The sequence below is a fragment of the Mesorhizobium sp. LMG 17147 genome (assembly GCF_024297145.1).
Taxonomy (GTDB): Bacteria; Pseudomonadota; Alphaproteobacteria; order Rhizobiales; family Rhizobiaceae; genus Mesorhizobium.
The window spans coordinates 165,166-220,411 of record NZ_JANCTC010000001.1 but is presented as its reverse complement, the minus strand read 5'-3'; the positions used below and the strand labels follow the sequence as shown (position 1 = coordinate 220,411).

56 protein-coding genes, 1 tRNA gene and 2 pseudogenes (2 of these 59 running past the window's edge) are annotated in these 55,246 nt (G+C 62.8%); 33 read left to right on the top strand and 26 right to left on the bottom strand.

Annotation, left to right across the window (positions count from 1 at the left end):
* From iolE to phnN, 6 genes and pseudogenes are all read left to right on the top strand, one after another.
* Positions 1-889, top strand: partial view of a myo-inosose-2 dehydratase gene (iolE, locus tag NMG46_RS01140; protein ID WP_254815906.1) — the 3' portion only. Its footprint begins 29 nt before the window's first position; only the last 889 of its 918 coding nucleotides appear in the window; the start codon falls outside the window, past its left edge; its stop codon occupies positions 887-889.
* Between the two features lie 41 nt (positions 890-930).
* A complete protein-coding gene (locus NMG46_RS01135; protein ID WP_254815905.1) occupies positions 931-1,149 on the top strand; it encodes a DUF3329 domain-containing protein in 219 nt (72 codons plus the stop codon).
* Positions 1,150-1,151: 2 nt separating this feature from the next.
* On the top strand, positions 1,152-1,964 hold the full coding sequence (gene iolB, locus NMG46_RS01130; protein ID WP_254815904.1) for a 5-deoxy-glucuronate isomerase: 813 nt from the start codon (positions 1,152-1,154) through the stop codon (positions 1,962-1,964).
* A gap of 150 nt (positions 1,965-2,114) precedes the next feature.
* Positions 2,115-2,822, top strand: a complete 708-nt coding sequence (locus NMG46_RS01125) for a DUF1045 domain-containing protein (RefSeq protein ID WP_254815903.1) — start codon at positions 2,115-2,117, stop codon at positions 2,820-2,822.
* 78 nt (positions 2,823-2,900) lie between these two features.
* Positions 2,901-4,040, top strand: coding sequence for an alpha-D-ribose 1-methylphosphonate 5-triphosphate diphosphatase (locus NMG46_RS01120; RefSeq protein WP_254815902.1), 1,140 nt, complete (start codon positions 2,901-2,903; stop codon positions 4,038-4,040).
* Positions 4,037-4,665, top strand: a pseudogene (gene phnN, locus NMG46_RS01115) (phosphonate metabolism protein/1,5-bisphosphokinase (PRPP-forming) PhnN). Before NMG46_RS01120 ends, phnN begins: the two are co-directional and overlap by 4 nt.
* An 88-nt stretch (positions 4,666-4,753) precedes the next feature.
* Here the strand turns inward: phnN and NMG46_RS01110 are convergent.
* From NMG46_RS01110 to NMG46_RS01095, 4 genes are all read right to left on the bottom strand, one after another.
* Positions 4,754-5,284 (bottom strand): DUF2231 domain-containing protein, encoded by a 531-nt coding sequence (locus tag NMG46_RS01110; protein ID WP_254816369.1) that lies wholly within the window; start codon positions 5,282-5,284, stop codon positions 4,754-4,756.
* Between the two features lie 151 nt (positions 5,285-5,435).
* The gene (locus NMG46_RS01105) at positions 5,436-6,431 is read right to left on the bottom strand and encodes an ABC transporter permease (RefSeq protein ID WP_254815901.1); all 996 of its coding nucleotides are present in this window, start codon (positions 6,429-6,431) and stop codon (positions 5,436-5,438) included.
* Between the two features lie 23 nt (positions 6,432-6,454).
* On the bottom strand, positions 6,455-7,999 hold the full coding sequence (locus NMG46_RS01100; RefSeq protein ID WP_254815900.1) for a sugar ABC transporter ATP-binding protein: 1,545 nt from the start codon (positions 7,997-7,999) through the stop codon (positions 6,455-6,457).
* A 112-nt stretch (positions 8,000-8,111) separates the two neighbouring features.
* A complete protein-coding gene (locus tag NMG46_RS01095) occupies positions 8,112-9,074 on the bottom strand; it encodes a sugar-binding protein (RefSeq protein WP_254815899.1) in 963 nt (320 codons plus the stop codon).
* Positions 9,075-9,605: 531 nt separating this feature from the next.
* On the opposite strand from NMG46_RS01095, the gene NMG46_RS01090 reads away from it, so the two are divergent.
* Positions 9,606-10,634 (top strand): LacI family DNA-binding transcriptional regulator, encoded by a 1,029-nt coding sequence (locus NMG46_RS01090; protein WP_254816368.1) that lies wholly within the window; start codon positions 9,606-9,608, stop codon positions 10,632-10,634.
* Positions 10,635-10,703: 69 nt separating this feature from the next.
* Positions 10,704-11,846 (top strand): alpha-hydroxy acid oxidase, encoded by a 1,143-nt coding sequence (locus NMG46_RS01085; RefSeq protein WP_254815898.1) that lies wholly within the window; start codon positions 10,704-10,706, stop codon positions 11,844-11,846.
* 589 nt (positions 11,847-12,435) lie between these two features.
* On the opposite strand, the gene NMG46_RS01080 is transcribed toward NMG46_RS01085, so the two are convergent.
* Positions 12,436-12,512: transfer RNA gene (locus NMG46_RS01080), tRNA-Arg, on the bottom strand.
* Positions 12,513-12,835: 323 nt separating this feature from the next.
* Entirely contained in the window at positions 12,836-14,323 is a 1,488-nt protein-coding gene (locus NMG46_RS01075) for an ATP-binding protein (protein WP_254815897.1), read from the bottom strand.
* Positions 14,324-14,657: 334 nt separating this feature from the next.
* Here NMG46_RS01075 and rpmH point away from each other — a divergent pair, with 334 nt between their 5' ends.
* The 5 genes from rpmH to yihA all read left to right on the top strand — a co-directional run bounded on the left by rpmH (position 14,658) and on the right by yihA (position 18,445).
* Positions 14,658-14,792, top strand: a complete 135-nt coding sequence (gene rpmH / locus NMG46_RS01070; RefSeq protein WP_008833937.1) for a 50S ribosomal protein L34 — start codon at positions 14,658-14,660, stop codon at positions 14,790-14,792.
* 23 nt (positions 14,793-14,815) lie between these two features.
* Positions 14,816-15,169: a ribonuclease P protein component gene (rnpA, locus tag NMG46_RS01065; RefSeq protein ID WP_254815896.1), complete on the top strand. Its 354-nt coding sequence runs from the start codon at positions 14,816-14,818 to the stop codon at positions 15,167-15,169.
* Between the two features lie 13 nt (positions 15,170-15,182).
* Positions 15,183-17,006 (top strand): membrane protein insertase YidC, encoded by a 1,824-nt coding sequence (gene yidC, locus NMG46_RS01060; protein ID WP_254815895.1) that lies wholly within the window; start codon positions 15,183-15,185, stop codon positions 17,004-17,006.
* Positions 17,007-17,150: 144 nt separating this feature from the next.
* Positions 17,151-17,789, top strand: coding sequence for a CatB-related O-acetyltransferase (locus tag NMG46_RS01055; protein ID WP_254815894.1), 639 nt, complete (start codon positions 17,151-17,153; stop codon positions 17,787-17,789).
* On the top strand, positions 17,786-18,445 hold the full coding sequence (gene yihA / locus NMG46_RS01050) for a ribosome biogenesis GTP-binding protein YihA/YsxC (protein WP_302893465.1): 660 nt from the start codon (positions 17,786-17,788) through the stop codon (positions 18,443-18,445). The genes NMG46_RS01055 and yihA overlap by 4 nt, the downstream gene beginning before the upstream one ends.
* A 21-nt stretch (positions 18,446-18,466) precedes the next feature.
* On the opposite strand, the gene NMG46_RS01045 is transcribed toward yihA, so the two are convergent.
* The gene (locus NMG46_RS01045; RefSeq protein WP_254815893.1) at positions 18,467-19,213 is read right to left on the bottom strand and encodes a TetR/AcrR family transcriptional regulator; all 747 of its coding nucleotides are present in this window, start codon (positions 19,211-19,213) and stop codon (positions 18,467-18,469) included.
* A gap of 143 nt (positions 19,214-19,356) precedes the next feature.
* Here NMG46_RS01045 and NMG46_RS01040 point away from each other — a divergent pair, with 143 nt between their 5' ends.
* Positions 19,357-20,535 carry an HlyD family secretion protein gene (locus NMG46_RS01040; RefSeq protein ID WP_254815892.1) on the top strand — a complete coding sequence of 393 codons (1,179 nt, stop codon included), beginning with the start codon at positions 19,357-19,359 and terminating at the stop codon, positions 20,533-20,535.
* Positions 20,536-20,617: 82 nt separating this feature from the next.
* Positions 20,618-22,150, top strand: coding sequence for a DHA2 family efflux MFS transporter permease subunit (locus tag NMG46_RS01035; RefSeq protein ID WP_254816366.1), 1,533 nt, complete (start codon positions 20,618-20,620; stop codon positions 22,148-22,150).
* Positions 22,151-22,364: 214 nt separating this feature from the next.
* Here NMG46_RS01035 and msrB read toward each other — a convergent pair whose 3' ends face one another.
* The 4 genes from msrB to NMG46_RS01015 all read right to left on the bottom strand — a co-directional run bounded on the left by msrB (position 22,365) and on the right by NMG46_RS01015 (position 25,040).
* On the bottom strand, positions 22,365-22,865 hold the full coding sequence (gene msrB, locus NMG46_RS01030; RefSeq protein WP_254815891.1) for a peptide-methionine (R)-S-oxide reductase MsrB: 501 nt from the start codon (positions 22,863-22,865) through the stop codon (positions 22,365-22,367).
* Positions 22,866-23,036: 171 nt separating this feature from the next.
* Positions 23,037-23,594, bottom strand: a complete 558-nt coding sequence (locus NMG46_RS01025) for a fasciclin domain-containing protein (RefSeq protein ID WP_254815890.1) — start codon at positions 23,592-23,594, stop codon at positions 23,037-23,039.
* 205 nt (positions 23,595-23,799) lie between these two features.
* The gene (locus tag NMG46_RS01020) at positions 23,800-24,504 is read right to left on the bottom strand and encodes an anti-sigma factor (protein ID WP_254816365.1); all 705 of its coding nucleotides are present in this window, start codon (positions 24,502-24,504) and stop codon (positions 23,800-23,802) included.
* Positions 24,501-25,040: a sigma-70 family RNA polymerase sigma factor gene (locus tag NMG46_RS01015; RefSeq protein ID WP_254815889.1), complete on the bottom strand. Its 540-nt coding sequence runs from the start codon at positions 25,038-25,040 to the stop codon at positions 24,501-24,503. The genes NMG46_RS01020 and NMG46_RS01015 overlap by 4 nt, the downstream gene beginning before the upstream one ends.
* Positions 25,041-25,166: 126 nt before the next feature.
* Between NMG46_RS01015 and NMG46_RS01010 the strand changes: the two genes are divergently transcribed.
* On the top strand, positions 25,167-26,663 hold the full coding sequence (locus tag NMG46_RS01010) for an amidase (RefSeq protein ID WP_254815888.1): 1,497 nt from the start codon (positions 25,167-25,169) through the stop codon (positions 26,661-26,663).
* Between the two features lie 156 nt (positions 26,664-26,819).
* Positions 26,820-27,713 (top strand): acetylglutamate kinase, encoded by an 894-nt coding sequence (gene argB / locus NMG46_RS01005; RefSeq protein ID WP_023677482.1) that lies wholly within the window; start codon positions 26,820-26,822, stop codon positions 27,711-27,713.
* A 19-nt stretch (positions 27,714-27,732) separates the two neighbouring features.
* Here argB and bchE read toward each other — a convergent pair.
* Together bchE and NMG46_RS00995 are read right to left on the bottom strand one after the other, a co-directional pair.
* Positions 27,733-29,270: pseudogene (gene bchE, locus NMG46_RS01000) on the bottom strand (magnesium-protoporphyrin IX monomethyl ester anaerobic oxidative cyclase).
* A gap of 102 nt (positions 29,271-29,372) precedes the next feature.
* The gene (locus tag NMG46_RS00995; protein ID WP_254815887.1) at positions 29,373-29,849 is read right to left on the bottom strand and encodes an Lrp/AsnC family transcriptional regulator; all 477 of its coding nucleotides are present in this window, start codon (positions 29,847-29,849) and stop codon (positions 29,373-29,375) included.
* Positions 29,850-29,990: 141 nt separating this feature from the next.
* Here NMG46_RS00995 and phhA point away from each other — a divergent pair, with 141 nt between their 5' ends.
* The gene (gene phhA / locus NMG46_RS00990) at positions 29,991-30,824 is read left to right on the top strand and encodes a phenylalanine 4-monooxygenase (RefSeq protein ID WP_254815886.1); all 834 of its coding nucleotides are present in this window, start codon (positions 29,991-29,993) and stop codon (positions 30,822-30,824) included.
* Here the strand turns inward: phhA and NMG46_RS00985 are convergent.
* On the bottom strand, positions 30,819-31,319 hold the full coding sequence (locus NMG46_RS00985; protein WP_254815885.1) for a MarR family winged helix-turn-helix transcriptional regulator: 501 nt from the start codon (positions 31,317-31,319) through the stop codon (positions 30,819-30,821). The two genes, phhA and NMG46_RS00985, sit on opposite strands and share 6 nt — an antisense overlap.
* Before the next feature lie 93 nt (positions 31,320-31,412).
* On the opposite strand from NMG46_RS00985, the gene NMG46_RS00980 reads away from it, so the two are divergent.
* Positions 31,413-31,580, top strand: a complete 168-nt coding sequence (locus NMG46_RS00980) for a hypothetical protein (protein ID WP_254815884.1) — start codon at positions 31,413-31,415, stop codon at positions 31,578-31,580.
* 69 nt (positions 31,581-31,649) lie between these two features.
* Here NMG46_RS00980 and NMG46_RS00975 read toward each other — a convergent pair whose 3' ends face one another.
* Positions 31,650-32,411, bottom strand: coding sequence for a GGDEF domain-containing protein (locus NMG46_RS00975; protein WP_254815883.1), 762 nt, complete (start codon positions 32,409-32,411; stop codon positions 31,650-31,652).
* Positions 32,412-32,572: 161 nt separating this feature from the next.
* Here NMG46_RS00975 and NMG46_RS00970 point away from each other — a divergent pair, with 161 nt between their 5' ends.
* A complete protein-coding gene (locus tag NMG46_RS00970; protein WP_254815882.1) occupies positions 32,573-33,280 on the top strand; it encodes a pyrimidine 5'-nucleotidase in 708 nt (235 codons plus the stop codon).
* Between the two features lie 33 nt (positions 33,281-33,313).
* Here the strand turns inward: NMG46_RS00970 and NMG46_RS00965 are convergent, their stop codons facing one another.
* On the bottom strand, positions 33,314-34,153 hold the full coding sequence (locus NMG46_RS00965) for an LOG family protein (protein WP_254815881.1): 840 nt from the start codon (positions 34,151-34,153) through the stop codon (positions 33,314-33,316).
* 145 nt (positions 34,154-34,298) lie between these two features.
* Here NMG46_RS00965 and dapD point away from each other — a divergent pair, with 145 nt between their 5' ends.
* From dapD to NMG46_RS00935, 6 genes are all read left to right on the top strand, one after another.
* Positions 34,299-35,153 carry a 2,3,4,5-tetrahydropyridine-2,6-dicarboxylate N-succinyltransferase gene (gene dapD / locus NMG46_RS00960; RefSeq protein ID WP_254815880.1) on the top strand — a complete coding sequence of 285 codons (855 nt, stop codon included), beginning with the start codon at positions 34,299-34,301 and terminating at the stop codon, positions 35,151-35,153.
* 30 nt (positions 35,154-35,183) lie between these two features.
* On the top strand, positions 35,184-35,561 hold the full coding sequence (locus tag NMG46_RS00955; protein WP_254815879.1) for a DUF805 domain-containing protein: 378 nt from the start codon (positions 35,184-35,186) through the stop codon (positions 35,559-35,561).
* A 21-nt stretch (positions 35,562-35,582) separates the two neighbouring features.
* Positions 35,583-36,371 (top strand): hypothetical protein, encoded by a 789-nt coding sequence (locus NMG46_RS00950; RefSeq protein ID WP_254815878.1) that lies wholly within the window; start codon positions 35,583-35,585, stop codon positions 36,369-36,371.
* Positions 36,372-36,605: 234 nt separating this feature from the next.
* Entirely contained in the window at positions 36,606-37,706 is a 1,101-nt protein-coding gene (locus NMG46_RS00945; RefSeq protein ID WP_254815877.1) for a GGDEF domain-containing protein, read from the top strand.
* A gap of 347 nt (positions 37,707-38,053) precedes the next feature.
* On the top strand, positions 38,054-39,253 hold the full coding sequence (gene dapE, locus NMG46_RS00940) for a succinyl-diaminopimelate desuccinylase (protein ID WP_254815876.1): 1,200 nt from the start codon (positions 38,054-38,056) through the stop codon (positions 39,251-39,253).
* Positions 39,254-39,255: 2 nt separating this feature from the next.
* The gene (locus NMG46_RS00935; RefSeq protein ID WP_254815875.1) at positions 39,256-39,864 is read left to right on the top strand and encodes a transporter; all 609 of its coding nucleotides are present in this window, start codon (positions 39,256-39,258) and stop codon (positions 39,862-39,864) included.
* On the opposite strand, the gene truA is transcribed toward NMG46_RS00935, so the two are convergent.
* The 4 genes from truA to def are packed head-to-tail and all read right to left on the bottom strand — an operon-like array spanning position 39,846 to position 42,626.
* On the bottom strand, positions 39,846-40,601 hold the full coding sequence (truA, locus tag NMG46_RS00930) for a tRNA pseudouridine(38-40) synthase TruA (protein ID WP_254815874.1): 756 nt from the start codon (positions 40,599-40,601) through the stop codon (positions 39,846-39,848). The two genes, NMG46_RS00935 and truA, sit on opposite strands and share 19 nt — an antisense overlap.
* A gap of 18 nt (positions 40,602-40,619) precedes the next feature.
* Positions 40,620-41,129 (bottom strand): GNAT family N-acetyltransferase, encoded by a 510-nt coding sequence (locus NMG46_RS00925; protein ID WP_254815873.1) that lies wholly within the window; start codon positions 41,127-41,129, stop codon positions 40,620-40,622.
* Positions 41,126-42,079: a methionyl-tRNA formyltransferase gene (gene fmt, locus NMG46_RS00920; RefSeq protein ID WP_254816364.1), complete on the bottom strand. Its 954-nt coding sequence runs from the start codon at positions 42,077-42,079 to the stop codon at positions 41,126-41,128. Before fmt ends, NMG46_RS00925 begins: the two co-directional genes overlap by 4 nt.
* A 16-nt stretch (positions 42,080-42,095) precedes the next feature.
* Complete coding sequence (gene def / locus NMG46_RS00915) at positions 42,096-42,626, bottom strand: peptide deformylase (RefSeq protein WP_254815872.1); 531 nt, start codon at positions 42,624-42,626, stop codon at positions 42,096-42,098.
* A 103-nt stretch (positions 42,627-42,729) separates the two neighbouring features.
* Between def and NMG46_RS00910 the strand changes: the two genes are divergently transcribed.
* The gene (locus tag NMG46_RS00910) at positions 42,730-43,992 is read left to right on the top strand and encodes a DNA recombination protein RmuC (protein ID WP_254816363.1); all 1,263 of its coding nucleotides are present in this window, start codon (positions 42,730-42,732) and stop codon (positions 43,990-43,992) included.
* Between the two features lie 39 nt (positions 43,993-44,031).
* Here NMG46_RS00910 and NMG46_RS00905 read toward each other — a convergent pair whose 3' ends face one another.
* The 3 genes from NMG46_RS00905 to NMG46_RS00895 all read right to left on the bottom strand — a co-directional run bounded on the left by NMG46_RS00905 (position 44,032) and on the right by NMG46_RS00895 (position 46,413).
* A complete protein-coding gene (locus NMG46_RS00905; protein WP_254815871.1) occupies positions 44,032-44,436 on the bottom strand; it encodes a GFA family protein in 405 nt (134 codons plus the stop codon).
* Positions 44,437-44,515: 79 nt separating this feature from the next.
* Positions 44,516-45,481 (bottom strand): cation diffusion facilitator family transporter, encoded by a 966-nt coding sequence (locus tag NMG46_RS00900; RefSeq protein WP_254815870.1) that lies wholly within the window; start codon positions 45,479-45,481, stop codon positions 44,516-44,518.
* Positions 45,482-45,603: 122 nt separating this feature from the next.
* Positions 45,604-46,413, bottom strand: a complete 810-nt coding sequence (locus tag NMG46_RS00895) for a transglutaminase family protein (protein WP_254815869.1) — start codon at positions 46,411-46,413, stop codon at positions 45,604-45,606.
* A gap of 215 nt (positions 46,414-46,628) precedes the next feature.
* On the opposite strand from NMG46_RS00895, the gene NMG46_RS29635 reads away from it, so the two are divergent.
* Positions 46,629-46,754 carry a hypothetical protein gene (locus tag NMG46_RS29635; RefSeq protein WP_013528464.1) on the top strand — a complete coding sequence of 42 codons (126 nt, stop codon included), beginning with the start codon at positions 46,629-46,631 and terminating at the stop codon, positions 46,752-46,754.
* 179 nt (positions 46,755-46,933) lie between these two features.
* On the opposite strand, the gene NMG46_RS00890 is transcribed toward NMG46_RS29635, so the two are convergent.
* Complete coding sequence (locus NMG46_RS00890) at positions 46,934-47,362, bottom strand: DUF6481 family protein (protein ID WP_023718183.1); 429 nt, start codon at positions 47,360-47,362, stop codon at positions 46,934-46,936.
* Positions 47,363-47,591: 229 nt separating this feature from the next.
* Between NMG46_RS00890 and NMG46_RS00885 the strand changes: the two genes are divergently transcribed.
* From NMG46_RS00885 to NMG46_RS00875, 3 genes are all read left to right on the top strand, one after another.
* On the top strand, positions 47,592-48,653 hold the full coding sequence (locus NMG46_RS00885) for an LLM class flavin-dependent oxidoreductase (protein ID WP_254815868.1): 1,062 nt from the start codon (positions 47,592-47,594) through the stop codon (positions 48,651-48,653).
* 133 nt (positions 48,654-48,786) lie between these two features.
* Positions 48,787-49,947 carry an AI-2E family transporter gene (locus NMG46_RS00880; RefSeq protein ID WP_254815867.1) on the top strand — a complete coding sequence of 387 codons (1,161 nt, stop codon included), beginning with the start codon at positions 48,787-48,789 and terminating at the stop codon, positions 49,945-49,947.
* 155 nt (positions 49,948-50,102) lie between these two features.
* Positions 50,103-51,104: an LLM class flavin-dependent oxidoreductase gene (locus tag NMG46_RS00875; RefSeq protein WP_254815866.1), complete on the top strand. Its 1,002-nt coding sequence runs from the start codon at positions 50,103-50,105 to the stop codon at positions 51,102-51,104.
* Positions 51,105-51,260: 156 nt separating this feature from the next.
* Here the strand turns inward: NMG46_RS00875 and NMG46_RS00870 are convergent, their stop codons facing one another.
* Positions 51,261-51,884, bottom strand: coding sequence for a L,D-transpeptidase (locus tag NMG46_RS00870; RefSeq protein ID WP_254815865.1), 624 nt, complete (start codon positions 51,882-51,884; stop codon positions 51,261-51,263).
* A gap of 254 nt (positions 51,885-52,138) precedes the next feature.
* Positions 52,139-53,158: a LacI family DNA-binding transcriptional regulator gene (locus NMG46_RS00865; RefSeq protein WP_254815864.1), complete on the bottom strand. Its 1,020-nt coding sequence runs from the start codon at positions 53,156-53,158 to the stop codon at positions 52,139-52,141.
* Positions 53,159-53,375: 217 nt separating this feature from the next.
* On the opposite strand from NMG46_RS00865, the gene NMG46_RS00860 reads away from it, so the two are divergent.
* On the top strand, positions 53,376-54,959 hold the full coding sequence (locus NMG46_RS00860) for a sugar ABC transporter ATP-binding protein (protein ID WP_254815863.1): 1,584 nt from the start codon (positions 53,376-53,378) through the stop codon (positions 54,957-54,959).
* Positions 54,956-55,246: the beginning of an ABC transporter permease gene (locus NMG46_RS00855; RefSeq protein WP_254815862.1), read on the top strand. It continues 1,023 nt past the right edge of the window; the window shows 291 of its 1,314 coding nt (coding positions 1-291); its start codon is at positions 54,956-54,958; its stop codon lies off the right edge, out of view. Before NMG46_RS00860 ends, NMG46_RS00855 begins: the two co-directional genes overlap by 4 nt.

Sequence of the window (55,246 nt, the reverse complement as noted above, 5' to 3'; positions counted from 1 at the left end):
TGCATGGTGGAACGACGATCTTGCCGAACTCAGCGATGATGTGTCGCTGGAGGAGTGCCTGCGCCAGTCGCGCTCGGCTGGCTTTACCGGCATGGAAATGGGCCGCCGCTTTCCCAACGATCCGCAAGTCATGCTGCCGATCCTGAAAGAGGCCGACGTGACGCTTTGCGGCGGCTGGTTCTCGGGGACGCTGGTCAATGAAGACATGGCGAAAAACAAGGATCGTATCCAGCCGATGATCGATCTGTTCAAGGCGGTGAATGCGCCCTGCATCGTCTATGGCGAAGTCGGCCGGTCCATCCAGGGCGACCGCTCGAAACCCCTCGCCAGCAAGCCCAGGCTTTCGGACGATGAGATGAAAGCCTACGCGAAGCAGCTCACGCAGTTCGGCGAATGGTGTGCCGAGCAAGGCATGCCGCTCTCCTATCACCATCACATGGCGGCGGTGGTCGAGACCGAGCCAGAACTCGACGCCTTCATACGCTATTCGGGAGAAGGCATTCCATTGCTGCTCGACGCGGGTCACCTGGCGTTTGCCGGGGGCGATGTGCTGCGCGCTATTGATAACCACCACCGGCGCATCAACCACGTGCATGTGAAAGACGTGCGCATGGAGGTGATCAACAAGCTGGATCGTAGCAGGCAATCCTTTCTCGATGCGGTGGCGCTTGGTGCCTTCACCGTGCCGGGAGATGGCTCGCTGGACTTTGGCGCCATCGTCCAGAGGCTCGCCGACCATGGCTATGAAGGCTGGTTCGTGGTCGAGGCCGAGCAGGATCCGAAGAAGAACCCGCCGCTCAAGATGGCGCAGGTCGGCTACAAGGAATTGATGCGGGTGATGACAGCGGCCGGCTATACGGTGGAGACACAAGGCTTTCCCAATGCTTGAGGCTCGCGAGGAAGGGCTGATCCGATGCCGGGGGTGATCCGATGAAAGACTCCGAGCACCCGTTTTTCCGGCCGCTGTGGCGGCGCGTTGCCGTTGTCGCGGTCTGCCTGGTCTGGTCGGTGATCGAATTCGCCACCGGCACGCCGTTCTGGGGCGTGATCGCGCTCGGCTTCGCCGGCTATGCTGTCTGGCAATTCTTCTATCTCTACAAGCCGGCTGACGAGGACAAGCCATCGGCGGACGCCAAACCGAAGGAATGACCATGCCTAAGCTGCTCATCAAAGCCAATAAGGGCCACGGCCGCGTCGCTCATGTGACGCCGCAAAACGCCGGCTGGACCTATGTCGGCTTCGATCTGCATCGGCTGAGGCCCGGCGAGAGCGCTTCCGGGCAAACCGCGGATCGTGAGGTCTGCCTGGTGTTCGTCACCGGCAAGGGCAAGGCCAAAGCCGGCGGCAAGGATCTCGGCCTGCTGGGCGAACGCATGTCGCCGTTCGAAGGCAAGCCTTGGTCGGTCTATGTGCCGCAGGGGTCGGAGTGGTCGGTGAGCGCCGATACCGATCTCGAACTTGCCGTCTGCTCGGCGCCAGGACTGGGCGGCGGTCTGCCGGTCCGTGTCATCGGGCCCGACGATCTCGGCCAGGAGGTTCGCGGCAAAGGCACCAACACGCGCTACGTCACCAACATCCTGCCGGAGGGCAAGCCGGCCGATTCCTTGCTGGTGGTCGAGGTGATCACACCCGGCGGTCACACATCGAGCTATCCGCCGCACAAGCACGACCAGGACAATCTGCCGGCTGAATCGTATCTGGAGGAGACCTATTACCACCGTCTCAACCCGCCACAGGGCTTTGCTTTCCAGCGCGTCTACACCGATGCCGACCAGAACGGTGCTCGTTCGCTCGACGAGGCGATGGCGATCGAGGACGGCGACGTCGTGCTGGTCCCCAAGGGTTATCACCCCTGCGCGGCCTGCCACGGCTATGATCTCTATTATCTCAACGTCATGGCCGGACCGAAGCGGACGTGGAAATTCCACAACGCGCCCGAGCACGAATGGCTGATGAAGGCCTAACCACTTCCCCTTCGCGCCCCAACCGCTGGTCCAAGCGAAAAATCGTCGGCTAACGACCCGGCTGTGTGGTTTTGTTACCGAAAACGCCGCAAAGCTTCGTCAATTCGTCATGGAAATCACCTATGGCAGCGGGGCTGACGAGGACTTTCGATGCGCTACGCGATCTATTTCACCCCCCGACAGGACGAACCGCTGGCACGGATCGCCGCCAACTGGCTCGGCCGCGACCCATTCGGTGCCGCCACAAAGCCGGTCGAGGCATTAGGCGAGTTGTCGGCGGCAGAAGTTGCCTTCCATACCGCTTCGGCGCGCCGCTATGGCTTTCATGCTACGCTGAAGGCGCCCTTTCGACTGGCCTCCAATGAGACGGAAACCTCGCTTCGCGCGGCACTCGACGATTTTGCCGAGGCAACGCCGGCGGTTACGATCCCGCGCCTCGTCGTCAGCCAGATCGACGGCTTCTTCGCGCTGGTGCCGGAAGCACCGCTGCCGTCGCTCAACCGCTTCGCCGATGATGTGGTGCGCGACTTCGACCGCTTTCGCGCGCCGTTGACGGAAGCCGAGATCGAACGGCGCAGCCCCGATTCGCTGAAGCCCGACGAGTTCCGCAATCTCTGCCAATGGGGTTATCCCTATGTGTTCGAGACGTTTCGCTTCCACATGACGCTGTCCGGCCGGGTCTCGTCACAGGAAAGCCCTCGTCTTCGCTTAGCAATCGACAGCCTGTTTGCGGGCGTGCTGCAAAGGCCGGTGCCGGTGGACGCGCTGACGCTGTTTGTGGAAACTGAACCTGGCGCGCCGTTCATGGTGCTGTCCCATCACGCGCTCAGGCGCCGCCCGGCCAGAAGAACTGCCTAATGACTATTTGCTCTAACCGCGTTTGTGCGACGCCAATTGGTTCCAGTTGGCTGCAAAATCCTGCAAGGACTGCTTGAAATGACCGCCGAGACTGTTCTTGACAACGCCCGCATCGTGCTCGCCGACCAGATCGTCCAAGGGTCGATCGTGCTGCGCGACGGCACGATCGCCGCCATCGATGCCGGACCCAGCTGCAGCGGCGAGGACATGGGCGGCGACTTCATCATCCCTGGCCTGGTCGAGCTCCACACCGATCATCTCGAAGGCCATTACGCGCCACGGCCGAAAGTGCGCTGGAACCCGATCGCCGCGGTGCTCGCCCATGACGCGCAGGTGGCGACCGCCGGCATCACCACCGTGCTCGACGCCTTGCGCGTCGGCATGGACGAGGATGCGGACCTGACGGCTGCCGACATACGCAAACTGGCCGACGCGATCGAGGACAGTGTCCAGCAGGACCGGCTCAGGGCCGACCATTTCATCCATCTGCGCTGCGAGGTTTCGGCGCCGGACTGCCTTCCAGCCTTCGCCAATTTCGACGGTGACGAGCGGGTCAGGCTGGCGTCGCTGATGGACCATGCGCCGGGACAGCGGCAATTCGTCGATCTCGAGACCTACGCCTACTACTATCAGCGCAAGCTGAAGCTTACGGATCGCGATTTCCAGAAATTCTGCGAAAAGCGGATGGCTGAATCGGCGAGGAACTCGAGCCCGAACCGCAGCTTCATCGCCGCGGCTTGTCATGAGCGCGGCATCGTGCTCGCCAGCCATGACGACGCGACCGTCGGCCATGTCGACGAAGCGATCGGGCAAGGTGTGCGCGTCGCCGAGTTCCCGACCACCGAGGAGGCAGCAAGGGCTTCGAAAAAGGCAGGGCTCGGCGTATTGATGGGCGCGCCGAACGTCATGCGCGGCGCTTCGCATTCGGGCAATGTCTCGGCCCGCACGCTGGCCGGCGACGGCCTGCTCGATATCCTGTCGTCGGACTACATTCCGTTCAGCCTGATCCAGTCGGCCTTCTTCCTCGGCGACGTGGTCGAAGGTATCTCGCTGCCGCAGGCTGTGGCCATGGTTTCGAAGAACCCGGCCGAGGCGGTCGGCCTCACCGATCGCGGTGTCATTGAGCCCGGCCGGCGCGCCGATCTGGTTCGCGTGCGCGTCGACGACCATGTCCCGGTCGTCCGCACGGTCTGGCGGCAGGGACGCCGGGTCGCCTGATGGTGTCGGCATCGGTCGAGCGTGAATTGTCCGCCGCGGGATTTCCGATCCGCGACGGTGTCTTCGTCGCCGTCGTTGGGCCGAGCGGTGCCGGCAAGGACACGGTGATCGGCTATGCGCGCGCGGTGTTTGCCGGCGAGAGCCGGCTGGAGTTCGTGCGCCGGGTGATCACCCGGCCGAGCGATGCGGCCACCGAGGATCACGATACGCTCGCCGATGCTGCCTTCGTCGAGGCCGAAGCGGATGGGGCCTTCGCCATTTCCTGGGAGGCGCATGGCCTGCGCTACGGCATCCCGGCCGAAGTCGACTGGTCGGTCTCCAACGGCCGTGTCGCGATCGCCAACGTCTCGCGCGCGATCATCCCGGCGCTGCGGGAGCGTTACGCCAATCTGGCTGTCGTCGAGATCACGGCTACACCGGAGATCCTGGCCGAGCGGCTGGCATTGCGCGGTCGCGAGTCGCGCGGCGAAGTGCTGGCACGGCTGGCGCGCAGTGCCAATGTGGCGCTGTCCGGACTAGGTGTCACCTCGATCGACAATAGCGGTCTTCGTGAAGCCGCCGGCGAGCGCTTCGCCGAGGTGCTGCGCAAGGCCATGGCTTCTCCGACATGTCCGGCCTTATCTAAAGTAGCGCCCATCCGATGCATTCGGTATGGGCACTACTTGTCTAACCAATATCTTTGGAAGCCGGTATCCCTTTTCGGGATTATGGCCTCATGCGGCGTGCCGGTCCCGACCAGCGTGACGAGTATCGGTGGCAGTGGTTGTCGAAGGCTTCACTGGCGCATCCGCTGGTGTATCCAGAACTGCAACGTGATGGCGATACACCATTTCCCAGCCCTTCCAGCCGGTGAACAGCAGTATGCAGACCACTATGAACGACAAGAGCGCACCCCATGGGCGGACCGCGGCTTCGGCGCCTTGGGCATAGCGAAGATAAAAATTGATCAGTGCCAAAACGACCGCGGTCAGGTTGCCCAGCATGTGATACCAGGCGTCCGACAAGGCGCGAATGCGCGGCTCGTTGAGGAAGTCGATAAAACCGGCTGTCGCGGCGAGAAGGGCCATTACGATGGCTGCCCCGATCAGCCACATCGATGCCCGTGCCCAGAAAGCATCGGCAGTTCCCCAGAAAACCAGGTCGGTGACAAAGGCACCGACAAGAAACGCGACAGGAAAAGGTATCAGCATCGGGTGGAGGGGGTGAGTTCCGACCTTTGCGGTACTTACTGGATTCGTGGGCATGGGACGCCTCCGCATAGCAAAGCTTAAATAAACGCTTCGATACGGGTTTCGTTCCAAATGGAGATTAATCTGAACTGCTGTCGCGAAGCTCAGGCCAACTTTTTGATGCCTGCCAATGGCAGTCGGCGCATTTCATCCAGCTATTTTTGCGTCATTCCGCGGCAGCACCCGCCACGCCCTTACGGGTAGCTTCCAGCATCCGCCGCCGCGCCCTGAACACGCCCCATTGCTGGTCGACCAGCACGCCGATGAGGATCACCCCGCCCATGACGGCGAAGTTGAGCGAGGACGGGATGCCGAGCAGGTTGACGAGGTTCTGCAGCTCCTGCAGCAGCACCGTGCCGAGCAGGACGCCGATCAGCGAGCCTTCGCCGCCGCGCAGCGAGAAGCCGCCGAGCACCGCTGCCGCGATGGCGTAGAGTTCGTAGAACTGGCCGTGGCTCGCCGGCGAGATCGAGCGTGTGTACATGGCGAAATAGATAGCCGACAGCGCCGTCAGCACGCCGCAGATGACATAGGCGGCTATGACGATGCGGCCGGTGCGGATGCCGGAATATTTTGCCGCTTCCTCGTTCTTGCCGATGGCGTAGAGATAGCGCCCGAATACCGAACGGTGCAGCACCACCCACATGACGACGGCGATGACGATCAGCGCGATGAAACTGTTCGGCACGCCCCAGGACCGCCCCGCCGTCAGGAATTCGAGTTCCGGGAAGTTCTGCCCAAAGGCAAAGCCGGCGGTGCCGTCGGCAGTGTAGAAGCGCGCCACGCCGCGATAGATCAGCAGGCCGCAGAGAGTGACGACAAACGGCTGCAACTTCAGCCGGGTGATCAGCCAGCCGTGCATCAGGCCGATGATGGCGCCGAGCGCGATGATCAGCACGAAGGCCAGAGGCCACTCCATCTCCCGCACGGCGATGAAATCGATGAACAGCGTACCGAGTAGCGCAACCACCGAGCCGACCGACAATTCGATGCCGCCGGTGATGATGACGAAGGCTTGGCCAATCGACAGGATGCCGAACAGCCCGATCAGATTCGAGGTGTTGGCGAGATTGATCGGCAGCAGGAAGCGCGGGTTAATGATCGCCACCACCGCGCCGACCACCAGGATCAGGATCAGCAGGCCGAGATCTTTCTTGCTCATCGTCTTCTCCCAACGCCTGCGAATTACTTCGGCTGCTTGCCGACCGCCAGCAGCAGCACGTTTTCCTGGCTGAACCGGTCCTTGTCGAGAATGCCGGAGATCTGGCCCTCATGCATGACGGCAATGCGGTCGGAAACGCCGATCACCTCCTCCATGTCGCTGGAGATCATCAGCACGGCGACCCCGGCATCGGCCAGCGCCCGCATCAGCCCGTAGATCTCGGCCTTGGCGCCTATATCGATACCGCGTGTCGGCTCATCGAGGATCATCACCTTCGGCTTCATCGCCAGCCATTTGGCCAGCACGACCTTTTGCTGGTTGCCGCCCGACAGCGTGCCGGTGCGCGTCTGCACGGAGGGCGCCCTGATGCCGAGATCGGTCTTCTGTTTTTCGGCGGTGGCGGCCTCGGCGCTGGCCGAGACCAGCGAGCGCCGCGAATGCGCCGGCAGATTGGGCAGCGAGATGTTCTGGGCAATCGACAGGTCGAGCAGGATGCCAGTCAGCTTGCGGTCTTCCGGGACGAGGAAAATACCGTTGGCCACTGCGTCGGCGGCCGAACCAAGAACCAGGTCTTTTCCGTCAAGCTGGAACGAGCCGCCAAAGCTCCTGTCGATGCCGAACAGCACGCGCGCCAGTTCCGTCCGGCCGGAGCCGACGAGACCGGCCAGGCCGAGGATCTCGCCATGCCTGACGTCGAGGTCGACGGGGCGGTCAGGATAGGCGGCGGTGCGAATGGCCTTGACCGACAGCGCGACGGAGCCAGGCGGGCGCGCCGATTCTGCGGCCTTCTCGCGCTCCTTCAGCATGCGGCCGATCATCAGCTTGACCATCTGGTCGTGATTGATGGCGCTCTTCGGCAAGGTTCCGGCGAGCATTCCGTCCCTGAGCACGACGACGCGGTCGGCGACGCGCTCGACCTCGTGAAGGCGGTGCGAGATGAAAATGACACTGATGCCGTCTGCCTTCAGCGCCTTGATGACACCGAGCAGCTTGTCGGTTTCGGCGATCGGCAGGCTGGAGGTCGGTTCGTCGAGGATAACCAGCCGTGCCTTGATCGACAGCGCCTTGGCGATCTCGACCATTTGCTGCTGCGCCAGCGACAGCGCCGACACCGGCGTATCGGCCGAGAAATTGGCGCCCACGCGTTTGAGCAGCGGCGCCGCCTGCGCTCGCAGCCTGGCGCGGTCGACGAGCTTGAGCGGCCCGGCGCGCAGCGGTTCGCGGCCGAAGAAGATATTGGCGGCCACGTCGAGGTTTTCGAACAGGTTGAGTTCCTGGTGGACGAAAGCGATGCCCGAGCCGATGCTGGCCTCGACAGTCAGCCCGTCATGGGCGACGCCATCGACGGTGATGGTGCCGGTGTCCGGCCTGGTCACGCCACCGAGGATCTTCATCAGCGTCGATTTGCCGGCGCCGTTTTCGCCGACCAGGCCGATGACCTCGCCGGGCCTGACCTCCATCGAGAATCCGTCCAGCGCAACGACGCCGGGATAGGTCTTGCGCACACCGTCGAGGCTCAGGAACGGAGCGTCCGCAGATGCAACGATGGATGGGTCGGAATAATTCATCACGCCTGACAGCAGCCGGTGAGCCGTTTGGTCTCAGACTGACGAGCCTCGCGAGGCCCGTCAATAGAACGCCGGCTCAAGGCGAACCTTGAGCCGGCGCAACCTAATTCGCTCAGTTTCCAGACATCGCCTTGAGGCTGGCGGCGTAGGCGTCGACATCGTCCTTGCCGATGATCTTGGTCGGGATGATGATCAGGCCATCGGCGGGAATGCCCGACTTGTCGCCCTCGAGATAGGCAGCCATCAGCTTCATGCCCTGATAGGCCCATTCGAAGGGCTGCTGCACGACGGTGGCGGCGACGGTGCCTTCCTTGACGCCGCCCAGCGTGATCGGATCGTCGTCGAAGCCGACGACGGTGATCTGGCCGAGCTTGCCGGCATCGCGCAGCGCTTCATAGATGCGCGGCGTGTTGTAGGAATAGAAGCCGACCATGCAGGTGACGTCGGGGCTGGCGACCAGCGCGTCCTCGACGTTCTTCTTGGCGCGAGCCTGATCGATGTCGTCGCCACGCACGTCGACCAATTCGATCTTGGTGCCGGCGAGACCTTCCTTCATGCCCTGGATGCGCTCCTTGGCGTTGTCGGCGCCGAGCAGGCCGACGAAGCCGAGGCACTTGCCGCCGTCAGGCATTGCCTTCTTGGCGATCTCTGCCGCCTGCTTGCCGGCATCGACATTGGACGAGCCGATATAGGCGACACGCTTGGTCTGCGGCGCGTCGCTGTCGGTGGTGAACAACGCCGTTTCCGAGGCGATCTTGTTCAGCCCGTCGGTCGACGTCTTGGGATCGACGGCCGAGACCATGATCGCCTTCACGCCGGCCGTCACCAGATCGTCCATCAGGCGCTGCTGGATGGCGACCGAGGACTGCTCCGGATATTTGAGTTCAAGATTGTAGTTGGGCAGTTCGGCTTGAGCCTTCTTGACGCCGGCTTCCGCCGCCTTCCAGAAATCGGAAGCGCCGTTGACGACGAAGGCCAGTGTCGGCTTGTCGTCGGCCCGCGCAATTGCGCTGGCGGACAGCCCGAGCAGCAGGGCCGCAGCGGCGACGGACGCATTTCGTATCACAGATTTCATATTCAACCTCCCTAATTTTCGCTGATGATGAACGTGCCGGCGCGGCTTGGACGCCCTCCTCCTCAAGGGTTTCCGGCAGCGAAGAACGACGCCATTCCAGCCGCGATCGTCGACTTTAGAGACTCATTCGCCGTTCGTAAATAGTCCGATTTGTCTGACATTTCCCGGAGCGGCAGGCAAGCTTCGGCTGACGGGAACCGTCCGATACCAGGCTGGCTTGCGTTCCGAACATGCGCGGTCCGAGGTCGTCCGGGCATGATGGATTGACGTTATAGTGATACCGGATATTAGTAAAGAGTATTAGTTTGGTTGAGATTCTCGCACAAAGGAGAGAGGCCTCCCCAGTCACAACCGTTTTGAACCGGGGACTACATCGCCCAAGAAGGGTCGATTATATCTATTAGTAGCGCTTCGCCCTATAAATGCGGGATTCGAGGGACCAATGACATGAACGAACCACTGCGTGATCCCGTCCTTGAGGGTACCAGGCGGCGCAAGCCGTCCGGGAAAAACCCCAAGGGCCGCGTTACCATGACCGACATCGCCAGGGTCGCCGGCTGTTCGCAGGCGACGGTTTCGTTCGTGCTCAACAACACGCCGGGCATCAGGCTGTCGCAGCAAACCCGAGAGCGGGTGATCGAGACGGCGCGAGCACTGGGCTATTCGCCGCCGGTGTTTTCTGCCTTGCGAGCCCCGGTTGCCGCATTCGACGGGCTGGATGGCGTGATCGGCTTCGCCGTCGACCAGTTGGCGACCAGCCCGGAGGCGGTCGTCGCCATTGAAGGGGCGCGGCAAGCCTCGTGGAACGCCGGCAATGTAGTGTTGGTGGCGCAGACCATGGGCGACGAGGTGATGGAGCCCCGGGCCATTGCGGCACTGACCAAGCGGGGCATTTCGGCGCTGATCTACATGACCATCTTCACCCGCGAGATCGTCGCGCCGGACTATCTCTACGGCCTCGACATTCCGGTCATCCTGCTCAACTGCTACACCGCGGACCATGCCTTCCCCGCCGTGGTGCCGAGCGAGATCGCCGGCGGCCAGAGCTCGACCCGGCACCTGATCAGCTATGGCCATCGCCGTATCGCCACCATCACCGGCGAGCCCTGGATGCGGGCGGCTCAGGACCGGCTGAAAGGTTACCGCCGGGCGCTGGCGACGGCCGACATCCCGTTCGACCCGGCGCTGGTCGTCGAAGGCGATTGGTCAGCGAGCGCCGGCTATGCCGCGACCGTCAGGCTCTTGGCGCTGAAGGACCGGCCGACCGCTATCTTCTGCCAGAACGACCGCACCGCGATCGGCTGCTACGAGGCGCTGAAGGAGGCCGGCCTGCACATCCCCCAGGATATTTCGGTGGTCGGCTATGACGACGAGGAGATCGCGCGACATCTGTTCCCGCCCCTGACGACGTCGATCCTGCCGCATATGGCGATGGGACAATGGGCGATCGAGCAGTTGGAAGTCCCCGCTGCTCCCGGTCGCGGCCGGAGCCGCTATCCCGTAACCAAGCTCGAATGCCCGCTGGTGGAGCGGGAGTCGGTTGGCGCCGTGGCGGAGTGAGGCGAGCGCGCCGGCGATCGACAGTTGCACAGGCTTGACATCAGGCCCGCCATATACCCGATTGATTTCATGAGATTGCAAAGCTGCTATAATTTTCAGGACTTCCGCCGGCTGGCAAAACAGCGCCTGCCAGGCCCGATCTTCAACTATATCGATGGCGGCGCGGACGACGAGACGACGCTGCGGCGCAACACGGCGGCGTTCGAGGACTGCGATCTCGTCCCCAACGTCCTTGCCGGCGTTGGACAGGTCGACATGTCGGTCACCGTCATGGGCCAGAAGCTGACGATGCCGGTCTATTGTTCGCCGACGGCTCTCCAGCGGCTGTTTCACCATAGCGGCGAGCGCGCCGTCGCCGCGGCGGCGGAGAAGTTCGGCACGATGTTCGGCGTCTCGTCGCTCGGCACGGTCAGCCTGGAGGAAGTGCGCCAGCACAGGACGCCGCAGGTCTACCAGTTCTATTTCCACAGGGATCGCGGCCTGAACCGCGCCATGATGGAGCGCGCCAAGGCGTCCGGCGTCGAGGTGATGATGCTGACGGTCGACAGCGTCACCGGCGGAAACCGCGAGCGTGACCTGCGGACCGGCTTTTCTATCCCCTTTCGGCTTACGGTCGGCGGCATGATGCAGTTCGCGATCAAGCCGAGATGGGCTATCGACTATTTGACCCACGAAAAGTTCAGCCTGCCGCAGTTGGACGGCCATATCGATCTCGGTGGCGGAGCGCTTTCCATCAGCCGCTATTTCACGGAGATCCTCGACCCGTCGCTGGATTGGAAGGACGTCGAAGACATGGTCCGCTTCTGGAACGGCCAGTTCTGCCTGAAGGGGATCATGAGCGTCGCCGATGCCAGAAAGGCCGTCGAAATCGGCTGCACCGGCATCGTTCTGTCAAATCATGGCGGCAGGCAGTTGGACGGCTCGCGCAGCCCCTTCGACCAGCTGTCCGAGATCGTCGACGCGGTGGGCGACAAGATAGACGTGATCATCGACAGCGGCGTCCAGCGCGGCACACATGTGCTGAAAGCCCTGTCGGTGGGCGCCAAGGCCGTCGGCGTCGGGCGGTATTATCTGTTCCCGTTGGCAGCCGCCGGACAGGCCGGTGTCGAACGGGCGCTCGGCCTGATGCGAACCGAGATCGAACGCGGCATGCGGCTGATGGGATGCAGGTCGGTGGCAGAGCTTTCCAGGGAAAATGTGCGGTTTAGGTGAGGGAGCCGGGACGCACAGCATAAGCTTTTCGAAGTGCAAACCTATGCCGACCTGGCGCCCGTTTCGAAGAGGGCCTCGCCGGAACAGCGTCCGTATGTCCGCCCTCAAGCTGCCGCTGCGTGTAACGCGCCGTTAACGCCGTTCGCGGCTGACAGGATGCTGGCCGCAGTTCGAAGGTATAGTCTGCGTCTCGCTGTCAGGTGCGGAGGCGAAAATGAATTTGCTTCGGATTGCGCTCTTGTGCACGGCCATGATCGACCTTGGAATGCCGGCCGTTCGTGCTGAGGATCGGCCTGTGCCGTCGAACAATAATGCCGCAACAGCGCAGCCGCCCGTTCATTGTGAAGGCCAAAATTGTCTCCCGCCGGCGCAAGATCCCGTGCAGGAATGCACTGGCCAGGATTGCACGCCAGCTCCGCCGACTGAACCGGGCCCGGAGATCAAGCAGGCCGACTGAGCAGCATTAGCTGACGATCCCCTTTTTGGCATGGGCAGCGCTCACGTCTCGCGACCTTCCGACGATTGTCGGACGGCTGTGAGCTCACCGCGCCCGCGAGGTCGCCTGAGGCGGGGCCGTGCATTCGATTGATGGCGCGCCCGAAGAGATTCGAACTCCTGACCCCCAGATTCGTAGTCTGGTGCTCTATCCAGCTGAGCTACGGGCGCGCAACAGGCCATGCTTGGCATAGCCCGCGATCCGATCCTGGCGACCGGCCGCGATGTGAGCTGTTCCCTAGCGGCTGAATTTGCGAAAAGCAAGCCGACCCTGGCCAAAAGTTTTGCAGTCATGCCTTGCCATCATGCGCCGGCCGGCGAAGGCAAGATCGCGTCACGCAGCGGCCGAGCCGACAGGTCGTAGTCTTGGATCGGTCATTTGCCAATCGGAACGGTCCGTAACGAAATGAGCCGTTGCACGGCGGCCGAGCCGATGGCTCGTAGTCTCGGACCAACGCTTCGCGAATTAAAACGATCCGTAACGATACGGTTCGTTACGCCGGGCGGCGCAGCCCGTTGCGGGCCTGGTCGAGCCGGACCGGCTGGTCGGGAATGGTGACCGCGAATGTGGTGCGGCCGCCGATCGATTCGACCAGCTCCACCGTGCCGCCATGGGCGCGGATCAATTCATGGGCGATCGCCAGGCCAAGGCCGGTGCCGCCGCTACGGGCCGAGCCGCGAAATGCCGCGAACAGGTTTTCTCGCGCCTTTGGCGGCAGGCCGGGGCCGGTGTCGGTGACGACGATGCGGCTGACGCTGCCGATGCGCTCGGCCGATATGGTCAGGCGGCGCACCACGGCGCTCTCGGTATCCGCCGCCATCGCCTGCACGGCGTTGCGGCTAAGATTGGTGAGCACGCGGAACAGCTGGTCGGAATCGGCATCGACCTCGAGCACCGGGTCGACGGCGTTGACGAATTCAATGCCGCATTCGATATCGAGCAGGCCCTGGACGTCTTCGACCAGCTGACGCAGCCGCAGCCTGCGGCGCGACGGCGGCGGCTCCTGGGTGCGGCCATAGGCCAGCACGCCCTCCGAATAGGACACCGCACGGTCGAGCGCGCGCAGCAGTTTTGGCGCGAAGGCCTGCACGGTCGGGTCCTTGACCTGGCGCAGGCGGTCCGACATCAGCTGCGCCGAGGCGAGAATGTTGCGCATGTCGTGGTTGATCTTCGACACGGCCAGGCCGAGATCTGCCAGGTGCTTCTGCTCGGTCAGCATCTTCTGCAGCCGCTCCTGCATCTGCGACAGTTCGCGTTCGGCGACGCCGATCTCGTCGGCCCGGGCGGCGGGGTGAATGATGCGGCCGGGATCGTCGGGAGCCTCGGAAAAGGACAGCATCGAGCGTGTCATCGTCCTGATCGGGCCGATCATGATCAGGTCTATCGCGGCATAGACCAGCATGGCGGTGAACAGCGAGATCAGCAGCGAGACGAAGGCGACGTTGCGCGAATAAATCAGCATGGCATTGCGCAGGCGGTGGTCGGGCATGATCAGCTCGAATTCCTTGTCGCTGTCGCCGACCGGCCCGAAAACGCGCAGCATGCGGTTGCCGCCGAAGAACAGCGTGTCCAGCGCGCCGGTCATGCCCTTGATCATGCCGACATTGGCGATATCGATATGCTCGTCGACCTGCGGCGGCATTTCGGCCACGACCAGAAGCCGCGAGACGCCGCCGTCGCGCACGGCGATCGCCTTGGCGCCGATCGCCATCAGTACGTCGTTCTGGGCGGCACGCGACAGCGAGGCAGGTTCGCCCTGCACCAGGACGATGGAAACCGCGGCGGCGGTGCTCAGCCTTTCCTTCAGCCAGCTCAGCCTGTAGCTGGCGATCCAGGGCACGAAGATGAGGATTTCGGCCAAGAGCACGAAGACGATGGTGAGCAGCAGCAGCTTCGTCGACAGGCCGCGCGCCAGCGGCACCCTGCGGGTGGCGGCCTTCGCCTGGGCGATGCTTTCGTCGGTTGCTGGGACTTCACTCATGCTCGTCGTCACGGCTGCCTGTCATCACGGCTGCTTGTCTTAAGGACTGCTCGTCTTCACGATCGCTTGATCGAGCAAGATTAGGCGATTGCGGCTTTTTTGCCAAATTCATCCTTGGTCGAAGCCGGAAAGAGGCCGCAAGGACTTCCCTGCCAGTCCGACAACGCCGGCCCGACAGGCTGGATTGACTTCCAAAACCCTTCTTTCTATAAGCCCGCTCACGCTCGGGCCATTCGTCCCGGCGCGGTTTCGATCGCGCCAAAACCGGCCCGGCAAAGCTCCTGTTACAAAGTGACAGAATCAAGAAGGGCCGCACCCCGCGGTATTTAAACAAATGAAGCGTACTTACCAGCCGTCCAAACTCGTTCGCAAACGCAGGCACGGCTTCCGTGCCCGCATGGCCACCAAGGGTGGCCGCGGCGTCGTCGCAGCCCGCCGCAACCGCGGCCGCAAGCGTCTCAGCGCCTGAGCACCAAGCGAGAGACAAGATCGTTGCCCGCAACCGGCAAGCCAACGGGTGCCCATCCCAAGCGGCTTCTGAAGCGCGCGGAATTCCTGGCCGTCCGTCGTGGTGAAAAGCGCCGCGGGCGGCTTTTCCTCGTCGAGGTCCTGGGCCGCGGCGACGGCGAGGCGCCGCGCGTCGGCTATACCGTCACCAAGAAGGTCGGCAACGCCGTCGTTCGCAACCGCATCCGGCGGCGGCTGAGAGAGGCCGTGCGCACGCATGCCGCGGATGACATGGTGCCCGGCAATGATTATGTCATCGTCGGGCGCGAAGACGTGCTTACGACTCCGTTCGGCCAGTTGAAGGCCGAACTCTCCCGCAGATTGCGTGGAACACGATAGGCCAAGGGCTTCGATGGAAAACAACCGCAACTTCTTCATCACCATCGCACTGTCGGTGCTGATCCTGGCGCTTTGGCAATATTTCTACGTGATGCCGCGCAGCGAGATGCAGCGCGAAGCCGCCCGCATCGAAGAACAGCGCGTGGCGGAGCAGAAGAAGGCTGCCCAAGGCACCGCTCCCGGCGCGACCGAAACGCCGGTGCAGCCGGGCGCCATTCCGAGCGCGCCCGGCGGCGACGCGGTGACGCCGGCCGGCCGCGAGCAGGCGATTGCCTCGACTAAGCGCGTCAAGATCGACACGCCGAGCCTCGAAGGCTCGATCAACCTCACTGGCGCGCGCCTCGACGATCTCCGGCTCAAGCATTACAGGGAGACGGTCGACAAGACCTCGCCCGAGATCGCGTTGCTCAACCCGGCGTCCCTGCCAAACGGCTATTTCGCCGAGATCGGCTTTTCCGGCACGCCGGATGTGGGCAGGCTGCCCGGCCCCGACACGGTCTGGCAGACCGACGGCAATGCGACGCTGACACCAGCGACGCCGGTCACGCTGACCTTCACCAACGACAAGGGCCTGGTTTTCAAGCGCACCTTCTCGGTCGACAGCCAATATATGTTCACCGTATCCGATACGGTCCAGAACGGCGGCTCGGCACCCGCGACGTTGTCGAACTATGGCCGAGTCACCCGCTTCGACAAGCCGGCTATCGCCAGCACCTATGTGCTGCACGAGGGCCTGATCGGCGTTACCGGAAGCGAGGGCCTGCAGGAATACAAATACTCCAGCGTCGAATCGGACAAGGAGTACAAACCAGGCAAGTCGAGCGACGGCTGGCTCGGCATCACCGATAAATACTGGGCGGTCACCCTGGTGCCGCCGAGCGGCCGCGAATTTCAGCCCAAATTCTCTTATTTCGAGTTCAAAAGCGGACCCCACCCGCATAGCTACCAGTCCGATTTCCTGTCCGATCCGGTCACAATCGCTCCCGGGCAATCGACGACCGTGGAGTCGGAGATATTCGCCGGCGCCAAGGAAGTTTCGACGATCAACGCCTATGAAAAGGACCGTCATATTCGCCAGTTCGACCTGCTGATCGACTGGGGCTGGTTCTATTTCATCACCAAGCCGATGTTCTGGCTGATCGACACGCTCTACAAATTCTTCGGCAATTTCGGCCTGGCGATCCTCGCCACCACCGTCATCGTCAAGGCGCTGTTCTTCCCGCTCGCCAACAAGTCCTATGCGTCGATGGCGAACATGAAGAAGGTGCAGCCCAAGATGCTCGAGATCCGCGAGAAATACGCGGACGACAAGATGAAGCAGCAGCAGGCGATGATGGAGCTGTACAAGACCGAGAAGATCAATCCGCTCGCCGGCTGCTGGCCGGTGGCGTTGCAGATTCCGGTGTTCTTCTCGCTCTACAAGGTGCTCTACATCACCATCGAGATGCGGCACGCGCCGTTCTTCGGCTGGATCCAGGATCTCGCGGCGCCGGACCCGACATCGATTTTCAACCTGTTCGGGCTGATCCCGATCACCTTGCCGCACATGCTGATGATCGGCGTCTGGCCGCTGATCATGGGCGTGACGATGTTCCTGCAGATGCGCATGAACCCGACGCCGCCGGACCCGACGCAGGCGGCGATCTTCACCTGGATGCCCGTGATCTTCACCTTCATGATGGCGGGTTTTCCGGCCGGTCTCGTTATCTACTGGGCTTGGAACAACACGCTGTCGATCCTGCAGCAGGGCGTGATCATGAAGCGGCAGGGCGCCAAGATCGAACTGTGGGACAATCTGGTCGCGCTGTTCCGCAAGAAACCGTCGCCGGCGGAATAGCCGGCGCTCCGATGATGCGAAACCAGAAAGCCCCGGTTCGTCCGGGGCTTTTTGTACAGGCTGGCGGTCTGGATTAAGCGATTGGTACTGCCGGGCCGATCGCGCTATTTTGACCTGGCTGGCAGTTGCCCGACGGAGCTCGATATGACCGGACCCAATCCATCGATCAAGCATCCGATCCCGTTGCACACGCGCGTCGGCTTTCTGAAACCGCTGGTGACGGCGCCGAACATCGAGATCGGCGATTTCACCTACTATGACGATCCTGACGGGCCCGACAAATTCGCCGAAAAATGCGTGCTGCATCATTACCCGTTCATCGGCGACAGGCTGATCATCGGCAAGTTCTGCGCCATTGCCGAAGGCGCGCGCTTCATCATGAACGGCGCCAATCACGCCATGTCCGGCTTTTCGACCTATCCGTTCAACATCTTCGGTCACGGCTGGGAGGAAGGCTTCGACCCGGCGACATGGTCGAAGGAGGTGCGTGGCGACACAATCGTCGGCCACGACGTCTGGATCGGCATGGAAGCGGTGATGCTGCCGGGCGTGAAGATCGGCGACGGCGCCATTGTCGCGGCAAAGTCGGTGGTGACGCACGATGTGCCGGCCTATGCGATCGTCGCCGGCAATCCGGCCAAGGTGGTGAAGATGCGCTTCGACGACAGGACCATCCGGCGGCTGCTGGCGCTGGCGTGGTGGCACTGGCCGGTGGAAAAGATCAGCCGCAATCTCGATGCCATTCGTGGCAGCAACATTTTTCTTCTGGAGGCAGCGGTTTGAAGGCGTTGAACAAGACCACGATCGGCATCGAATTGTTCACGCGAGCCTGGATATTCATCCGCGGCGTGCCGGCGATGAAATTCCTGCCGCCGGAGGGTCCGCCCGAGATCGCCTTTGCCGGCCGCTCCAATGTCGGCAAATCGTCGCTGATCAACGCGCTGGTCAACCAGAAGGGGCTGGCGCGCACCTCCAACACACCGGGCCGCACGCAAGAACTCAACTATTTCGTGCCGGGCGGATTTTCGGGAGAAGGCGCCGACCTGCCGCCGATGGCCCTGGTCGACATGCCGGGCTATGGCTACGCCACGGCGCCGAAGGAAAAGGTCGACGAGTGGACGAAGCTCGTGTTCGACTATCTGAAGGGCCGGGTGACGCTGAAGCGCGTCTACGTGCTGATCGATGCCCGCCATGGCATCAAGGCCAAGGACGACGAGGTGCTGTCGCTGCTCGACAAGGCGGCGGTGTCGTATCAGATCGTGCTGACCAAGACCGACAAGATCAAGGCGGCGGGGGTACCGCGACTGGTCGAGGAAACGCTCCAGAAGATCAAGAAACGCCCGGCGGCATTTCCCTTCGTGCTCGCCACGTCGTCGGAAAAGAGCGAGGGCCTCGAGGAACTGCGTGCGGCGATCGTGCTCGCCGCCAATGGCGGATAGGCAACGGACTCCGACGGCTGCTCAGGCGGGGGAGGCCCGTTCCCGCTCTGCAAGCTGTTCTGTGCCGTAGGCCTTCAGGAACACGTCGACGCCCGACCTGACGATATGTTCGATCTCGGCCACACTTGGCGCCTTGGTGCGGTAGGCGAATATGCACTGGCGGAAAAGACCGGCCAGGCACAGTTCGGTGAACTGATAGGCGGCAAGCTCGACGTCGTCGATCTTCAGCAGACCGCGTTCGATAGCCATGTTGAGGAAAACGACAACCCTGTCATGGCCGCGCTTCGGCCCGCGTTCGTAAAATCGCGCGCCAAGCTCCGGAATCCGTTCCGACGCACCGATCACCGTCCGCTGCGCCAGGATGACCCTCGCCGAAGTGATCTTCATGGATAGCACGATGCCGAACTTCACCAGCGTCTGGCGAAGGTCGCCGATCTGATCGAGCACCTCATACATGTTCTTGAAGATCGTGCCGCGTTCTTCCTCGATCAGCGCTTCGAACAGCTCTTCCTTGTTGGCGAAGTAGACATAGATCGTGCCCTTTGACACGCCGGCCTCGCGCGTAATGTCGTTCATTGACGCGGCTTCGAAGCCCTTGTCGATGAAGACACGGCGCGCACCCTCGATGATCTGGCTGCGCTTGACCGGGTCTTGCCCCGCGGCCGGGCGGCCGCGCGGCAGGCTGTCCAGCAGATCGCACTGCTCCTTGCCAGCGCTGGACAATGGGCCTGAATCAGACAAAGGAGCGGCCTTGGGGGCTTCGGCCATAATGTCACACCTCGTAAAATAATTCGAACCATCCGGTTCGATTGCTCTTGATATGGGCCTGTTTAAGCGCTAAGTCAACGTCGATATCGAACCGAACGGTTCAGTCTGACAACATTCAGCGCCAGTTAATTTAGAGAGATATCATGTCCTCGAACGCGCCCACCAGTGCCGAAGTCCGCCCTTTCCCCAGCGCCAAGGTCCAGCCTGCGATCGAAGCGCCGGAAGCCCCTCTCAAGCCCGCCGACATCACCCCGCTGGCTCCCGCCAAAAAGAAGCGCCCGATGCGCTCGATGTTGTTGCCCATCATCGGCCTGGCCCTGCTGGGCGCCGGCGCATGGTATGGCTACGATTACTGGACCGACGGGCGCTTCATGATCTCGACCGACGACGCCTATGTCCAGGCCGACACGGCGTTCATCTCGCCAAAAATCTCAGGCTATGTCGATCAGGTCAAAGTGACTGAGAACCAGCAGGTGAAGGCCGGCGACCCGCTGCTGATCGTCGATGACGGTGACTACAAGATAGCCGTTGCCCAGGCCGAGGCGCAGATCGCCACGTTGAGCAAGACGCTCGACCGCATCGATGCCCAGACCGAAGCGGCCCGCGCCTCGCTCAAGCAGGCGCAGGCGCAGAAGACCGCCGACCAGGCCGCGGCAGACAATGCGAAGCGGGTTCAGGTCCGTGCCGCCCAGTTGCTCAAGACCCGCGTCGGTACCCAGGCCCAGTTGGACGACGCCCAGACAGCGGTCGAGCAAGCCAATGCCGCACTAGCCGGCGCCGACGCGCAGATCGCGGCGGCTCAGGCCAATATCGGCGTGCTCGAGGCGCAGCGGGCGGAATCGGCCAGCACGCTGGCCTCGCTGCAGCTTGCCCACGACAAGGCGGTGCGGGATCTGTCTTTCACCGTGCTGCGCGCACCCTATGACGGTGTGGTCGGCAACCGCTCCGTCGAGCAGGGCGACCTGATCAGCCCCGGACAGAAGCTCGCCGTCATCGTGCCAATGGACAAGCTCTACATCGTCGCCAATTTCAAGGAGACGCAACTTGCCCGGCTGGTGCCTGGTGAAAAGGTCAGGGTGTCGGTCGACGCTATCGACGGCCAGGACTTCGAGGGTACCGTGTCGTCGCTGGCGCCGGCTTCGGGAGCAGTGTTCTCGCTGCTGCCGCCGGAGAACGCCACAGGCAACTTCACCAAGGTGGTGCAGCGCGTTCCGGTTCGCATCGACGTGCCCGCGGATGTGCTGAAGACGGGCAAACTGCGCGCCGGCCTGAGCGTCGTCGTCGCCGTCGACAGCCGCACCGCGCCTTCGGCATCGAAGTAAAGCGGAACCGGGAGCAAGGGTCATGGCGACCGCAACCATTACCGCCGGATCGGTGTCGGCCATCCCAGCCCAGACAGATCACATGCCGATCCGCCGCGTCATCGCCTTCCTGGCGATGGTGTTCGGCATGTTCATGGCGATCCTGGACATCCAGATCGTCTCAGCCTCGCTGGCCGAGATCCAGGCGGGCTTGAGCGCCAGCTCGGACGAGATCCCGTGGGTGCAGACGGCCTATCTGATTGCCGAGGTCGTGATGATACCGCTGTCCGGCTTCCTCAGCCGGATGCTGTCGACGCGCGTGCTGTTCACAATCTCGGCGGCGGGCTTCACCGCGGCCAGCGCGCTCGCGGCAACCGCAACCAATATCGACCAGATGATTGTTTACCGCGCCGTGCAGGGCTTCATCGGCGGCGGCATGATCCCGAGCGTCTTTGCAGCCGCCTTCACCATCTTCCCGCCGTCCCGCCGCGCCGTCGTCTCGCCGATGATCGGCCTGGTGGCGACGCTGGCGCCGACCATCGGCCCCACCGTCGGCGGCTACATCAGCCATGCCATGTCCTGGCATTGGCTGTTCCTGGTCAACGTCGTGCCCGGCATTCTGGTGACCACGGCCGCCTGGTCGCTGATCGACTTCGACAAACCCAATCTCAAGCTGTTCAGCAAGTTCGACTGGTGGGGGCTTGCCGGCATGGCCGCCTTCCTGGGCTGCATGGAATATGTGCTGGAGGAAGGTCCCAACAACGACTGGCTGCAGGATCAGGCGGTGTTCGTCTGCGCCGTCATCATGACCTTCGGCGCGGTGCTGTTCTTCTGGCGCGTGTTCACCGCCGAGGAGCCGATTGTCGATCTGAGGGCCTTCAGCAATATCAATTTTGCGTTCGGCTCGCTGTTCTCCTTCGTGGTCGGCATCGGCCTCTACGGTCTGACCTATCTTTATCCCGTGTTCCTGGGGCGCATCCGCGGCTACGATTCGATGATGATCGGCGAGGCGCTGTTCGTCAGCGGCCTGGCCATGTTCTTCACCGCGCCGATCTCCGGCATCCTGTCGAACAAGATGGACCCGCGCATCATGATGATGATCGGCTTCTTCGGCTTCGCCACGGGAACCTGGTGGATGACGCATCTCACCGCCGACTGGGATTTCTACGAACTGCTGATCCCGCAGATCCTGCGCGGCTGCTCGATGATGCTGTGCATGGTGCCGATCAACAACATTGCGCTCGGAACCTTGCCGCCGGAGCGGCTGAAGAATGCGTCTGGCCTGTTCAACCTGACCCGCAATCTCGGCGGCGCCGTCGGCCTGGCCGTCATCAACACCGTGCTGATCGACCGCAATGCCTTCCACTACGCCAGGCTCTCCGAGCACGTGCAATGGGGAAGTGCCGCTGCGCAACAGAAGCTGCAGAACATGACGCTCAACTTCGAGCAGACCGCCGGGCTCGACGCCTCCAAGGCGGCCATCTCCAAACTGTCAGGCATGGTCCAGCAGCAGGCGTCGCTGCTGTCGTTCATGGACGTATTCTTCATGCTGACGGTTTTGTTCGCGACGCTTGGGCTCTTCACCCTGGTGATCCGCAAGCCAGCCGCTCAGGGCGGCGGTGGCGGAGGCCATTGAGGCGCGCCGGATCCCCCGCCTGGCGCCCTCGCGCATGGCCCCGAAAAGCGATTTTCGGGGTCATGCGCAAAATCAACCATTACGAAGTCTTGGAGCGGCGGACACTCCCACCGCTCCAACTTTTTGTTTGAGCATCAGATTTTCCCAAAACCGCTTCGCACTTTTGGGTCCGATGCTCTAGCGCGCTCCGACAAAGTAAGGGGCGCGGCCGTCCTCACGCCGTCGCCGGCTTAAAGGTCAAGGCGACGCCATTGATGCAGTGTCGCAACCCGGTCGGCGGCGGACCGTCGTCGAAGACGTGGCCGAGATGGCCGCCGCAGCGGCGACAATGGACCTCGGTGCGGGTCATGCCCAACGATCTGTCCACGGTCTTGCCGATGGAATTCGGGATTTCCTGCCAGAAGCTCGGCCAGCCTGTGCCGGAATCGAACTTGGTCTCAGACGAATAGACCGGCAGGCCGCAGCCGGCGCAAGCGAAGATGCCTTTGCGGTGCTCGTTGAGCAGCGGACTGGTGCCCGGATATTCGGTGCCCTCCTTGCGCAGCACATTGAAGGCCGCGTCGGACAGGATGGCGCGCCACTCGGCCTCGGTCTTGGTAACCTCGAAAGTCTCGCCCGCGCGTGCATCCTGGGCTCCGCCCATACGCAGCGCGGTGGCGCCTGCGACAACGCCAATGGCTGCCGCACCACTCAAAAGAAGCTCGCGACGGTTCATGGCCATTCCTCCTGTTACTGCTTGTGCCAAATTCGACCGCCACACGGAAATCAAAAGCCGGTGACGATCGTTGTCCTCAAAGCGGGACTCCGCGCCTATCCATCTTGCGTGAACGGCGCGGAGTGTGCGCAGGGAGGCCCTAGCGATATCTTCGCCGGCAGCGTGCGTTTGTTACATCTTCGGCAGGAGAACCTTGTCGACGACGTGGATGACGCCGTTGGACTGTTCGACATCGGCGATCGTCACATTGGCGACGTTGCCGTTTTCGTCGGTCACGGTGACCTTGCCGCCGTCGGTCTTGAGCGACAGTTCGCAACCACCGACCGTCTTGACCTTGTGCGTGCCGCCGTCGTGCTTGACCATCTTGGCGACGTCGGCGGCCATCGCTTTGGCGCCGATGACATGGCAGGTCAGGATCTTGACCAGCTTGTCCTTGTTTTCAGGCTTGAGCAGCGTCTCCACCGTGCCGGCTGGAAGTGCCGCAAAGGCCTCGTTGGTCGGCGCGAACACGGTGAAGGGGCCAGCGCCTTGCAGCGTATCGACCAGGCCGCCCGCCTTGACGGCAGCGACCAGCGTCGTGTGGTCCTTCGAGTTGACCGCATTTTCGACGATGTTTTTCTGGGCATACATGGCGGCGCCGCCGACCATCGGGTTTTGGGCATAGGCAATGGTGGCGAGCGCAGAAATGGCGACCGTGCCGGCAAGCAAAAGGGTGGCGAATTTACGCATGATTTCAATCTCCTCGGGTTATCGTTCCCCTTATTCGGGAACGCAAGGAGATACGCGATAGAAAATTCCGGAGTTTCGTCCTCTCCGCAAAAAATTGCCTCGCTGAAATTTTCCCGGCGCGGATCGACAACCGCCAACAAGCTTTGCAGGCGTTCAAATCGCGGAAGATAGATTTTAAGGTCTGCTTCCGGGAGATGAGAAGCGGTCAGATGCTCTTCAGATCGCCCGCTGCGACCACCGGTCCAGTCGGCTGGCCGGTCGGTGAACCCCCGGCAGGTTCAACGCTGACCGCAAGCACGGCGCCTTGCGCCAACTTCTCCTGGACGGGGGGCGGGATGGCCAAATGCGCGGTCGCACCGGCCGGGATGACGCCCATCGACACCGGCGCCTTCTTGCCTTCGATCATCCACAATTCGAAGTCCTTGCCGGCGGCCCGCTCGCCGGAAACGTGGGAAAGACCGACCTCGTGACGGGCGGCATCGTAGACAACGAGATATTTGACGTCGCTGCCTTCGGCCGCCAGCGAGGCGACAAGCCGCGTCTGCGGCGGTTCGGTGGGCGGGCGGAAGTAAGGCAGGGCGATGTAAATCGCCAGCGCCGCAATGGCGGCGGCGGCAAGACCGCGCCAGAAGCCAAGGCTCGACCAGAGGCCGGCGCGCGGTTCTGCAGCGAACAGCCGGCGGTCCAATGCTTCCTTGACCCTGATCGGAGGCTCTGTCTCCGGATAGGCAGCGGCCATCGGCGAAAGATGCGCCTCCCAGCTATCGACAAGGCGCGCGAAGGCGGCGTCCGCATCGATGCGGCGCGACGCGATCTCGCGTTCATCGGCGGCCAGCACGCCAAGAACGTATTCGGCGGCGAACAGGTCGTCGCCCCCACGTTCCGGTCCATTGTCGTCAGCCAGCGTCATCTTTCCAGGCATTCTCTCAGTTTCAACAGGCTGCGACGCAGCCAGGTCCGCATCGTGTTCAGCGGTACGCCATGGCGCTCCGCCAGCTCGGCATAGCTTTTGCCATCCAGATAGGCGCCCCGGACGGCCGCCGCCCGGTTCCTCTCCAATTCCTCGAGACAATGGTAGATGCGTCCGGACTCACCGCCCGCCACGGCCATGGCCTCCGGCCCCGGTGCCGGATCGGCCACGTCGAGCGCGGCATCGATATAGGCGGCAGGCTCTCGCCGCGCCCTGATCCGATCGATCGCATGATTGCGCGCAATGGCCACCAGCCAGGAGATCGGGCTCAGATCCGAAACGGCGAAACGGTCCGCCTTCGTCCATATCTTGACGAAGATCTCTTGAAGCGCCTCTTCTGCATCTCCCCGATCCTTCAATACACGAAGGCAGACGCCGAAAAGTTTCGCGCTGGTCTGCCGGTAGAGCAGATCGAACGCAGCCCGGTCCTTCATCGAAGTCCGGACAATCAGGTTGCTGATGTCCTGCGGCGTCATCGGCCGCCAAATTAGGCGATTGCAATGCATTTGCAACGACTGAAATGGTCTTGCGCACCGGCAGCCCCAGCCTCGATTGCCAATGAAATCGCCGCCCGCTAGCTTGCCATGAGCGGGAGGGCGACCATGTCGATCGAGCGGGTTCTGTGGGAGCATGACGCAACCGGCCAGGCCGCACTCGTGCACAATGGAGAGCTCACGCCGCAAGATCTCGTCGATGCGGCGATCGCCCGGGCCGAGGCCACCCGGCCGGAGATCAATGCCATTGCCGAACCGCTTTTTGAGGCGGCGCGGGCGCGAGCGAAAACCGTCGACCACAAGCTGCCGCTTGCCGGAGTGCCCTTTGCGCTGAAGGATCTCGGCATCGCCATGAAGGGCGTGCCGACGCATGGCGGCAGCCGCATCCCAGCTTTCACCCCCGATTTCAACTCGGTCATGACGGAACGCTATCTGGCTGCCGGCCTGATCCCGATCGCCACCAGCACCGCACCCGAACACGGACTGAGGCTGGTGACCGAGTCGGTGGCTTACGGCGTCACCCGCAATCCATGGGACACCGCGCACACGACCGGCGGTTCCTCGGGCGGTGCGGCTGCCCTGGTCGCGGCCGGCGTCGTGCCGGTGGCGCACGCCTCGGACGGCGGCGGCTCGATCAGGGTGCCTGCCGCTTGTACCGGGCTGGTCGGGCTGAAAACCTCGCGCGGCCGCGTGCCCTTGACGCCGCTCATCACCGAAAGCTGGTACGGCTTCGTCGTCGACCATGCGTTGGCCCGCTCGGTGCGCGATACGGCCCTGCTGCTCGACCTGACCCACGGGCCCGACCCGCTGTCGCCCTACGCGGCACCGTCGCCGACCGGCAGTTTTGCTGCGGCGGCCGGGCGCGATCCGGGCGAGCTCAACCTCGCCTTCTATCGAAAATCGCCGCTCGGCCTGCCGATATCGGAAGAGACGTTGAAAGCTCTGGATGCGGCGATCGCGCTGGCGCGCGAAGGCGGGCACAGCGTCGAGGAGATCGACCTGCCCTATATCGATCGCGATTTCATCGCCGATTTCGCCAGAACCGTCGCCGCGGCGGTGGCCGGCACGATGCGGGGCGAGGCCTTGCGCGTCGGCCGCTCCATCTCAGGCGATATCGAACGCGCCACGCGCGTGATGAGCCGGTTCGGTGAAATCCTCTCGGCCGGCGAAATCTACGCCGGCCTGCAGCGGCTGCACGCCGCCTCGCGCCGGCTTATCACCGAAACCGCGCACTATGATGCGGTGCTGATGCCTGTCATCGCGCACCCGCCGCTCGCCTGCGGCACCATGGACCCGAAAGGCATCGACGAATTCATCGAGAATGTCCTGGACAGGCTGCGCCTCGCCGGCCTGCTGAAGTTCAAGCCGCTATTCGGCCAGCTGATGGACAAGAGCCTCTGGTTCACCCACTGGCCGGCGATCCAGAACGTCAGCGGGCAACCGTCGATCACGCTTCCGGTCTACGTCACCGATACCGGCCTGCCGCTCGGCGTCCAGGCCGCCGGCCGCCCCGGCGACGAGGAAACGCTTTTGTCGTTCGCCGCGCAGATGGAAAAGATCTCGGGCTGGCTGGGACGGCGGGCGCCGCTGCAGGTGCCGGCATAGACCATGATCCCGAAAGGTGGGAACCGGTTTTCGGACAAGATCATGGTCAAACAAATAGTAGTACCGATTTGATCGATCGCGACAGCAAAGCCGTTTGCCCCCTCGTCCAATTCCCGCTAAGACGCCGCCGTTCATGCCAAGCTGGGAACCACGCCGATGACGGATGTCGCCGCCACCGCCGAAATGCAGGCCGCGCTGCTTTCAAGGGCGCTGCCCTATATGCAACGCTACGAGAACAAGACGGTCGTGGTGAAATATGGCGGCCACGCGATGGGCGACATCGCGCTCGGCAAGGCTTTCGCCCGCGACATCGCACTTTTGAAACAATCCGGCGTCAACCCGATCGTCGTGCATGGTGGTGGGCCACAGATCGGCGCCATGCTCAGCAAGATGGGCATCGAATCCAAATTCGAGGGCGGCTTGCGCGTCACCGACCAGAAGACCGTCGAGATTGTCGAGATGGTGCTGGCCGGGTCGATCAACAAGGAAATCGTCGCGCTGATCAATGCCGAGGGCGAGTGGGCGATCGGCCTGTGCGGCAAGGACGGCAACATGGTGTTTGCCGAAAAAGCGCGCAAGACCATGATCGATCCGGATTCCAACATCGAGCGGGTGCTCGACCTGGGCTTCGTTGGTGAGCCTGTCGAGGTCGACCGCACATTGCTCGACCTCCTGGCGCGGTCCGAAATGATCCCGGTGCTGGCGCCGGTAGCGCCCGGCCGCGACGGCCATACCTACAACATCAACGCCGACACTTTTGCCGGCGCCATCGCCGGCGCCTGCCAGGCGACGCGCCTGCTGTTCCTTACCGACGTGCCCGGCGTGCTCGACAAGGACAAGAAGCTGATCGACGAGCTGACCGTGGCCGAGGCCAAGGCCCTGATCAAGGACGGCACGGTCTCGGGCGGCATGATCCCCAAAGTCGAGACCTGCATCGAGGCAATCGAGCGCGGCGTCGCAGGCGTCGTCATCCTTAACGGCAAGACGCCGCATGCGGTGCTGCTCGAGCTGTTCACCGAACACGGCGCCGGCACGCTGATCGTGCCGTGAGGCCGGGTGTCTGAGGGGCTCAAGCGTTTGGCGAAATAGCGGTCATGGACTGACGCGGCAGGCGTTCGACAACCATCGATTCCTCTTCCTCGTCTTGCGGCGAGCCCCAGAATTCGGCGAGCGTCGGGCCATGTTTCAGGCGGCGGTCGCGGACCAGAAAGCCCCAGACTTCGCGGAACCAGACGCGGCGGCCCATTTGGGTGTACCAGCGCATCGAATGCCGTTGCTCCGGATCCTTGTGGAACAGGATACGCGCCAACGCCTTGGACGCGACTGCACCGCCAGTTCGATCAGCTTGACGGCGAAGAACAACATCCACGGCTTGAGGCGGGTCATCTGCAGCACCTGGTGCTTGTAGTCCCACAGGCGGGCGTCCAGCTGGATCACCTTGCGGTCCCTGGCAATCCTGAAGAACGGCGTCCAGCGATGCGGCGTCACATAGAGCGCCTGGATCTGGTCAGGGTCATAAGCGATCAGCTGGCGGAAGCCGCGCCAGAGGTCGCGCAAGCTTTCGTCCTCGAAACCGGCCACCCAGGTCGCCATCGACAAGATGCCGTTGAGGCGCAGCAGCCGTATCGCCTCGCGGTCGGATGAGGTGCTGCCGCCCTTGCGGATCAATGCAAGCGTCTGCTCGTCGGTATTTTCCATGCCAAGCAGCCAGCGAATGACGCCGGCCTGGCGATAAAGATGCAGGCTGTCGGCGTCGCGGACGATGTCGTCGGCGCGGGTGGAGCCGACGATCAGCACCGGCACATTTTCGGCGATCATCGCGTCGAGAAAGGCGCGCCAGGCTTTTTTGGACGACGTCGGGTTCTCGTCGGCAAGGTTGATCAGCTCGACGCCGTGCTCGCGGTAAAGCCAGGCAATCTCCCGCGCGAATTTCATGGGGTCGCGGTGCCGCCAGCGCGTCCAGAAGCCGCGCTGGCCGCAATAGTTGCACAGATGCGGACAGCCTCGCGAGAACTGCATGACCACCGCGCGCTTGCCTCCCCAATAGCTGTAGCGACTGAAGTCGATCAGTTCCCAGCCGATGCGGTAGTCGTCGAGGTTGGTGATCGTTCTTGTCGGCCGGGTTGCAAAGGGCTGGCGCAAATCGTCAGGAAAGGCGATGCCCGCCACATCCGACAGCGGCTTGCGTTTCTCAAGCGCTTCGACCAGCGCGACGATGGTCGCCTCGCCCTCGCCGCGCACGATAAAGTCGAAAACATTCGTTTCAGCCAGTATGTCGCGCCAATGATAGGTCGGAAACACGCCGCCATAGATCAGGATTGTCGCCGGCTGGATGTCCTTGACCATGCCGGCGATCAGCAGGGCTGTCGGATGCGCAGAGGTCGAGCCGGAATGGCCGATCAGAATGCAGTCGGGATGGTCGCTCAAGGCGTCCCGGACCAGCGTGGCAAGCGCCATCGGCCCGAATTCGGCGTCCACAAGCCGCACTTGATGTCCCGCGTCGATCAGCGGACCGCCCAGTGCCAGCAAACCGAGCGGCGGCAGATGGTCGTCCGGCACACGGCTGCCGATGGCGGTATGCGGCGGGTTGATCAGGACGATTTTCATGGCGGGCCTTATGCAATGGCGGTCCGCATGTCGTAGTCGGCGATCTAGTTCCGGAGATTGGCTCGCTTCAGCAGTTTGTGTGCAGCTTTTCCGCAGAAATGCCTATCGTCTGAGATGTGCCAGCGGCACATGGCCGGGTCCCTTGATGTTCTGCAGCACAAGCTGCGTGTGGACGTCGCGCACGCCTTCGAGCCGCATCAGCCGGTGCATGACGAAGGCATTGAGTTCGTCGACCGACGGCACCATGACATGCAGCAGGAAATCGTAGTCTCCAGTCATCGTCCAGCACGACGACACCTCGTCCATGCGCTGCACGGCGGCGATAAAGGTTTCGGGCGAGCCGTCGCTGTGGGTCACGAGGCGCACCTGGATGAACACTTCGACCATCAGACCGACGGCGCGGCGGCTGAGTACCGCGGCGAAGCCTTTTATGATGCCCGCCTGCTGAAGAGTCTCGAAGCGCCGCGCGCAAGGTGTCGTCGACAGGCCAATCTGCTGCGCCAATTCCGATACCGGCTTGCGCCCGTCGCGCTGCAGGATGTCGAGCATCTTGATCTCGAATTCGTCAAATTGAGGCATTTTCACTCTCCCAAAGCTCGATCGTGGAGTCTTTTACCTCCAACCCTGCATTTGAGCCACCATCAAAGCTGATTTGCCTCGCGTGATCCGGCTAGAATTTCCGGCAAATTCGCTGGTCATGATTTCCAGGGAGAGCAAGCCATGACAATGAACGTTGCCGACTATGCCCGCGAATGCGCGGCGCGAGGCCTTCGCGGCGATTATTCCGTCTGCCGTGCCGATTTCACCGTGGCGCAGGGCTACAATTATAGCGACGAAGAACAGGCGGTGTGGCGCACGCTGTGCGACCGCCAGACGAAGCTGACCAGGAAGCTGGCCCACCACTCCTACCTCGACGGCGTCGCGGCACTCGGCCTTCTCGACAAGATCCCGGATTTCGGTGCGGTCAGCGAGAAGCTGCGCAAGTTCACCGGCTGGGAGATCGTCGCCGTGCCGGGGCTCATCCCCGCCCAGCCGTTCTTCGACCATCTCGCCAACCGCCGCTTCCCGGTCACCAACTGGCTGCGAACCCAAAAGGAGCTCGACTACATTGTCGAGCCCGACATGTTCCACGATTTCTTCGGTCACGTGCCGATCCTGACGCAGCCGGTCTTTGCCGACTTCATGCAGATGTATGGCAAGAAGGCCGATAGCGTGATTGCGCTCGGCGGCGACGAGATGATCACCAGGCTTTACTGGTACACGGTCGAATACGGCCTGATACGCGAGCCGGGCCAGCCGCTGAAGGCGTTCGGCGCCGGGCTGATGTCATCCTTCACAGAGCTTCAGTTCGCGGTCGAAGGCGGCGAGGCGCACCATGTTCCCTTCGACCTGGAAACCGTAATGCGCACCGGCTACGAGATCGACAAGTTCCAGCGTGCCTATTTCGTGCTGCCGTCGTTCGACGCCCTGCGTGATGCTTTCGAGACAGCCGATCTTGCGGCGATCGTGGCGCGCCGCAAAGGCGAGCCAGCGCTCGACCCGGCGAGCCTATAGGCTGTCGGTTGTTTCCAACGCCTCGGCCTTCAGCCGGGCCAGCTGGTCGCGCTGAAGGTCGAGGGATGCCGTGACGAAGCGCAGGATCGTGGCAAGTTCAGTGTCACTGAATGTGGCGATCACTTTTTCCCCCTCCTGAGCGATCGCGCCATAATAGCGCGTCGATAGTTCTCGCGTGAGTTCCGTCGCCTCTATGACCACCTTGCGCCTGTCCTCGAGGCTGCGCGTTCGTGTCAGCAGGCCGCGCGCTTCCAGCCGGTCGATCAGCGCGGTGACCGCGGCCGGCGTCAACCCTGTTGCGGCCGCGACCTCGCCAGCCGATCGCGGGCCGCCATAGAGCAGCGCCAGGCAATGGCGTTCCGCCATGCTCAGCCCAAGCCTATCGCCCACTGCCTCGTCATAAGCCTGCGTCGCGTCCTGCCAGCCCATAATGGCAAGGCTGATTGCGGTCTTCATGTCTGCCCGATTCATGCTTGACGAATTTATTTCGATCATCTAACTATCAATCCGCCTAACATTATGGCTATTATAGTAATGTGCTGCATCGGGCACAAGGCAAGGCCTATCGCAGCTTGCAAGGAGTGAAAAATGAATCAGACCCCGACGCGCGGCCCACTCGCACCGGCTGAGGAGTTCAAATACGCCAAGCTGGCGATGGAGTGGTATGGCTGGGGCTCTCCCATTGGCCTTGGCATCGCTCTGGTCGCGCTGGCGGCCGCCGCCCTGCTGTTCCGCATCGCCATACTCGGATTTTGACAGTCTGGCCACAGCACGGTTGAATGCAGACAGGGTGGAACTATCCCAGCGGAAGGCTCAGGGCCGAGCTCAGGCGGCTTCGGAAATATCGCGGTCGATGATCGACAGATTGCGGCCGCGATGCTTGGCCTCGTAAAGCCGCTGGTCGGCGGCGCGCATCAGCTCCGACACTGCGGCGTCCCTGCCGCAGGTGATGCCGCCAATACTGACTGTCAGCGGAACCGATCGTTCGTCGACCGGCCGGAAACGGATACGCTCGACCTCACGGCGGATGCGCTCAGCGACGCGCCTGGCCTCGTGTTCGGTGGCACCAATCAGAAGGGCGCAGAATTCCTCGCCGCCGATGCGCCCAAGCACGTCGCCGCTGCGCACGCCACGCTCTATCGCCTTTGCGATCAGGAGCAGCGCATCGTCGCCGATCAGATGGCCGTAGCTGTCGTTGATGGTCTTGAAATGGTCGGCATCGACGATCAGCAATGCCCCGCGATCGGACTTACGCCGAGAGCCGTCGAGGGCGGCAAAGAAACTTTCGCGGTTGAGCATGCCGGTCATGTCGTCGCGGCTCGCCTTTTCCGCCAGGCGCCGGTGCGCGGCTGCAAGCTGGGCATGATTGCGAGCAAGGTCGCGGTGCGCGTTCTTCACCCTTTCGCTTTGCCAGAATGCATAGGCGCCGGTGCCCCAGGCCAGAACGAGTGGGCACAGGGTAGATGTCAGCCAGATGGTGCGATTGATCGAAAATCCCATCGCCGGCACAACGATCAGCGTCGGCAGAAGTGAGGCGGCGACGGAGGCGAAAGCGATGCCGGCAGACTTTAGAAATATGTGATTCATCGCTGGCTCCCACTGCTCCGTCTTGGTGTCAGCAAGCGCTGAATGCCACCTTTCGGCGATGCTTAAAATGTTAATCGTTTCGCCATTTTCACCACTCTTGGCGCGCATAGGTTGTGGATAAACCTCCTGTTAGAAAGATCGTTTCGTGCCATAAGGACGGTATGACCACACTTCCCGACCCCGCCCGCTTTGCCCACGTCACCGACTGGGTGTTCGATCTCGACAACACGCTTTATCCGCACCATTCGAATCTGTTCTCGCAGATCGATGTGAAGATGACCGCCTACGTCGGAGAATTGCTGACGCTGCCGCGCGCGGAAGCACGCAAGCTGCAAAAGGAGCTCTACCGCGAATACGGCACGACACTGAACGGATTGATGACGCGCCACGGCATCGACCCCGACGATTTTCTCGAGAAAGTGCACGACATCGATTATTCCTGGCTGGTGCCCGATCCCGTCCTCGGCACCGCCATTCGCCAGCTTCCCGGCCGTAAATTCATCTTCACCAATGGCGATCGCCGGCATGCCGAACGGACCGCGCGGCAGCTGGGCATTCTCGAGCATTTCGACGATATTTTCGATATCGTCGCAGCCGGACTGAACCCCAAGCCGGCGCGGCAATCCTATGAGAGATTTGCCGAACTCCACGCTGTTACCGGGCAAAATGCGGTGATGTTCGAAGATCTCGCCCGCAACCTGTCGGTACCGAAATCGCTGGGCATGACCACGGTGCTGGTGGTGCCGCGCAATTTCGAGCCGACCTTCTCGGAAATTTGGGAACGCGACCCGGCCAACGAGGACGATGTGGACTTCGTCACCGACGATCTCGCCGGCTTTCTCACGGCGATCGTCGAAGTCCCTGCTTGAGGCAGCCGGCGCGCTTCAAGTCCTGCTTGCATGTCAAAGTTTATAGAAGCGGCTGACGATCCCCCAGGCCTCATCGGCGGTCTCGACGAAATCGATGATATCCTGGTCGCCGGGCGTGATCGTGCCTTGCTCGGCGAGGAAATCGAGGTCGATTGCCCTTGCCCAGAAAGCCTTGCCAAACAGAATGACCGGCACGCGTTCCATGCGGCCGGTCTGGATCAGGGTCAGCGTTTCGAAGAACTCGTCCATCGTGCCGAAGCCGCCGGGAAATACCGCAACGGCCTTTGCACGCATGACGAAATGCATCTTGCGGACCGCGAAATAGTGGAAGTTGAAGCAGAGCTCCGGCGTCACATAGGCGTTTGGCGCCTGCTCGTGCGGCAGCACGATGTTGAGACCGATCGACGGCGCGCCAACATCGTCGGCGCCACGATTGCCGGCCTCCATGACACCCGGCCCGCCGCCGGTCACCACGACGAATTCGCGGTAGTACGAGCTGGCCGACTGCTGCGAGCAGAGGCGGGCGAATTTGCGCGCCTCCTCGTAATATTTGCTGTTTTGCTCGAGGTTTTTCTTCTGCGTCTCGTTCTTGGCCGCCCAGGCTTCGCCGCCGGGCTCGGGAATGCGGGCGCCGCCGAACAGGATGACGGTCGATTGGATGCCGCGCTCGGCCAGGATCATCTCCGGTTTCAGCAGTTCGAGCTGTAGCCTGACCGCGCGCAACTCGCGCCGCGTCATGAAATCGGGGTCGTTCCAGGCCAGCCGATATGTCTCCGCGCGCGTTTGCGGCGTGTCCGGCACGCTTCTCGACCGCTCCAGATCCTCGTCCGAATGCGGCAGCGGCGTCCATCCCGCCTTTTCCATGGGAGTCATATTTGCTTTACCCGTCCAATCATTCACTTGCGCCGTCCCGTGACGCTGCCGCGATTGACCCTCCCCAAGCCTTCACATAGGGTCCGCGCGACTTTCAAACAGGTTAAGGCGCCGGCCCTTAACAGCTTGGTAATGGAGCGAATTCATGTCGAAGCACGATCTCGCGAGCCTCGAGGAGATCATCGAGAACGCCTTCGAGGGACGCGACACGATTTCGACCGCAACCCGCGGCGAGACGCGCGAGGCCATCCAATCGGCGCTCGACCTGCTCGACCGGGGCGTCGCCCGCGTCGCCGAGCGGCAGGCCGACGGCAAATGGCACGTCAACCAGTGGCTGAAAAAAGCGGTGCTGCTGTCCTTCCGGCTCAACCCGATGGAGATCATCAAGGGTGGTCCCGGTCAGGCGGTTTGGTGGGACAAGGTGCCCTCGAAGTTCGACGGCTGGAGCGCCGTCGATTTCGAGAAGGCCGGCTTCCGCGCCGTGCCGTCGTCGATCGTGCGCCGCTCCGCCTATGTCGCGCCGGGCGCCGTGCTGATGCCGTCCTTCGTCAATGTCGGCGCCTATGTCGACAGCGGCACCATGGTCGACACCTGGGCTTCGGTCGGCTCCTGCGCCCAGATCGGCAAGAATGTGCATCTGTCGGGCGGTGTCGGCATCGGCGGTGTGCTGGAGCCGATGCAGGCGGGTCCCACCATCATCGAGGACAACTGTTTCATCGGCGCCCGTTCCGAAGTGGTCGAAGGCTGCATCGTGCGCGAGGGCTCGGTGCTCGGCATGGGCGTCTTCATCGGCCAGTCGACCAAGATCGTCGACCGCGCCACCGGCGAGATCTTCTACGGCGAGGTGCCGCCTAATTCCGTCGTCGTCGCCGGCTCGCTGCCCGGCAAGCCTTTTCCAAACAACGAGCCCGGCCCCAGCCTCTACTGCGCCGTCATCGTCAAGCGGGTCGACGCCAGAACCCGTTCCAAGACATCGATCAACGAATTGCTGCGCGATTGATCTTTCTCAACGAGTACGGACGGAATTCGCTTGCCTGATAGATCAGACCTCATCTGGCTTTTCTTCAAAGCTTCGGGCCGCGTCAGCCGCGCGGCCTATTTTCTTGGAGGATTGCTGGTGGCCATCATACAGGCCTTCCCGCTCTACCGTTTCACGCTGGTGCCGGAAGGCACCACCGAGAGCAACATGTGGTCGTTTATTTTCTTCATCGCCTTCATTGCCTCGCTTTGGTCGAACGTGGTGCTGGCGGTCAAGCGGTTGCACGACCTCAACAAGCCGGGCGTTGCGGCGCTGGTGCTTTTCGTGCCGGTTGTCTCGATCATCGCTTTCCTGGTGCTTTGCCTGTTTCCAGGGCAACCCGGCCCCAACCGCTACGGCAAGCGCACCAATGCCCCGGCTGAACCCTGAGCGCCGATCGGACATTTCGTCATGCGCTACCGCTCGCTTGATCCGAAACTGATCCTCGAAACCGCCGAACGGCTGGAAGGGCGCGTCGCCGAGCGCTTTCCCGATGCAGGCTTGCGCGGCGTCGCCGCCGAGCTCGTGTCGCTGTCGCGCGATCTGGCAAAAGCCGCCAAGGCGCTGGAGGCGCCGATCTGGTGGCTGCGCGGCCTCATCATCGCCGCCTTCGTCGCCGGAGCGCTGATGTTCCTGTTCGTCGGCACAATCCTGCCGCTCGGCCGCATCTCGGGAAACCACGATGCCTTCCAGTCGGTGCAAGGCATCGAAGCCTCCCTCAACATGATCATCCTCGCGGTGCTGGGCTTCCTGGCCCTGATTCGCTCCGAGGAGCGGATCAAGCGCAAGCGGGTGTTTCGCCAGCTCCACGGGTTGCGGTCGCTGATCCATGTCATCGACATGCACCAGCTGACCAAGGATCCGGCCGCACTTTCACCCAGTTTCAAGCCGACTGCCCATTCGCCAGCCCGCATCACCAACGCCGCCGACCTTGCCCGCTATCTCGACTACTGCTCCGAAATGCTGTCGATCACCGGCAAGATCGCCGCGCTGTTCGCGCAATCGGTGAATGACGCCGTGGTCATCGACGGCGTCAACGACATCGAGAACCTGGCTTCGAACCTCTCGCGAAAGATCTGGCAGAAGATCACGCTGATCGAAACCCCTCATGGGCAGCCGGCGCGTGCGGCGAAGACCGATCCCGAGCCGGGTCCGCCGCATCGGCCTGCAGTCCGCAGACGACCGGGGCCGGCAAGCTAAAACCGGCGACCCGGCGGTCGGATCCGCTAGAGCGGCAGAGCGGGGAGTTCCGAAAGCCCGGTTTTGCGCCGGATGCTCTAAGCGAATGTTAATCACCCTGGCCCAGCATGCCGGCGAAGACTGTGTCGACCGGCACGGAGCGCTCGACTGGCAAGCGACCTATCCCTGATCACCAAGGAGCCGCGCAAAACGTGGAGCGCCGGCGCTCGCCTGTTTGCCTGGTTCTCTTCGCCAATGAAATTGGAACCGGAAGCTGTCCGCGCCCGGCTTCTCGACACCACCTTCGACCGCAAATTCGCAGTCCTGTTCGGCACCATCAGCGTTCTGCTGGTTGCGGTCAGCGCCGCTCTCGCCACCGGGGATTGGTGGCCCTACGCCTGGATTGCCGCCGACCTGATGCTTTTCACCGTCCGCGTTCTGTTGATGCGGGAATGCGAACAGGCCCGCACGCGCGGCTCCAAAGGGCCGCTGGCGGGCCTGATGGCAGCCAGCGGCGTCTGGTCGGTCGTCTTCGGCCTCGGCTGCTATGGCTGTGTTGCCAGCGGGAATATGGCGCTTTCCGTACTTGCCGCCTTGAATGTCGCAGGCGTCGTCGGCGTGGTGTCGTCACGCAATGCGGCGACCCCGCGCTTCGCCATATTCGTCATGTTGGCCGTAAGCCTGCCTTACGTGGTCGGTTCATTGTTTTCTGCGGCGCCCGGAATGCCGATCGTCGGAATTCAAACGCCGTTCTATTTGGCCGGCGTCATCATCGTGCTGCTTCAGAACCACGCAATCAATGCCCGCATGATCCGCGCCGAACTGGACAATCGCGACCTGGCCATCAAGGACGCGCTGACCGGCCTGCCAAACCGCATCTTCCTGCAGGAGAAATTGCGCGACATGTGCCGCGAGCTTGCGGCGCCGGCCGCCAATGGCGGCAAGCCGTTTGCAGTGCTCAGCATGGATCTCGACGGTTTCAAACAGGTCAACGACCGTTTTGGCCACGCCGTCGGCGACGTGCTGCTGTGCAAGGTGGCCGAACGATTGAAGCGCGGCTTCCGTCCGGGGGACATGGTCTTCCGCATTGGCGGCGATGAATTTGTCATCCTTTTGCCCGCAACCTCGGAGATCGAGGCCACCTACCTGGCAAAGCGGGCCATCGAAAAGGTCTCGGTGCCTTTCGACCTCGGGGTCGGTTCCGCCATCCATGTCGGCTTGAGCGTCGGCAGCGCCTTCGCACCCGCCGACGGCGGCGATCCGGAAATCCTGCTCACCTGTTCCGACCATGCGCTCTACGAAGCCAAGCGCACCGGCAAGGGCCGTTACTGGGCACCTGTGCGGGCTACCATCTGACGGCGACGGCTTCCGGCGACAGGCAGGGCGATCCGCTTCTCTCCTGCCCGGCCGGCCATGCCTTGCGTCGCGCCGCTCTTGACCGTTACTTGCAGCGCCTTCTCGATGCGCGGCCGCGCCAACAGAACCATTTGTCGCCGGCAAGTATCGGCCAGCCGCCGGCGTAGCAGCCGATACTGCCGGCACCGGCGATTACGATTGTCTTGCCATGCGTGATCATGCGATGGCCCTGCCCTGGTCGAGAGGCCTTGCCGCAATTATACGACATGAAACCATAATGTCGGCGGCATGTCTGGCCCTTATGTCTGGCCGTGACAGTCCCTGCGCTTTCGACTATCGCTTTGCCCATGACGCTGCCTACCGATCCGACCAGAAATCTGGCTGCTCTCATCCGCTGCGCTTCCGTGACGCCCGCCGAAGGCGGTGCGCTGAGCGCGCTGGAAGAAATGTTGAAGCCGCTCGGCTTTGCCGTCGAGCGCCCGGTGTTTTCCGAATCCGGCACACCTGACATAGAGAACCTTTACGCGCGGCGTTCCGGCAACGGCCCGCATCTGATGTTTGCCGGCCATACCGATGTCGTGCCGGTGGGCGATGAAACAGCCTGGACGCACCCGCCCTTTGCCGCCGACATCGCCAATGGCGAGATGTTCGGCCGCGGCGCCGTCGACATGAAGGGCGGCATTGCTTGTTTCGTCGCGGCGGTAGCGCGACACATCGCGCAGAAGGGCGGCCCGAAGGGGTCGGTCTCGCTGCTGATAACCGGCGATGAGGAAGGTCCGGCGATCAACGGCACGACGAAACTGCTCGAATGGGCAGCCGCCAAAGGCGAGAAATGGCATGCTGCGATCGTCGGCGAGCCGACCAATCCCGACGCGCTCGGCGATATGATCAAGATCGGCCGGCGCGGCTCGCTATCGGGCACGGTCGTCGTCAACGGCCGCCAGGGCCACGCCGCCTATCCGCAGCTGGCCGACAACCCGGTGCGCGGCCTGGTGACGCTGGTCGACGCCTTGCTTCACCCCGTCTTCGACAACGGAACAAGGGATTTCCAGCCGACCAATCTTGAGGTGACCTCCATCGATGTCGGTAATCCTGCCACCAACGTCATCCCGGCGAAGGCGGCGGCTACCTTCAATATTCGCTTCAACGACACATGGACCGCCGAGACGATCCAGGCCGAGATCCATAACCGCCTCGACCGGGCGGCGAAACGCAAGAAATACCGCGCCGGCAAGAAGACGCCGGTCGACTACGAGATCGCTTGGCGAGACGGACCGAGCCACGTTTTTCTGACACGCGACGACAGGTTGATCGAGACGCTTGGCGGCTCGATCAAGGCGGTGACCGGCAGGAAGCCTGCGCTCTCCACCTCCGGCGGCACCTCCGATGCCCGCTTCATCAAGGATTATTGTCCGGTGGTCGAATTCGGCCTTGTCGGCAAGACCATGCACATGGTCGACGAACGCGTGGCGATTGCCGACCTCGAGACGCTGACGCAGATTTATCTGCGCTTCGTTGAAGACTGGTTTGCGCAGGACATATCCTAGTGATGCTTTCAGCGGATGAAACCTACGCTTCGCTTGCCGGTGCCTGGCGGCTGATGCTCGGCAAGGCCGACGGATTTCGCCTGCTCGACCTTTCGGCGGACGGATTCTGGAACTCCTTTTTTGCCATCGTCGTCGCGGCGCCGGCACTGATCGTCGGCTGGGTCGGTATTGCCAACGAGATCGGCGACCCCAACGCATTCGTCGGCCGTTTCAGCATGTTGATCCGCCTGGCCACCGTCGATATCGGCGCCTGGGTGCTGCCGCTCATAGGCCTCGCCTTGGTGGCGCCGCGGGTCGGCGTCGGCGGCCGTTTCGTCCATTATGTCGTGGCCAGCAACTGGGCCTCGGCGATCATCGCCTGGATGATGCTGCCATCGGCGTTGATCCGGCTTTTCCTGACGTCGGCCAACGAAGTCTCCGGACTCGTGTCGCTGCTGTTGTTCGCGCTGTCGATGGTCTTGACCTGGCGGATGACCAACGTTGCGATCGGCAGGGGTGCGGCCGTCGGCAGCGCCGTTTTTGCCGGCATGTTCGTGGCCTCGCTGATCGTCCTGTTCGGATTGCAGGCGCTGCTCGGGATCAGCGTTCCGGATCAGCCAGGCGTCGGATAGTCGACGCCGACGAGAAACAGCCCGTCGGGCGGCGCCACCTGACCGCAGGCCGCACGGTCGCGCGCCTCAAGCGCCGCCTTGAGGTCGGCAACAGTCCAGCCGCCTTCGCCGACGCGTTTGAGCGAGCCGACCATAGAGCGCACCTGGTTGTGCAGGAATGAGCGCGCCGAAGCGCGGACCTCAATGAAATCGCCCGCCCGGCTGACATCCAGCCGGTCGAGCGTGCGGACCGGGCTGGAGGCTTGGCACTGGGTCGAGCGGAAGGTGGTGAAATCATGCCGGCCAAGCAGCACCTTTGCCGCTTCGTGCATGGCACCGGCATCGAGCTGCTTCGGTACCCACCAGATCTTGCCCTTGTCGAGCGCCGCCGGCGCGCGGCGATTGACGATACGGTAGAGGTAATGGCGGCCGATCGCCGAGAAACGCGCATCGAAACCATCCGGCACGGAGGCGGCCTTCAGGATGGCGATGCGCACCTTGGCCGCCTGCAGATGCGCGTTGGCGGCGTCGCGCACCTTGTCGCCGGGCCATGCCTTGATCAGATCGACATGCGCCACCTGAGCTGTCGCATGGACGCCGGCATCGGTGCGGCCGGCGGCGCGCAGCGAAACCTGCTCACCACAGAACTTCTCGATCGCCTGCTCGATCGCCTGCTGCACCGAAGGCTGGTTGGCCTGGCGCTGCCAGCCGGCGAAGAGACTGCCGTCATATTCGATGTCGAGGCGAAAACGCGGCATTCCCGGATCGAAGCGAAATCAGGCGGCGAGGGCTGAGCCGAAGGCCGAGGCGTAGACCAGCCTGCCGGTCTCCGGCGCCTCGCCCCAGGCAAGCGCCTGCAAAGCCTCGCTTTGGTACTCGCTCTCGAACTTCGCTGCACGGGCGCGGCTGTAACCGAAACGTCCATAGTAAGCGGGATCGCCGAGCACCACGGCGAGCGTCTCGCCAGCCGCTTTCAGACGGATATGCGCCTCGCGGACCAGCGCACCGCCGATGCCGGTGCCGTGGAACGACGGCTCGACCGCCAACGGAGCCAAAGCCACCGCCGGGAAGCTCTTGCCGCCATTCTGCACGAAAAGCCGTGAAAACAGGATATGCCCGACCACTTGCCCGTCTTCGTCCGCCACCAGTTCGACGACGGCATCACCGCCGGTGACCAGCGCGTCGACCAGTCCGGCCTCCGTCTGCTGGCCGAATGCGTGTTCTTCGACAAGGCGGATCGCCTCGCGGTCCCGCGGCGTCGCCGCGCGTATGGACATCATGCTCATGACAATTTCATTCCTTTTTCGAGCTTGGCCCCGCGCAGAAACTCCTGCGCGGCAATGGGCCTTGCGCCCGCACGTTGAACTTCGACCAGCCTGATCGCGCCTGACCCGCAGGCGACCGTCAGCCGGTCATCGAGAATTCCTCCCGGTTCACCGGCGCCTTGCGAGAGCGTCGAGCGAAGCAGTTTCAGCCGTTCTAAGCGGCCGCCGATTTCGGCCTCGCACCATGCGCCGGGAAAGGGCGACAGGCCGCGAATCTGGTTGTGCACGTCGCCGGCAGGTCGCAGCCAGTCTATGCGAGTCTCCGATTTATCGATTTTCTTGGCGTAGGTCACCCCCACTTTCTTGGCGTAGGTCACCCCCACCTCCGCCTGTGTGGTAAATGTCAGCGTATTCCGCTCCAGCCGCTCGAGCGCTTGCACCATCAGCGCAGCACCGAGGGCCATCAGCCGGTCGTGCAGATCGCCGGCCGTCATGTCGGGTCCAATGGGACATTTTTCAACCATTGCCACCGGCCCGGTGTCGAGGCCTTCCTCCATCCGCATCACCATCATGCCCGTTTCGGTATCGCCGGCCATGATGGCGCGCTGGATAGGGGCAGCGCCGCGCCAGCGCGGCAACAACGATGCGTGGCCATTGAGACAACCGAGCCGCGGCGCCTCGAGAATGGGTTTGGGCAAAAGCAGCCCGTAGGCGACGACCACGGCGACATCAGCGCGCAAGGCGCGGAACGCCTCCTGCTCCGCCTCGCCCTTCAGCGACACCGGCGTCCGCACCTCGACGCCCAGCCGCTCCGCCTCGCGCTGCACCGGCGACGGCGTCAGACCGAGCCCGCGCCGGCCGCCGGCGCGCGGCGGCTGCGTATAGACGGCGGTCAACCCGTGCCCGGCCCCGGCAATCGCCCGCAGCGTCGGCACGGAGAATTCGGGCGTACCCATGAAGATGACACGCAGGGGCATTCGTCGACCCCTATCCCACCATCTTGCCCGGCGCCTTGTCCCTAGCGAGCTTTTTGAACTTCTTGACCACCATGTCGCGCTTCAGTTTTGAGATGTGGTCGATGAACAGCACGCCGTTGAGATGGTCGATCTCGTGCTGCAGGCAGGTGGCCATCAGCCCCTCGGCCTCGATCTCCTGCAGCTTGCCGTCGCGATCGAGATACTTCACCCGCACCGCCGCCGGACGCTCGACCTCGGCGTAGTAGTCAGGGATCGACAGGCAGCCTTCCTCGTAGACCGAACGCTGGTCGGCGCTTTCGAGGATTTCGGGATTGATGAAGACGTGCGGTGCCGGCGTCTCGTCCTCCTTGGCGAGGTCGATCACCAGCATGCGCAAGGGTTCGCCGACCTGGATCGCTGCGAGGCCTATGCCGGGCGCGTCATACATAGTCTCCAGCATGTCGCCGGCCAGTTTGCGCAAATCGCCATCGACACGCTCGACCGGTTTTGAAACCTGGCGCAGGATGGGATCGGGGAGGATGATAAGTGGCTTGATCGACATGGCGTCTCACCTAAGACCTCGCAGGAAAAGCGTCAACCGGGACGGCTTCGGGTCGTTCACGTTTTGATCTATGCCGGCAGACCGAATCATCTATGCTGTCGGCATGAACGATCTGGCCACCATCCTGTCCGAACCTGTCGCCCGCCTCGGCGCCACCACGCTCACGCTCGGCCAAGCCCTGGGTTTCGGCGCAATGCTGTTCCTTGGACTGTTCGTGGCGCTCGTCGTTGCGCTCTGGCGATCGGCCAAGGCGCGTGCAGTGGCGGCCGCCGAAGCCGCCGACCACGCCCGTGACGCCGAGGTGCGGATGGCCGGCATCTTGGCAAGTCAGGCGGAAATGCAGGGCCGCATGGGCGCCATCGCCGAAGTGTTCGGGGCGCGCCAGGCGGAACTGACCCAGTCGATCGGCCAGCGCCTCGATGCCATGACCGGCCGCCTGGGCCAGACCATGACCGAGCAGACGAGATCGACGCATGAGAGCCTCGCCAAGCTGCAGGAACGGCTGGCGGTCATCGATATCGCGCAAGGCAATATCCAGTCGCTGGCCGGCCAGGTCGTGCAATTGCAGGCGATCCTTTCCAACAAGCAGACGCGCGGCGCCTTCGGCCAGTCGCGCATGGAGGCCATCGTCGCCGACGGATTGCCGCACGGCGCCTATGAATTCCAGGCGACCTTGTCGAATGGCAGCCGGCCCGACTGCCTGGTGAAGATGCCGAACGGCGCGCCGTCACTTGCCATCGACGCAAAGTTTCCGCTCGAGGCGTGGAATGCCATCCGTGCCGCCGAAGGCGCCGACCTGCAGAAATCGGCCGCACAGGCTTTCCGCCGCGACATCGAGGTGCATGTCCGCGATATTTCCGAAAAATACCTGATCCAGGGCGAGACGCAGGACACAGCCTTCATGTTCGTGCCCTCGGAATCGGTGTTCGCCGAAATCCATGAGAATTTCGAGGCCGTTGTCCAGAAGGCGCATCGATCGCGGATCGTCATCGTCTCGCCATCGCTTTTGATGCTGTCGATCCAGGTCATTCAGGCAATCCTCAAGGATGCACGCATGCGCGAGCAGGCGCACCTGATCCAGGGCGAAGTCATCCGGCTGATGGAAGATGTTTCCCGGCTCGACGAGCGGGTGCGCAAATTGCAGACGCATTTCGGTCAATCGGCCAAGGATATCGAGGACATCCTTGTCTCGACATCGAAGGTGACCCGGCGCGGACAAAAGATCGAGGCGCTGGAGTTTGGCGTGCAGCCGGCGGAGGATACCGCTGGTTCGAATGGCAGCAGAGCAAAAGCGGAAAGCAGCCCGCGCGTCGCTGATTCGAAAACCGGGCAGTTGAGGCTAAGGGTCGTCGAAGGCGACGATTGAGAGCTACGCCGGAACCGGAGGCTTCACCCGGATCTGGCGCTACTGCTCCTCGATGATGGTCGTGCCTTCGAATTCCGGCAGCCAATGCAGCGCCGAGCGGTGCCAGATCTGCTTTCTCGGCACCAGTTGCTCGCGCTGCCGTGCCGTGCCGACCCTGATGCCGTAAACCTTCGGTCCCTCGCCCGCCGACGTGGCGTAGAGATGCGAGCCACACTCACCGCAAAACGCCTGGGCGCGCTTGGCGCCGCTCGAACCGGTCTTGATGTAGATTTTCGGCTTGCCCTTGGTGATCCTGTAATTGTCCTCGGACGCCGGCACGGTGACGCGAAAGGCCGTTCCGGTTAGCTTCTGACAATCGATGCAGTGACAAATGGTGGTCTTTTCCGGATCGACCTCGGCCTCGTAAGTGATGGCGCCGCAATGACATCCGCCGTCGATTTTCATCTTCGTTCCTCCCGAGCTTTTGCCTGCGATCATAGCCGGGACTGCCCGATGGCGCATCGATTTCCTCAAGCCATTTTCCTTAGGCCGGTTCTTGTCCGGATGCCCCTGCCAAGGCCTTGCTCCGGCGTTCCCAGGTGCCGGTGGTCTGAGGCTTGACGAACAGCCGCGTCACCTCCGGCATCTCCGCTTTCAGCCGCGTCTCAAGGCGTTCGACGCAGGTCTCTATCTCGGGCGCCGACAAGTGGTCCTCGAACTCGATGCTCAGAGCGGCGACGATCTCCTGCGGACCCATATGCAGCGTCAGCGCGCCATTCGCCCGCTGCACCGCCGGGTCCTGCTGGACGATGTCCAATACTTTCATTTGCACCTCGGGCGAAGCCGGCTCGCCGAGCAGCAGGCTTTTGCTTTCGCGCGCCAGGAAGATCGCGGTTGCACCCAGGATCAGCGCGATGCCGATCGACGCGGCGCCGTCGAGCTTCGGCATGTCCAGCAGTTCCGCCGCCAATATGCCGGCGAAGGCGACAACGAGGCCGAGAAGTGCCGCGCTGTCCTCGAAGAGTACGGTGTAGACACTCGGATCCTTGCTGAGCTGCACCGCCTCGAGCCAGCCGTGGCCGCCTTTTTGGTGACGGAACTCCTTCAGCGCCACCAGCCAAGAGGTGCCTTCGAAAAGGAAGGAAAGGCCAAGGACAGCGTAGTTCACCTTGGCGTTGGCAATCGGCTCCGGCGTCATGATGTGCGTCACGCCTTCGTAGAACGATATGCCGGCGCCCAGTGCAAAAACGAGGAGCGCAACGATGAAGCTCCAGAAGTACAGCTCGCGGCCATGGCCGAGCGGATGCGTACGGTCGGCCGGGCGCGCGGCACGGTGCATGCCGTAAAGCAGCAGGCTGCCATTGCCGGTATCGACGAGCGAGTGGACGCCTTCCGAGAGCATTGCCGAGCTGCCCGTGAACAAGGCAGCGGCGAATTTGGTCAGTGCGATCGCAAGATTTCCGGCGAGCGCCGCGTAGATCACTTTTTTCGACCCGCCATGCGCCGCCACGGTGTGCTGCCTTGGTTGATGCACCGAGATTGGCGGAGCGTCCGCCCACGCTCCACAGCTCTCACAACGCCTGAAGCGCCGAGTTGTTCACAAGGTCAGTTGTGCAAAAGGGCGGCGCGGGGCTATTCGACGACCTCGTCTGTCCAGACCTTGAAGCCAGCCAGCGCGCCCGGCCCGAAAATGTGGGTCAGCGGCACATCAGCGGCATCGCGCCCGGAGGCAATCAGGATGCGGCCGATGCGCGGCGCGTTGTTGCGCGGGTCGAACGCGTGCCAGCGGCCGCCGAGGTAGACCTCCATCCAGGCGGCGAAATCCATGTCCGACCACGGCTTTGGCAGGCCGATGTCACTGATATAGCCGGTGCAGTAGCGGGTTGGAATATTCAGGGCGCGGCAGAAGGCAACAGCGAGGTGAGCAAAGTCGCGGCACACACCACTCTGCTCGCGATAGGCCTCGGCGGCGGTGCGCGTCGGCCGTGCATTGAAATAGTTGAAGACGATGTGGTTATGGACGAAGTCGCAGACCGCCTGGACGCGCGGAATGCCGAGCGGGGTGCTGCCGAACAGCCGCCACGCTTCATTCGACAGCACGTCACTCTCGCAATAACGGCTGGGCAGCAGGAACAGCAGCGTCTCCGACGGCAGATCGCGCACCTCGTGCTGCCACGCCGTCAGCTCGCGCGTCTCAAAGGAGCCGGGGTCGCGGATGACCGCGTCGGTGCCGAAGGCAAAGCGCCCGGCCGGCGCAACGAGACGGTTGCACCAATTGCCGAAACTGTCGCGGTAGCTCTCGATCGGCACCGGCGGGTTCGACGTCAGGAAGTCCGGCCGCTCAAGATCGGATGCGCGCGAATAATGGACATTTAGCATCGCGATCAGCGGTGTTTCCTGCGGGAAGTCGAAGCTCATCTGGCAACCGATGTGGATCCGCATTGTCGTCCTGACCGGCCTGCCTGATCATCAGCCGGCGAAACGCGAGGGCTGATGCTGCAGTGCGAAGAAGACCATGGCACGGACCGCTGCGGTTTACGAGGGAATTAGAAACCGGTTGACAGCCATCGGCCAGGGCGACTGCCCGGCAGCGGCCTCTTGCAGTCGAGCGTTTTCTCTTGTTTCACTTCGCCAGACATCAACTGGAGGAACGAATCATGGCTAAGGGTGCGATGAAGGCAGGCAAGGAAGCCCGCAAGCCGAAGAAGGACGCGAAGAAACCCGCTCCGGCGCCGGCCTTGAAGGCACCGCCGGTGAAGGCGATGAAGCTGAAGGACAAGTAGGGCCGCAGCTACCGTTTCGGCTTATTTCGACCGGCCGCAAACCCGGCTGGTATGATTGTTCATTAAGCTCACGCGCATCCCCTATGGATGCGGCGAAGATAGATTTCGCGCATTCAAGAAATCGGCCGAAAGCCATCGAAACGGAGCGTTCCGATGGCTTGAATCAGTGCCGGAAGGCGTTATCGCGCGGAGAAGCCGGGCGGCGTCCTGCCGGTGCGCTGCTTGCGCGCGGCATAGCGTGCGTCACGCTTGGCCTTACGTTCGGCCTCGTCGGCAAGAAAACGGGCGATGCGCTCGTTCTCTTCAGCTTCCCGGATCTTCGCTTCGGCCTGTGCGGCCTCTTCGGCGGCGATGCGTGCCGCTTCGGCGGCTGCCTCGCGCTCGGCCTTTTCGGCCGCTTCGCGCGCCAGCTTTTCCTGCTTCAGCCTGGCCTTTTCGGCCTCGCGTATCGCGCGGGCCTCGAGGATCGCCTTGCGCTCGGCCTGTCGTGCCAGCACCGCTGGATCATCTGCCGCCGGCTTTGCCTTGAAGCGCTCCAGAAGCGCCTTCTTTGCCTCGTTCGCGGCATTGCGCCGCTCGAAAACGTCTTTTTCCCTATAGATAGCCAAGTCCACTTCCCTGAAGTCAATTTGCGAGGCTTACATACGCGTGAAAACCGAGAGTTCAAGCGCCAAAACGGTATGCCAGCCATGAAATTCTGATCTGTTGCAGCCGGGAGACGCCATTTCGATTGAATTCGGCTGAAAGGCACCCGCACTGTTCACCATCCAGCCATCTGGCGGGGCGGCGGACTGATCGCTACCTGTAGCCCCAGGACAAACGCTGGGATGACACACTATGGAACTCGGTCTCTACACTTTCGCCGACGTCAGCCCGGAACCGGGTCCCGGTGCGATCGGTGCGCACGAGCGGCTGCGCAATTTGATCGAGGAGATCGAGCTCGCCGACCAGGTCGGGCTGGACGTCTTTGGTCTCGGCGAGCACCACCGTCCCGACTACGCTGCCTCCGCTCCGGTGGTGGCATTGGCGGCGGCCGCCGAACGAACCAGGCGCATAAGGCTGACCAGCGCTGTCACCGTGCTGTCGTCCGACGATCCGGTGCGCGTCTTCCAGCAGTTTGCCACCCTAGACCTTCTGTCCGGCGGCCGGGCGGAGATCATGGCCGGGCGCGGCTCGTTCATCGAGTCCTTTCCGCTTTTCGGCTACAATCTCGAAGATTATGACGAGCTCTTTGCCGAGAAGCTCGACCTGCTGCTCGCCATCCGCGATCATGTCAAGGTGACCTGGTCGGGCAGTCTGCGCGCTCCGATCAATGATCGCGGCGTCTATCCCCGGCCCTTGCAGGACAAATTGCCGATCTGGATCGCCGTCGGTGGAACACCGCAATCCGTCGCCCGCGCCGGCGTGCTCGGGTTGCCGCTGGCACTGGCGATTATCGGTGGCGAGCCGGCGCGGTTCGCACCGCTGTTCGACATCTACAGGGATGCGGCCAGACGCGCCGGCAACGATCCGGCAAGCCTTGCCACCAGTCTCAACGTGCACGGCTTCATCGCCGAGACCACGAACCAGGCAGCCGACGATTTCTACGGGCCGCAGGCCGAGGTGATGAACCGTATCGGCCGTGAGCGCGGCTGGGGGCCGACATCGCGGGCGCATTTCGACCAATCGCGCGGCCCGAACGGCGCGCTGTTCGTCGGCAATCCAGAACAGGTGGCCGAGAAGATCATTGCCCAGCACAGGATATTCGGCAACGACCGCTTCCTGCTGCAAATGGCGATCGGCACCATGCCGCACGCCAAGGTGATGAAGGCCATCGAACTCTACGGCACCAAGGTGGCGCCGATCGTGCGCCGGGAAACTGCGAGGGCCGTTCCCGCCGTGGCGGCGCCGGTTGCCTGATTCCCAGTCACCTGATTCATTGCCAAGGCCGCGAGGCGGCCTTGTCGGTGACGCCGGCTAACGGAACCTTGAAGCGACAGAGGCGTTTTCGCCAACGGTCTGCACCAATCGCGGTGTGCCGCCGAGGGTCAGAATGAAAGCCGAACCCGCCGCTTCGGGCGCAAGCGCTGCCGAAAGCCCGGATCCGCGCGTCGAGGCGCGGGCGGATGCGCATCTGATGCGTTCGCTGCTCGTCGGCATCTTCATCCTTATGGCGATCTACGCGCTTTACTTCGCCCGTGCCTTCTTCATGCCGGTCATTCTGGCTTTCCTGCTGGCGTTGACGCTGACGCCGATCGTTCGCTTCCTGCGCAAGCATGGCATGCCCGATGTCATTTCGGCGACACTGCTGGTGCTGCTTTCGTTCTGCCTCGTCGCCGTCGCGGGATATCTGCTCAGCGGCCCGGTCATCGACCTCATCAACAACACCTCGACGATCGGCCAGCAGCTTACCGAACGTCTGGCACAACTGCGCCGTCCGTTCGAACGGATCGTGGAGATTTCGCGCCAGATCGAGGGCCTGACACAGACAACCCAGGAGCCGGGCGTTCAGAGGGTGGCGATGGCGCCATCCGGTATTCTCTCGCAGGCGGCCGGCAATGTGCTGTCGGCTGGCGTCAGCGTTACCATCGTCTTCGTCCTGTCGCTGTTCCTGCTAGCCTCGGGCACGATGTTCTATGAAAAGATCGTCCAGTCCTTCTCCAGTCTCAGCGAAAAGAAGCGGGCGCTGCGCGTCGTCTACGACGTCGAACGTGAAATCTCGCATTATCTGCTTACCGTCACGGTGATCAATACATGTCTCGGCATTGTCATCGGGCTCGGCCTTTGGGCGCTCGGCGTGCCCAACGCGCAGGTCTGGGGCGCGGCAGCGGCTCTGCTCAATTTCCTGCCTTATATCGGGGCGCTGACCACCATCACGCTGGTCACGATCATCGCGCTGATCAGCTTCGACACGATTTCCTATGCGCTGCTGGCGCCGGCCTTCGTACTTATGTGCGATGTCGTCGAAGGCCAGTTCGTGACGCCGACGGTGGTCGGCCGCCGTCTCGAGATCAACGCAGTGGCGATCCTCATCGCCATCGCCTTCTGGTCCTGGCTGTGGGGTTTCGTCGGCGCGTTGCTGGCGGTGCCGCTGCTGGTCGTGATCAAGGTGTTCTGCGATCATTTCGACGGCCTCAGTCATGTCGGCAATTTCCTCGCGGCGCAGCATACGGTGGTGATCGAGGACGAAGAAATTCACGAGGCGAAAAAGTAGCGGCTTAAGGTCAAAAACGTCCCCCGATTGGGGCGGATCACGACCTTGCATCGGTGGCACGTCCGTTGTGCCTGCAGTGCTCAATCAACATTTTGAATTTGCCGCCTCGGCAACGGCTTCCTACATCCGTTCGGCCCACAGGAAACCCCGCGCCGATGACCGCTCTTTCCGTTCTCGACCTGTCGCCGATCGTCGAAGGCAGCAACGCTTCGCAGTCACTCGCCAATTCGCTCGATCTCGCCCGCCATGCCGAGCGGCTGGGATATAAGCGCTACTGGCTGGCTGAGCATCACAACATGCCGGGCATCGCCAGCGCCGCCACCTCGGTGGTCATTGCCCATGTGGCCGGCGGCACCAAGACGATACGCGTCGGCGCCGGCGGCATCATGCTGCCCAATCATTCGCCGCTGGTCATCGCCGAGCAATTCGGCACGCTCAACGCTCTGCATCCCGGTCGCATCGATCTCGGCCTCGGGCGGGCGCCCGGCACCGACATGGCCACGGCACGGGCGCTGCGCCGCAACCTCGATGCTGGCGCCGACAATTTCCCGCAGGACGTCGTCGAGCTGATGGGTTACTTCCAGCCGGCCGAAGACGGCCAACGCATCCGCGCGGTGCCCGGCGAAGGCGAAAAGGTGCCGATCTGGATTCTCGGTTCCAGCCTCTACGGCGCGCAGCTTGCCGCCATGCTCGGCCTGCCCTACGCCTTCGCTTCGCATTTTGCGCCGGCCGAGCTCGACCATGCGCTGGAGATCTACCGCTCGCGTTTCCAGCCTTCGGAGCAGCTCGACAGGCCCTACGTGATGCTCGGCCTCAATGTCTTCGCCGCTCCTTCCGATGCCGAGGCGCGGCTGCTGTTCACCTCGCTGCAGCAGGCCTTCGTCAATCTGCGCACCGGCCGGCCCGGCCGATTGCCGCCGCCGGTCGAAGGATATGAGCGCGACCTCGATCCAATGGCCAAGACCATGCTCGGCCAAGCGCTTTCCTGCGCCGTCGTCGGCTCTCCCGAAACGGTCAGGCAAGGCATCGAGGCCTTCGTGCGCCGCACCGGCGCCGACGAGCTGATGGTCACAGCGCAGATTTTCGACCATGCGGCGCGGGTGCGCTCGTTCGAGATCCTGGCCGACGCTCACAAATCGCTGTCGGAAGCTGCCTGAGAGTTGGTTCGCCACTTGCCACTGTTGCGGGCAAGGCCGGCCTTAGGCAGGGAACATCGCGAACCGGTGTGCGAAGACATAGCGAACATTTCGCGCGTTTTACGCGGAGCTTTTCGATCCCTCATGCTCGTCCGTTTGCGGGAAACGCGGCGTCCACTAAATGACGATCACCTTGGTGCCGATTGTGGCGCGGTCATAGAGATCGATGATGTCCTGGTTCATGAGGCGAATGCAGCCCGCCGACACAGCTTTGCCGATGGACCACCATTCAGGGCTACCGTGCAGGCGATATCCAGTGTCACCTTTCTCGTTGAAAAGATAGAGCGCCCGCGCCCCGAGCGGGTTCATGAGTCCGCCCTCCATATGGGCCGGTATGATGCGGCCTCGCTTCTGCTCGCGCACGATCATCGCAGACGGCGCGCTCCAATCCGGCCATTCGCGCTTCCTCGCAACGTGAGCGGTGCCATGCCACTCGAAGCCCGCCTTGCCAACGCCGATTCCGTAGCGCAGCGCCTGACCGTCTCCCAACACGTAGTAGAGGAACTTCGCTCCTGTATCGACAATGATGGTGCCCGGCGCCTCTTCAGTCGCATAAGGTACTGTCTGCCGATGGAACTTTGGGTCAACCTTGTAGATCGGAACCGGCGGAACGCGAAAACCGGCGTCGGTGAGGCCGCCATAGGCCGAGGGGAAAGTCTTTAATGCGCCGCCGGTGGTGCAGCCGAAGAATACGGCCATCCCAGCAAGAACCAGCCCGATTAGGATCGATTTCACGCGCATGACTCAAGCCGGCGCCCGTGTGGACGATCAGCCGCATCTCGTCATATTCCTAATCCGACCTGCTTCGATTGCCAAGATTTTCCTGACTGTCGGCTGGCTGATCGTTGGCCACTTGGCTCGATCGGCGCCGCGTCCTTCCATTGCTCGGTTTTCGAACGACGAACGCCCGTAGTGGCTGCGAAGGCCCGGGTCGGCAGGACAGGGGGACCGCTGGTCCGTCCGGCAGTGCAAAGTTTCCGAACGGAGCCCAAGCGCTACGCGCTGACGCTCTGCGCAGTCGCACCTAGCGGACGGCATGAATTGCGGATCATCAGGCGACCCTTGAGCGTCAGCTTGCGCGGCGGCGCATCCCTGTTTCCGGCGAGCCGGTCGAGCAGCAGATTGGCCGCCTGTTCGCCAATCGCCTGCACCGGCTGTGCGACCGTGGTCAATTGCGGCCGGAACACATCCGACCACGGAAAGTCGTCGAAGCAGGCGACCGAAATATCCTCCGGACAGGACAGGCCGATATCGCGAATGGCCTTCATCGTGCCGATCACCATCGGGTTGTTGGCCGAAAAGATGGCGCTCGGCCGGTCGTGCAGCGAAAGCAGCTGCATGGTGGCGTTGTAGCCGTCGACTTCATGGAAGTTGCCGAAGCGGACGAGCTCGGGTTCGGCCGGCAGGCCGGCGGCCTGGAGGGCCTCGCGGTATCCCGCCATGCGGTCATGCATCGGCGAGATATCGAACGAGCCGGAGATGTAGCCGATGCGCCGATGGCCGAGATCGATCAGGTAGGTGATGGCGTCGAACACCGCGCGCTGATTGTCGAGAACGACGGCATCGGTATCGACACCCTGGCAAACACGGTCGAGCAGCACGACCGGCACGTTGGCGTCGTCGACAATCCGTTTGAGGATCGCGCCGTCGCCGACACGCGCGACGATCAGTCCGTCGACCATGCGGTCGAGCAGCAGTCTGATCTGGTCGTCCTGCGTGTTCAGGTGCTCGTCGGTGCAGCACAGCATGACGGCGTAGCCGGCCCTGTCGAAAGCCTGCTGGATGACCGAAACCACGTCGGTGAAGAACGGGTTTGTGATGTGGGGGACGGTGAGCCCGATGGTGCGTGTGGTGCCCATCTTCAGGCTGCGGGCGATGGCATTGCGCTTGTAGCCGATGTCGCGGATCGCCTGTTCGATGCGCTGGCTGAGCTCGGGGCTGACGGTCGCGGTGCCGTTGATCAGCGCCGATACGGTGGCCACGGAAACACGCGCGGCCTCGGCCACGTGAAGCATGGTCGGAGCAGTGAATTTGCGCTGCTTTTTTCGTCCTGACGCTGTCATTTTGGAAACGTTTCACCACTCCACGGCAGCAATACGTACGGAATCTTACGGTTTTGCGCAAGAATTGAAATGGAACAATCTCGGACTCCAAATATTGCCTTGACATGATCGAAACGTTTAGATTAGCGTTTGAGGTGTTCGGTGGCGACGGAGGGAGGCCGTCCTTGTCATGCAGCACGGCAATTCCATCCCTGCGCAAGGCGTTGTGGCGGACGGCTCGGCTATCGTGCTGAGCGCCGAGCACATCTCCAAGTCCTTCGGGGGCATCGCCGCGCTTGTCGATGTCGATTTCGAACTGCGGCGCGGCGAGGTCCATGCGCTGATGGGCGAGAACGGCGCCGGCAAGTCGACGCTGATGAAGATCCTGTCCGGCGTCTATACGGACTATAACGGAACGGTCAGTATCGATGGCGATGCGGTGCGCTTTGCCGGCGTCCGCGAAGCCGAGCGCGCCGGCATCGCCATCATCCACCAGGAGCTGAATCTCGTCCCCGAACTCAGCGTCGCCGACAATATCTTTCTCGGCCGCGAGAAGCTGATCGCCGGGCTGATCGTCGACCGCAAGGCGAGCAGCCGCGCTGCCGGCGCGCTGCTGCAAAGGCTCGGCATCGAGCTCGATCCGGATGCGCGCGTCGGTGCCTTGCGCGTCGGCGAACAACAACTGGTCGAGATCGCCAAGGCGCTGTCGATGTCGGCGCGCATTCTGATCATGGACGAGCCAACCTCAGCGCTTTCGCCAGCCGAATGCCAGCGGCTGTTCCGCATCATCCGCCAGCTCGCCGACAGCGGCGTGGCGATCGTCTACATTTCGCACCGCATCGACGAAGTCACGCATCTGGCCAGCCGGGTCACCGTGTTCCGCGATGGACGCCACGTCCTGACGCGGGCGATGGACAAGCTCGACGAAGACGCCATAATTTCGGCGATGGTCGGGCGAAACCTGCTGGCTTCCTCCCAGGAGCACCGCATCCCCGGTGTCAACACCGTCCTTTCCGTAAGCGAGCTGTCGCTGTCGAAGCCCAATCGCCATGGCTGGCGCACCGTGCTCGACGGCGTCAGTTTCGATCTTGCCGCAGGTGAAATCCTGGGTATCGGCGGGCTGCTGGGCTCGGGCCGGACCGAAATCCTGGAAACCATCTTCGGGTCCAGCGGCGGACGTGCCGGCGGTGAGATCAGGCTCGATGGCGAGGTGGTAGAAATCCGTTCGCCGCGCGATGCGCGCCGGCTCGGCATCGCCCTGGTCACGGAAGACCGCAAGACGCAAGGCCTGCATCTCGAGGCCTCGATCACCGACAATGTCGCGCTGCCGCTGGTCGGTGCGCTGGCGCGGTTCGGCCTGCGCTCGCTGGCCGGTGAGCAAGGGCTGGCAAGGGACGCCGTCAAGGCGCTCGGCATTCGCTGCGAGACCGTCGAGCAGCCTGCCGGCACGCTGTCCGGCGGCAACCAGCAGAAGGTCGTCATCGGCAAATGGCTGGCGACGAGGCCGCGGGTGCTGCTGCTCGACGAGCCGACGCGCGGCATCGATGTCGGCGCCAAGCGGGAAATCTACGATCTCATCGTCAAGCTGGCGCGAGACGGGCTGGCGATCGCGGTCATCAGCTCGGAATTGCCGGAGCTGCTGCATCTTTCCGACCGTATCCTGGTCATGGCCGACGGCCGCCAGACGGGAATCCTGTCCCGCGCGCAAGCCAGCGAGGAGGCCATCATGCGGCTTGCGGCGCCGCGACGGACGATGACGAGGCCTGCCGCATGAGCATTTTGCATATCCTGTCCCGGACGAAGCTCTATTGGGGCCTGATCGCCATCTTCCTGATCGGCGTGCTCGGCTCGCCGATCAGCTCCAAGGGCAACAACATTTTCCTGTCCTACGGCAACCTGCTCGACGTGCTGCGCCAGGTGTCGACCACCGGCCTGATTGCCACCGGCATGACGGCCGTGATCATTACCGGCGGTATCGACCTTTCCGTCGGCTCGCTGATGGCGATCTGTACGGTGGTCTGTGCCATGCTGCTGACGGTCCCCGGCGTGACGCCGGCGGTG

Bases quoted from the DNA above. Each gene is read 5' to 3' on its own strand.
- NMG46_RS01135 (WP_254815905.1), top strand. From the start codon at position 931: ATGAAAGACTCCGAGCACCCGTTTTTCCGGCCGCTGTGGCGGCGCGTT.
- iolB (WP_254815904.1), top strand. From the start codon at position 1,152: ATGCCTAAGCTGCTCATCAAAGCCAATAAGGGCCACGGCCGCGTCGCT.
- NMG46_RS01125 (WP_254815903.1), top strand. From the start codon at position 2,115: ATGCGCTACGCGATCTATTTCACCCCCCGACAGGACGAACCGCTGGCA.
- NMG46_RS01120 (WP_254815902.1), top strand. From the start codon at position 2,901: ATGACCGCCGAGACTGTTCTTGACAACGCCCGCATCGTGCTCGCCGAC.
- NMG46_RS01110 (WP_254816369.1), bottom strand. From the start codon at position 5,284: ATGCCCACGAATCCAGTAAGTACCGCAAAGGTCGGAACTCACCCCCTC.
- NMG46_RS01105 (WP_254815901.1), bottom strand. From the start codon at position 6,431: ATGAGCAAGAAAGATCTCGGCCTGCTGATCCTGATCCTGGTGGTCGGC.
- NMG46_RS01100 (WP_254815900.1), bottom strand. From the start codon at position 7,999: ATGAATTATTCCGACCCATCCATCGTTGCATCTGCGGACGCTCCGTTC.
- NMG46_RS01095 (WP_254815899.1), bottom strand. From the start codon at position 9,074: ATGAAATCTGTGATACGAAATGCGTCCGTCGCCGCTGCGGCCCTGCTG.
- NMG46_RS01090 (WP_254816368.1), top strand. From the start codon at position 9,606: ATGACCGACATCGCCAGGGTCGCCGGCTGTTCGCAGGCGACGGTTTCG.
- NMG46_RS01085 (WP_254815898.1), top strand. From the start codon at position 10,704: ATGAGATTGCAAAGCTGCTATAATTTTCAGGACTTCCGCCGGCTGGCA.
- NMG46_RS01075 (WP_254815897.1), bottom strand. From the start codon at position 14,323: ATGAGTGAAGTCCCAGCAACCGACGAAAGCATCGCCCAGGCGAAGGCC.
- rpmH (WP_008833937.1), top strand. From the start codon at position 14,658: ATGAAGCGTACTTACCAGCCGTCCAAACTCGTTCGCAAACGCAGGCAC.
- yidC (WP_254815895.1), top strand. From the start codon at position 15,183: ATGGAAAACAACCGCAACTTCTTCATCACCATCGCACTGTCGGTGCTG.
- NMG46_RS01055 (WP_254815894.1), top strand. From the start codon at position 17,151: ATGACCGGACCCAATCCATCGATCAAGCATCCGATCCCGTTGCACACG.
- NMG46_RS01045 (WP_254815893.1), bottom strand. From the start codon at position 19,213: ATGGCCGAAGCCCCCAAGGCCGCTCCTTTGTCTGATTCAGGCCCATTG.
- NMG46_RS01040 (WP_254815892.1), top strand. From the start codon at position 19,357: ATGTCCTCGAACGCGCCCACCAGTGCCGAAGTCCGCCCTTTCCCCAGC.
- NMG46_RS01035 (WP_254816366.1), top strand. From the start codon at position 20,618: ATGCCGATCCGCCGCGTCATCGCCTTCCTGGCGATGGTGTTCGGCATG.
- msrB (WP_254815891.1), bottom strand. From the start codon at position 22,865: ATGAACCGTCGCGAGCTTCTTTTGAGTGGTGCGGCAGCCATTGGCGTT.
- NMG46_RS01025 (WP_254815890.1), bottom strand. From the start codon at position 23,594: ATGCGTAAATTCGCCACCCTTTTGCTTGCCGGCACGGTCGCCATTTCT.
- NMG46_RS01020 (WP_254816365.1), bottom strand. From the start codon at position 24,504: ATGACGCTGGCTGACGACAATGGACCGGAACGTGGGGGCGACGACCTG.
- NMG46_RS01015 (WP_254815889.1), bottom strand. From the start codon at position 25,040: ATGACGCCGCAGGACATCAGCAACCTGATTGTCCGGACTTCGATGAAG.
- NMG46_RS01010 (WP_254815888.1), top strand. From the start codon at position 25,167: ATGTCGATCGAGCGGGTTCTGTGGGAGCATGACGCAACCGGCCAGGCC.
- argB (WP_023677482.1), top strand. From the start codon at position 26,820: ATGACGGATGTCGCCGCCACCGCCGAAATGCAGGCCGCGCTGCTTTCA.
- NMG46_RS00995 (WP_254815887.1), bottom strand. From the start codon at position 29,849: ATGCCTCAATTTGACGAATTCGAGATCAAGATGCTCGACATCCTGCAG.
- phhA (WP_254815886.1), top strand. From the start codon at position 29,991: ATGACAATGAACGTTGCCGACTATGCCCGCGAATGCGCGGCGCGAGGC.
- NMG46_RS00985 (WP_254815885.1), bottom strand. From the start codon at position 31,319: ATGATCGAAATAAATTCGTCAAGCATGAATCGGGCAGACATGAAGACC.
- NMG46_RS00980 (WP_254815884.1), top strand. From the start codon at position 31,413: ATGAATCAGACCCCGACGCGCGGCCCACTCGCACCGGCTGAGGAGTTC.
- NMG46_RS00975 (WP_254815883.1), bottom strand. From the start codon at position 32,411: ATGAATCACATATTTCTAAAGTCTGCCGGCATCGCTTTCGCCTCCGTC.
- NMG46_RS00970 (WP_254815882.1), top strand. From the start codon at position 32,573: ATGACCACACTTCCCGACCCCGCCCGCTTTGCCCACGTCACCGACTGG.
- NMG46_RS00965 (WP_254815881.1), bottom strand. From the start codon at position 34,153: ATGACTCCCATGGAAAAGGCGGGATGGACGCCGCTGCCGCATTCGGAC.
- dapD (WP_254815880.1), top strand. From the start codon at position 34,299: ATGTCGAAGCACGATCTCGCGAGCCTCGAGGAGATCATCGAGAACGCC.
- NMG46_RS00950 (WP_254815878.1), top strand. From the start codon at position 35,583: ATGCGCTACCGCTCGCTTGATCCGAAACTGATCCTCGAAACCGCCGAA.
- NMG46_RS00945 (WP_254815877.1), top strand. From the start codon at position 36,606: ATGAAATTGGAACCGGAAGCTGTCCGCGCCCGGCTTCTCGACACCACC.
- dapE (WP_254815876.1), top strand. From the start codon at position 38,054: ATGACGCTGCCTACCGATCCGACCAGAAATCTGGCTGCTCTCATCCGC.
- NMG46_RS00935 (WP_254815875.1), top strand. From the start codon at position 39,256: ATGCTTTCAGCGGATGAAACCTACGCTTCGCTTGCCGGTGCCTGGCGG.
- truA (WP_254815874.1), bottom strand. From the start codon at position 40,601: ATGCCGCGTTTTCGCCTCGACATCGAATATGACGGCAGTCTCTTCGCC.
- NMG46_RS00925 (WP_254815873.1), bottom strand. From the start codon at position 41,129: ATGAGCATGATGTCCATACGCGCGGCGACGCCGCGGGACCGCGAGGCG.
- def (WP_254815872.1), bottom strand. From the start codon at position 42,626: ATGTCGATCAAGCCACTTATCATCCTCCCCGATCCCATCCTGCGCCAG.
- NMG46_RS00910 (WP_254816363.1), top strand. From the start codon at position 42,730: ATGAACGATCTGGCCACCATCCTGTCCGAACCTGTCGCCCGCCTCGGC.
- NMG46_RS00905 (WP_254815871.1), bottom strand. From the start codon at position 44,436: ATGAAAATCGACGGCGGATGTCATTGCGGCGCCATCACTTACGAGGCC.
- NMG46_RS00895 (WP_254815869.1), bottom strand. From the start codon at position 46,413: ATGCGGATCCACATCGGTTGCCAGATGAGCTTCGACTTCCCGCAGGAA.
- NMG46_RS29635 (WP_013528464.1), top strand. From the start codon at position 46,629: ATGGCTAAGGGTGCGATGAAGGCAGGCAAGGAAGCCCGCAAGCCGAAG.
- NMG46_RS00885 (WP_254815868.1), top strand. From the start codon at position 47,592: ATGGAACTCGGTCTCTACACTTTCGCCGACGTCAGCCCGGAACCGGGT.
- NMG46_RS00880 (WP_254815867.1), top strand. From the start codon at position 48,787: ATGAAAGCCGAACCCGCCGCTTCGGGCGCAAGCGCTGCCGAAAGCCCG.
- NMG46_RS00875 (WP_254815866.1), top strand. From the start codon at position 50,103: ATGACCGCTCTTTCCGTTCTCGACCTGTCGCCGATCGTCGAAGGCAGC.
- NMG46_RS00870 (WP_254815865.1), bottom strand. From the start codon at position 51,884: ATGCGCGTGAAATCGATCCTAATCGGGCTGGTTCTTGCTGGGATGGCC.
- NMG46_RS00865 (WP_254815864.1), bottom strand. From the start codon at position 53,158: ATGCTTCACGTGGCCGAGGCCGCGCGTGTTTCCGTGGCCACCGTATCG.
- NMG46_RS00860 (WP_254815863.1), top strand. From the start codon at position 53,376: ATGCAGCACGGCAATTCCATCCCTGCGCAAGGCGTTGTGGCGGACGGC.